This window comes from Methylophilus sp. 5 (assembly GCF_000515275.1).
Classification (GTDB): Bacteria; Pseudomonadota; Gammaproteobacteria; order Burkholderiales; family Methylophilaceae; genus Methylophilus.
This window is the reverse complement of the sequence record NZ_KI911560.1, coordinates 56,867-114,537: the sequence shown is the minus strand read 5'-3', so window position 1 is coordinate 114,537 and position 57,671 is coordinate 56,867. Positions and strand designations below refer to the sequence as shown.

Genomic DNA, 57,671 nt, shown 5'->3' with positions numbered 1-57,671 from the left:
TACCGGCATGGGGCACAGCTCTGGCAAGGTGGCAGACAATATTGCGCAAATGACCACAGATGCGTATGCGTTTATTGCTGCCTTGGGTTATCGCCAGGTCGATTTGTTAGGATTTTCTATGGGTGGATTTATTGCGCAAGAGTTGGCCGCCGCGCATCCAGATAATATCCGCAAAGTGGTCCTGGTGGGTACATCTAACAAGGGCGGTGGTGAGCATTTGATGAAGGTGCTGGGCGAAGCGTTCTCGCAGAACCTGCCGGACCCAAGGTTATATTTATTCTTCACGCAAACGGCCTATAGCCAGCAAGCGGGTAAAGCATTTCTTGCACGATCCAGTGTGCGCAAAGACCGTGATCCTGAAATCTCGAAAGACGATATGAATTCACATGCCAAGGCGTTGATTACCTGGGCGAATACCCCTGATGTCGAATTCAGTTTGCTTAAGGCAATTAAGCAGCCAGTGCTCATTGTGCAAGGTTCTCAAGATGAGATGTTGATCACGGATAACTCGATTACTTTGTACAAGCATCTGCCAAATGCACAATTGGTGCTATACCCAGATTCTGCACATGGTTCTTTGTTTCAATATCCGGCAGACTTTGTCGCTAAGGTATATCAGTTTCTGAATTAAAGTGTCATCACGTGGCCAGGGGAGGGTATCCCCTGGCTCGGCTGGTTACTTACCCAAAGCGTTTCAACACAATGCTGGCATTGACGCCGCCAAATCCAAAGCCGTTGCTAATGGCGTATTGAATCGCCAAAGGCTGCGATTTGAACTGCACAAAGTTAAGGCCAACTGCTTGCGTATCTGGATTAGCCAGATTCAAATTGTAAGGCGCTATCTGATCCCTGACTGACAGCGCGGTGAAAATTGCTTCAATCCCGCCAGCGGCACCTAACAAATGTCCGGTAGATGACTTGGTTGAGGTAATCGCAACAGGGCTTTGCTCGCCAAATACGGCTTTAATCGCCCGCAGTTCGCCAGCATCGCCAACCGGCGTAGAGGTGGCATGTGCATTGAGGTGCTGAATATCGTCTGGTTCGATATTAGCCATGGCAATGGCTGCTTGCATGGCGCGTTTTGCACCATCGCCATCTTCAGGCCCAGCCGTAATATGGTAGGCGTCTGAAGAGGTGCCATAGCCTACGAGCTCGGCGATGGGTGTGGCCCCTCGTGCCATGGCGTGGCTGAGCTTTTCTATCACTAACATGCCCGCACCTTCTCCCATGACAAAGCCATCCCGTTGGCTATCAAAAGGGCGTGATGCTTGTGCTGGCGTCTCATTAAAGGCCGATGACAATGCTTTTGCTGCGGCAAAGCCACCCAGGCTGACTAAGTCAATACACGCTTCTGCACCACCACAGAGAGCAATATCGGCTTCACCTGAGCGGATAAGCCTCGCTGCATCGCCAATGGCCTGAACGCCTGCAGCACACGCGGTCACAGGCGCACCTATCGGCCCTTTAAAACCATGACGAATCGAGACGTGGCCTGCGGCCAGATTGACCAGAAACGATGGCACGGTAAAAGGCGATAACCTGGCAACGCCTTTGTTGTCAGTGGTGCGCACCGCTTGCGCAATGGCAGGAAAGCCGCCGATCCCGGAGGCAATAACGGTGGCCGTTCTTGCTTGCTCTTTATCTGTCTGCGGCGTCCATCTGGCTTGCTTGATTGCCTCTTCGGCCGCAACGATGGCAAATTGGATAAAGCGATCCATTTTCTTAAGTTCTTTAAACGCAATCACCTCTTCAGGGGCAAAGCCGCCATTAGCATCCTCTGCTTTGGTTGGCACCAGGCCTGCAATTTTAGTGCTCAGGCTGTCAGCGATGTCGGCCGATAGCTTTTTGATTCCCGATTGGCCGTTCAACAAACGCTGCCAGACCAGCTCAACGCCACAGCCTAAAGGGGAAACGATCCCCATGCCCGTAATCACAATTCTTTCCATAAGTTCTCTACACTGATAACCATTTATAATGGTTACTTTCAATATCGAAGTAACTATCTTACAGTAACTTTCATAATAAAAGTTAATTGGTGATCAAATGAAAAATAAAAGTCTTTTGGATATGCCTTGCCCGATTGCCAAAAGTTTGGAGCATGTGGGGGAGTGGTGGAATATTTTAATTTTGCGAGAGGCTTTGCTGGGTGTTTGCCGGTTTGATGATTTTCAGAGTCACCTAGGAATTGCTACCAGCACACTGGCTAAACGTTTAAATGCAATGGTTGAGTCTGGTTTGCTGGAAAGGCGGCAGTATTGCGAAAAGCCGCCAAGAGATGAATATGTGATCACACAACAAGGGCTGGACTTTAGGCCGGTGTTACTGACGATCATGCAATGGGGCAACAAGTATTACGCCGACGGTGAACCCACGATTCAATTAGTCGACACTCACACCAATCAAGCCGTGGATTTAATGTTGGTGGATAGAAATACAAACATGGAAATCGACCCACAGCGGCACAGGTCTCAAGCAGGGCCTGCGGCTGACGAATTGATTAAAGCCCGTTTTAAGCGATAACTTGGGATTGCCTCTATATGGCGTTTAGGCGTCAACAAGTACCAATTGACCAACACTTAAAAACATAATCGCTGTTTTTACTGGCAGGTCATCTTGCTTGAATAATTGCGCATAGTGGGTGAGTTGCATCTTAAAACTCGCCGCCAATAAGTGCAGGTCGTCGCTCTTTGTGACGGGTGCAGATTTATAGTCAATAATCCAACGCACGCCCTCTGCAACAAAGGTACGGTCTATGACCTTTTTACCTTCGCTGAGTTGCTCAATCGCCAGTTCTGAGGCGGCTTGCGCATGTGGCTGTAACACCCAGCGGCCATCCTCGGATTGCAAGGTGGTGGTTAATAATTGAGCGACATGGCTGGCGCCCTGGCTCGCTTCGCTGTCACTATAGCCTTGCTGTTTAAACCAGCGTTGCATGGGCTGTTGCAGCGACAAAAATGCATGTTGTTCATGCGTCTGCCAGGTAGCCAAGCCTTGTTCGGCGATGAGTTGCAAATAAAGGTGGGCGAGGGTGCCGATGTCGGCTTCCAGCCGGGCGACGCTATTGTCTTCTGCTATGGCTTGATAACCCGTGTGCGTGTCGAGTTGTGTGGCCTGCAATAGCGCTGGTGTGCTGGCGACGGTTAAGCGAATCAGCTGGGGCACAAACTGGCGGATATCGGCTTCTTGTTGCGCGCTGGGGTAACGGCTGACAATATCATGCTCGCTAGTAAACCACTGCTGCACGGCAGGCCATAACAAATGCAGAAAACTGTTTTTACGCGCTTGTGGTTCGCCGCTTTTGTCAGGTTTGGCGGCGCCCAGTAAGTGTAGTTGTCGTTCGGCGCGCGTGGCGGCGACATACAGCACGCGGGCGTCTTCATAGGCGGCACGGGTTTTGTCGAGGTCGTTTAAGTAGTCATAAGTGGTGACGCTGGTTTGCTGGCGTTTGAGCGCCGTAGGCACAAACGGCGCGGCCACCAGTTCAGTGTGGCCATCCTCCATGGGGACTTCTTCCCAGATCACCAGCTTGGCGTCATCGGGCGGATTGCTGCCATCTAGGCCAGGCAAAATCACGGTGTCAAACTCCAGCCCTTTGGATTTATGAATCGTCATGAATTGCAAGCTGGCATCGGCTTTGGCATCAGGCGCGGCATACAGTTTTTGCACATCGTCTGCCAATGCTTGCGGGTTAAACTGGCCGTGTTGCTCCAGTGCGGCAATGCGGGCAAAAAAGGCCTGCACGTCCTGCACGTCGCTTTCGTTCCACAGGCAATTGGCACCGCCCAACCGCAGCCAGGTGTTGTGCACCCAGCGGCTAACCGTGCTACGGCCACGCCACTGCAATGCAGTTTGCATGACTTCGCGCACATGGCGGGCGCGGGTTTGGCCATCAGCACTTAAGCGGGCAAAAATAGCCTCGTCTGCCAGTAGGCTTAACACGCTGCGCTGGCCATCCTGGCCGATGAGGGCATGCATATCGGCCAGTGTCAGGCCGCACCAGGGCGCACGCAGCAGCGCCAGCCAGTGCACGCGATCGGCGCGTTGATGCAGCGCATGCGTGAGCGTGAGCAAGTCTTGCACAATCTGCCGATTCGCCAACTCTTCAATCTCAACGGCCTGAAAACTCAGCTCAGCATGGTTACGGCGCATTTCTGTCACCAAGGCATGCAAGTGTTTGCGCGCCCGCACCAGCACGGCGATGGTGGCGTCAGGTTTGTCGGCACGTGTTTGCTGGATGATGCGGATGATCTGCTCGGCCTCGAGGTGGCGGATATCGGCGGGTTCTTCGTCTTCGCTACTCACGGGGATGATGAGCGGATGCACAAACACGCCTGCACCCGTGGCCTCGGCCCGGGTGGCGACAAATGGCCGGTAAGCAATCGCGCCTTGCTGTGGCGCATCGCTTGCAGGCAGCATGCCTTGAAAGGTCTGGTTGATCCACGCAACCACCGGCGGGCAAGAGCGGTTGTTGCGCCATAGTTTGAGCGGTGTCAGTGCAATATCGGCAATGCCATGCAACGCGGCATTGAGGAACAGGCCGACATTGGCTTTACGGAAACGATAAATCGACTGCATGGGGTCGCCCACGGCAAATAGTGTGCGGCCATCGCCCGGTTGCCAGCCGCGTGTCAGCGCCTTGAGCAGGTCGATCTGCATCGGGCTGGTATCCTGAAACTCGTCGACCAGTAAATGCTGGATACGATAATCCAATCGCATGGCCAACTCGGTGGCTTCATCGCCTTCTTGCAGTGCCTGGAACGCACGTTGGGATATTTCGACAAAATCGACTTCATTTTTCGCCTGGAAGCACAGCCATAATTGCGCGGCGGCAATGTTCAGCAACTGGCTCAGTGCCTGAATCATGGCATCGTTTGCGCCATCGACATCCGGTAACAGGCGAATGCGCGCCAGGGTGAGCTCGCTGTCACTGTGTTGCGCCAGTCCGCTCAATATATCGTTGAGCGCTTCTTTGTAGGGCTTGGCCTCGTCGGTCGCTGCTAAGCCCATGTTCTTATCCAGCCGCTTGCGCAAGCCACCGCTACTGGTGAGTAGCAGCTCAGTCAGCGCCCGCCAGTCCGGTAAATCTTCTATGTTGGCAGTCAATGGCGTTTGCCAGTCCAGCAGGGCGCTTAAAGTATGTTCGGGCGGCAACTGGCTGGCGGCGTAGCGTGCAATCGGCATCAGTGATTGTTGCAGGCGGGCAGGGAGTGCTGTTAGTGCTGCTTGTAACTCACTTTCTATCAGGTATACCAGTGCAACCTGTGCTTGCGCATGGTGCGCACTGTCATGGTTTGGGAGTTGACTTAAATGCAGCCATTGCTCGCGCTTGGCCAGCATCGACATCAGCAGGGTTTCCAGCCTGGCCTGGTCGTTATCCATATAGCGCAGCACGCGGCGCACCGGTTCCCCGAGGCTGTCTTCATCCATGGTTTGCAGCGCCAGCCCAGCCGCTTCACGGTAATAGGCCCAGGCATCTTCAGTCACCGCCGGTTGGGTGCCAAAGCGGCTCAATAAAGGCATTTGTCGCGCCAGGTTGGCACACAGCGAATCAATGGTGTAAATACGCAGGCGTGCCGGGCTTTCCAGCAAATGCCATTGCAACTCAGCTGAGCGGCGTAAAGCTTGCTGGCCTAGCGCATAAGTGATTTGCTTGTGCGGTGCTTGCGGCGGCACGCCAGAGGCTGCCAGCAACAGGCTATCGAGGATACGCGCCCGCATTTCCGACGCGGCCTTGTTGGTAAAGGTGATGGCGATAATTTCTTCTGGCGCCTGTACGGTTTGCATCAGCTTGAGAAATCGCTGCGTTAATAACTCGGTTTTACCCGCGCCCGCCGGGGCCTCGACAATAAAGGATGCCACGTCCAACGCCCGTTCACGGTTGGCAGCATCCAGCACCAAAGCTTGCTGAAAGTCAGCCTCAGTCATTTTCATGCGGCACCTCCAGCCTGAAGGTGCTCAAACTGTAACTGACGCTCGGGCAGGCGCAACAAGGGCAACACATCACAATAGCCCAGGTCTTGCTCTGACTCAAACACCACGGCGGCTTCACCGGCCTTGAGCGCTTGTGCCGTACGGGTGATTTGGTTGTGCCAATGTGTGAGTACAGATGGCCAGTCAGGGAACTGCACAGGGTCAAACAATTTATTTTTTTCGTGGTTAAAGGCTTTGATGCCAGGCACGATGTCATCTTCGGCAGCAACGCCCGCAAAACCGCCATCCGTCAGTCTTAGCTTGCCAAAACAGACGGCGGCAATGTCGGCATCTTGTAATAAGAAGGCGGCGTAAATCGGCAATTGTGGTTCGCTGATTTTGTCCGACGCCCAGTTTTTAAAGTCAGGCATGCTGCCGGTTTTGTAATCCACCACCACCAGCCGACCATCGTTCAGGGTGTCGACGCGGTCAATCACCAGTTTAACCTGTATGCCCTCAATCAGCGGTTTATAGACTTGTTCGACTGAAGTCACGGTAAACGCTTGCGGACGCTCGCGTTCGACTTCCCATAACCAGGTCAGCGCCAGTTTACTCAGGCGTTCGGCTTCCAGTTGGCAAAACACGGCCGAAAACGGTTGGGCGAATTCGGTATTAAAGGCGGCGATGACGTCATTAGCTATCTGGTCGAGTTGGTTTTTTAATGCGTCTATGTTGACAACTTGCCAGTCCAGCGTCGCTTGCTGTGACCAGAAGGCCGCCAGCACGCGGTGTATGAGGTCGCCACGCTGCATGGCATCCAGGCCATTGTGCGGCGTTTCCAGTTTGCGTGCCTTGAGGCGGTATTGGTAAAACGCCCAGGCTGGGCACAGTGCTTGTGCACGCAGCAAGCCGGTGCCGCCACTGATATGCTCGCCTTCCTGAACGGGCGGTGCCTGGTGGTCATCCAGCCATTGCCAGTCTTGTGTACTATGGCGCGCCAGGGTTTCGGCCAGGGTGGCCGCACCTGCTGTGGCGCTTGCTTCCGGAATGGCCAGAATCAGCGGACTCATGCGCAGCAAACGGTCGCCATCCTGGCGTGCGAATGAAAAAATGACTTCTTTGGCCGACCGTAGCAGGCGTCGGTGAATCTGACTGGCAAACGCGATTTGTACTTCGCTGCTGGCATTGGGAGTGCCTGCCTGCCGCTGCAACTCGGCCGGAATCAGCGCATTGGTGCGTGACAGTGGCGGCCATACATGGTCGTTCATGCCCATCACCCAGATGCCGTCTAGCGGTTGCGCGCTGGCTTCCAGCATCCCCATGACCGTGATATTGGGTAGTCGCACGGTTTGCGGCTGGAAGATTTGCGCCTGGCACAGTTGCGACAGCCTGTGCAGGGCACTCATGGCGTCGATAGTGCCTAACCAGCCGTCTAGCGTCGCCAGTTGCGTCAACACCGCTTTAAACTTGGTCTGGCATTGATGCTCATGGCTGGATAAGCCACGTTCACCAGGCCAATGGGTGGTGACAAGTAACTCGGTAAAGCTGTTCGCCCAGGCAGACGGTAATTGTTTACGGGGTGTTTGTTTGGCCTGCGTCAACAAGGCGCTTAAATCGGCATGTAGCGCTGGGCTGGTAATCGGATATTCGTCTTGCTGTTTGCGCGCCACAAAGCGGGCAAAGGTATGCGCGCTGACTTGCAGCGGTAACTGGCGGCGCATCTCGGCATCAAGCGCTGCGCGAGCATCTGCCTCATAGAGCGCTTGCGACCAGTAAATGTCGGCCAGCCAGGCAGACAACTCAGCCTGTGGCAACGGGCTGGCCTGAAAGGCTAGCCGCAGCATATTGAGTGCGCACTGTACCAGCGGCCAGCGGCTCAACGGCAGCCCTAATGAAAACTCGTAGCAACGCGGCGTTTCGGCCTGTGCCGGATGCAGCGCCTCTGGGTGAAAAGTGTCATCTAGCAGGTTGGCCAGTGTTTCGCGCTGGGTATTGAGGTCGGGCACCACAATCGCCAGTGTGGCTTGCGGGTTAGTGCTTAATTGTTGCTGCGCCCAGTGCACGGCGGCGCGCATTTCGTCCATTGCCTCAGCAAAGGCCATGCGCTGCGTGTGTTGTACAGGCACGCTATTGTCAAAGGTGGTGATCTCTACATGGCTTGTTTGCAGGGTGTTTATCAAGGTCTGTACATGCGGGTTGATGCGATCAAATCCGGCCAGTTGTATGCTTGCAGGCAAAGGCAGTGCATGTTCACGTAATTGCTCCAATTGCCAGGTTTGATAACGTACGCCTTCCAGGTAGCCGCTTTGTTTGCATAAGGCTTGGAAATGTTGCCGCCACTGCAAAAATTGGCGTGTTTCTTCACTGGCTGTCGCCATGTCCAAGCTGATGTTCCACTCGATCAGATAACGGTTGGCCTCCATCGCGGCACTGGCCAGGCCGTTGGTATTAAATAAATCCAGCGCCTGGTGCTGGCGCAAGCTATGCTGAATCGCCTGCTCCCATAGCAAGGCCTCTTGTGTGGGTGACAGCATGCCTAGCGGCGCCTGAGCGACATCAATCTGCCCGCACAACATGGCATGTTCTATGCGCTGGTTGAGCCAGTCTTGCAATGGAAACACTTGTGGCGCCTGCCATTGTGACAGGCCTTGTTGCTGATAAGCTTGTTGCAACCATTGCCGGATGCCTTGCGCCAGGCGTGCTGACGCACACAAAATCACAGTGCCTGAATCAGAAAGGTCATGGGTGGAGGTCATGGTTTAAAGCAAGCAGGAATTATTATCGTCAGCGCAACATTTTATAAGATAATGCGATAAATAAACGATAAAAAACTTGTGGAGTAGTGACATGTCGGCCTTTGCCAAATTTTTAAAATGGTTTTTCTTAATCATTCTACTGCCGGTGGTGTTGCTGGGTCTCTATACCTGGGGCAGCCTGAGCTGGGTATATTCTGATGGCGAACGCATAGGGTATGTACAGAAACTGGCCCACAAAGGCTGGGTGTGCAAAACCTGGGAGGGCGAGCTGGTGCTGGTCACCGTGCCTGGCACTCAAGCCGAAAAGTTTTACTTTACGGTACGTGATCCGGCGGTGATTACCAAGGTCAACCAACTGTCTGGCGAGCGTGTGCGCTTGCTCTACAAAGAGCACAAAGGCGTGCCATCGAGTTGTTTTGGTGAGACTAGCCACTACGTGTATGACATAGATGAAGTAAAAGAAGACTGACTGCAGGCGTTGTTGCGGTGTCATTATTTGTCGTTGCCAGTTTTATTCAGGCGTGTTGCTGGCGGGTAGAGCGCTTGCCACTGCCTGGTGAGTCAGTGGCTTCGACGGCTATTTGTAGTGAGCCAGGTGGCAAGGGCTTTAATGTGGCCATCGCTGCCAGCCGGTTGGGCGCACCAGTGTCACTGCTGGTTGGCCTGGGTGAGGATGCCGCAGCGGATGCTGCATTAGATGTGCTGCAACAGCATGCGATTGCGCCCATTTATGCTTATCGGCTAGCTGCGCAGTCAGGCCATGGTGCTGGGTTTGTCGCTGCTGATGGGGCCAATATGATCAGCGTCTATCTGGGCCCGAATCAATTGTTAAATGCGACACATGTCGCTGATGCCCAACCAGCTATACAGTCAGCAACCTTGGTGTATGCACAGTTTGAAACGTCATTGCCGGCGATTCAAAGTAGCTTTGACCTCGCCAGGCAAGCCGGGCGGCAGACGGTGCTCAATCCTTCTCCCTGGCAGCCGATTCCGCAGGCACTGCTGTTACAAACGACGATCCTGATACTGAATCAACACGAAGCCGCGCACTTGCTGGCATGGTCTGCCGAGCAACTGCCAACTGCGCCTGATATTGCCTTGCCTGCTTTAAAACAAGCCATGCGCCAGTTTTACCAAGCGTGGCCAGGCGCCTTACTGGTGGTGACATTGGGGGCGTTGGGCAGCGTTGCCATGACGCACACGGGGGCGTGGATTGTGTCGCCCGTCTTCGCTGTGAATGCAATAGATACACTGGGTGCCGGGGATGCTTTTTCTGCGGGCTTGTGCGTGGCGTTACTGCGGGGCGAAGCGTTACAACCAGCGCTTGCGTTTGCGAATGCTTGTGGGGCATGCGTGGTGCAAAAACCAGGCGTGCTGGCTGCCTTACCAGATGCGCTTGCTGTCGCTGCATTACACACTAAATGCAGCGCTACACCTCTAGTTTGATGCGATAGGTATAGGCGTCACCGCGAAAAGTCCCTTCAACGTATTCCACCAGCTGTTGCTGTTGCGAATACGATTTACGCTTGAGTAGCAAACAAGGGCTGCTTTGCTTAAAGTCAAACACGCGCGACTCTTCATCGTTACTCATGACTGCCTCAATTGACTGTTCTGCCCAACTTAGCTTGATCGCACAATGCTGCTCAAGGTAGTGGTAAACCGATCCTGAGAGGTCCCAATCGGCCAAGGCCGGCGCCAGTGTCAGGTCATACCAGGCCACTTCACGCGTCATCGGCACGTCATTGCCGAGCCGAATTCTCACCAGGCGTAAAAAGGTCGAGGTCGATGGCCGCTGAAAAATAGAGGCAATGGTGCGGTCGCACATCACGGCATGGGAGACGATATTGGCTGAGGCGGTGATGCCAACTTCGCGCATTTCTTCAGTAAAGCCTTTTAATTTGCCAAGTGCAGGGCAAATCTTTGGTGCCGCTTTGACCAAGGTGCCCGCGCGGCCATCGCTATCAATCTGCCCACTGGCACGTAAATCTTCATAGCAGCGGCGCACCGTTGTCCGGCTCAGGTTCAACGCCTCGGCCAACATGCGTTCTGAAGGCAGGCCGCTGCCATTTTCAATGGCACCACTTTCAATCAGGGTCAGGATATTGCGTTTGAGTTGCTGGTAATAAGGCTCAGACGTTTTTTCACTGACTTTAAGCCGCGCAATCAATTCATCGTAATCGTGCATCATGCTTGCATTATAAAACGACAAACCAATTGATGCGAATGTATGGAAGGTGCGTTCACCTGCTGGCGTTCATATCCAGCGCACGCTTTTATTGTTAATTTAATTTATCTTTGATTAATTATTTTATTGCGTTTTAATCGCCTTTATGAAACCATAATAATGCCAAAAAAATACCATAAAGGGAGAAGTGTCATGACTGAAATTGAACAAAAGTATCAAGCGCTGGGCGGTGAGCAGGGCCTGTTGGGCCGTGCGGTGAGTAGTGAGCAAGCCACGCCTAGCGGCTTGGGTAGTTTTCAGGACTTTGAACACGGCATGATTTTTTATCATCCAGATTTCGGCGCGCATGTCCTGTCTGCACAGGTAGAGACCAAGTGGAAATCAGCCATGTTGGCCAACGATATCGTGACAGGGACGCAGCAGGCGATTCGCGATTACATCGGCTTTCCCATCTCGGATACAACGCGTACAGGTGAGCAAGGGGAGCTATGTTATTTTGAGCGCGGTATGATTGTCGTGCGCCCTGGCGGCCAGGCCTGGGTGATTTATGGCGAGATTTATCTGGCCTACCGCATGCAGGCGGATGTTCAGGGTTTTGTTGGCTTTCCGCGCAGTGATGTTCAGCCCAGCGATGCCGGTGGTCTCCGCGCCAGCTTTGACGGCGCAGATCTCTTTTGGCACCCGTCAACGGGGGCCTTTGAAGTGCATGGAGATATTTTGCAGAAATATCGGGCGCTGGGTGCGACCCAATCCTTGCTAGGGTATCCGATCAGCGATGAAACCAGTTTATTCAAAGGCACGCAGCAGATTGGGCGCGCCAGCCAGTTTCAGTTTGGCACCATCTACTGGAGTGCGGAGACGGGTGCGTTTGAAATGCATGGCGATTTGTTAAAAGCCTATCAAGCGCAGCATCAGGGGCCTGCCGGGCCGTTGGGGTTCCCTATTTCGGATGAAACACGCTCACCAAATGATGTGTGCCGGTTTCACAATTTTCAGCATGGCATTTTGGTCTGGCAGGCGGCTAATCGGCAAGTCAGTTTAGTCACACATTTGAAGCTGGTGGTGACACGACTGGAAACCGATGAAGATAATGATGATTTGATGGTCCGGACGCAGGTGGTAATGGATCATTTGCATGGTCAGCAAAAAGTATTTGAAAAGCAGTTTGGCGAGTATTCCAATCAGGGAACGAAAACCTTTGCCAATCCAGAGCAGGGCTTTGTCTGCGATTGCCCGGTCAATGACGGCAACGTGATCGTGACTGTCAATATGCAGGCCTATGATATAGACGGTGGGTTTAACGGAGCTGATGACCTGATTGCACAGTTCAACAAGTCGTTTGGCATAGAAACTTTGTGGGATAGTTCTTTTAGCGACTTGCAAGGCAACAATTTAAGCACTTTTTATAATGGCCCGGATGGCAAGTTCCGCGCTAGTTTTACGATTTTTACCGATCATGTGCTGGTCGATCCGACCAATAGCGACCACTTTAGGCAAAACCTGTTCTGGAGCTTTAAAAACCCTAAAATTGCCAAGCTGAGTTTTGAAACCTGTGCCGCTACTTTTAGCGATCTGGAGGCAGACGATAGCTGGATTTTTCATCCGTTTAACCGGGCTTTTTATGAAACCGTGTATAAAGGCGCCGCCAAAACCGGCACTTGTTTTGGCATGTGCCTAGAGGCCATATATGCCTTGAAAGGGGTCTCTAGCTCGCGGCCGTTTATCTCGCAATATGCCTTCGATGCACAACGTACCCAGGATATCTCGGTCAAGTTTGGCTATCAGTTAGGCGGCAGCCAGGTCAGCTACATGATAGAGCATATTAAAAACGGCCGGATGTGGAACCCGGTGCAGAATTTTGAATTTTCCAAGCAGCGATTTGATCAACAGGATTATTGCCTGTTGTGTTTGTCAGAAGGCGTGTCGCCCGAGGGCGGGCATGCGGTATTGCCTTATCGGTGGGAGAAAGTCAGCGATACCGAATGGCGTATTTATGTGGCCAACCCCAACTCACCGGCGCCTAAAACGACCAGCAATGAAGGCGGCGACCGGGTGATTATTATCAACCCGACTAACAACACCTTTAGCTATGCGCACAGTAGCAAAAAAACCTGGCAGGGCGGGCAAGGCATCTTCAATGGCGGGCGTATGTTTGCCATGCCTTACAGCGCGTTATCCAGCCCGCCCAGAACGCCGTTTTGGGAGGCATTTTTAACCTTTATCACCGGTGGCCTGTATTTGATTTTTGCTGGCGAAGCCGCGACAGTCGAGCAAATTTCTAATGAGCAAGGCCACACCTTAATAGACGAGCAAGGCAAATTGAATACCGAGCCGTTGACGCGTATCAAAAACCTGTTTCCGATTGTGCGTAGTGCCCAACGGCGTTTTTCAGACGTGCAAAAAATAAAAAATGTCGCAAACCGGCCACCACTGGGCACCGTGCTGTTAAAAGAGCTGGCGCAAGTAGATATGTATTATGTCAGCCTGGGTGCGCATGGTGGCAAAATGTACCCGGACCATGTACTACGCGACTTTAGCGACCGTGCTGTTTTAAACCGTGCGCAGCCAGAGTCATTGACCATCAAGTCTAGATTAGGCAAGGCAGGTGCGGCGACGCTGAAAACAGATACGTTACAACGTCAGCTGCCGACACCAGTGACCAACAGCCGCGTGTCTGATTTACTTGAGCAGGCGCATAGTGCCAGTGTGTTGAGTGAGGTGTTGCGTCAGCGCAAAGCCTTGAATATCAAGGTGCATAATCGCGCGCAAGGTGAGTATGAGGTCGGGTTTGTATCAGGCCGGGCCAGTATCATGCTGAAAGCCAATACCACTGTTGGCACCAGTGATGTCATTTCACTGGCATCACTCGCTACAGCAGAGCAGGCATTGACCTTTCAGGCAGCTGAGCTGGCGCATGACAAGCAATTGCAAGTGACACTCACCAGTTATGATCGCAAGCGCACTTACGAGTTAAGCAACCTCAAGCTGGGCGCTAATCAGGCGTTTACCTTGCAGCATGATAATGCCTGCCGTAGTTTGCGGTTACAAGGCTTATCTGCAGCCATTAGTTTTGACTTGAAGCTATTTGTAGACGGGCGGGCGACCCCTGTCATGCAGAAAGCCGTGACACTAGACCCTGAGGTGAGTGTGGCGCTGGCGCCAGTTGACTGGGATCAGCTAAGTGTGGGCGCGGCAAATAATCACGATCTGCAGCTTAAGGTATTTAACCCGGCAGATGGTGTGTTGCTACGTACGCAGTTGCTTTAGATCACAAACCAGCCGTAAAAAAATGCTCCCATGTGGGAGCATTTTTCATGGGTGAACCCCGTTAAGCAATCAAGCGCAAGCGATCATGTTGGTTGGTGTCATGCGCGTCGATTTTAAATTGATTCACCGATTCGACCAGCGTGTGCACTTGTTCCAGCATGCTTTCTGCCGCGGCAGCGGCTTCTTCAACCAGGGCGGCATTTTGTTGCGTGGTTTCGTCTATCGAGGTCATGGATTCGTAGATTTGCTCCAGGCCGCTGCTTTGCTGGCCAGAGGCTTCAGAAATCGCCTGTATGCTGCGTGATACCTGCTGCACGGCACTAACGATCTCATGCATGGTATGGCCGGCCTGGCTCACTTGTTTGGCGCTGGCGTTGGTTTGCGTCACCGATGCTGCAATCAGCTCTTTGATTTCTTTGGCTGAAGCTGCCGAACGCTTGGCCAGGTTACGCACCTCACCTGCAACCACCGCAAAACCGCGGCCTTCTTCGCCTGCGCGTGCGGCTTCTACCGCTGCGTTTAGCGCCAAAATATTGGTTTGAAAGGCAATACTGTCGATCACGCCGGTAATTTGCGCGATTTGTGCCGAGGTTTCATTAATGCCTTGCATGGTAGAGGTTAAGGCATTAAAGGCTTCGCCACCTTGGCGCGCCATCTGGTTGGCCTGGCTGGCTTGCAGGCTGGCCTGCTGCGCATGTTCGGCAGTTTGCCTGATGTTGCTGGTGAGTGTTTCCAGATTGGCCGAGGTTTCTTGCAGCGCATTGGCTTGTGTTTCGGTGCGGCGCGACAAGTCATTATTGCCTTTTTCAATTTCTGCCGCCGCGACAAGGATGGTTTCTGCCGCTTGCTTGACGGTTTGTATCGGCGTCACCATGCGTTGCAGGATCTGTTGCGAGCCTTGCAGGGCAAGCCTGAAGTCGCCTGCATGCGCTGTCACATCCACCAGGCTGTACAGTTGCCCTTGTTGCGCTTCGTCTGCAATCTGGCGCGTATCTTCTACTAGGCGGTTGACCGCCAAAATGCAGGTGTTCAGGTTGTTAATCAGCACCTTAAAGTCGCCGTGGTATTGGTTATGTAGTGGCGCAGGAATATCACCAGCAGCAATGCGTTTGACGCAATCTGCGGCCACATGCAGCGGCGATACAACCGCATCTAGCGTCTGGTTGATGCCCTGGATAATTTTGCGGAAATCGCCAGCATGTGATGCGATGTCGACACGGGTATTGAGTTTGCCCTGTTGCGCATCTGACGCCAGGTGATGTACGTCGGCAATCAGTTGATGAATTGCGCCCGTGCAGTCTTTAAGGCTGGTTTGCATCAGGTTAAAGTCGCCAACAAAGTGTTCTTCGATATGCGTAGGGATATGACCGGCGGCCATTTCATCCAGATAGCGCGCGGTGGTTTTGAGCGGGTCGACCACTGCGTCCAGCGTTTGGTTAAACCCCGCGACAATCTGCTTAAAGTCGCCATGATGGCGCGAAACGTCAACGCGGATACTGAGTTGGCCCTGCTCGGCGGCTTGTGACAAGGTATGCACATCCTCCATGAGCAATTTAAAGTTTTGGCGCACCTGCTCTATGCTTTGGTTGATAAAGTGACGCTGGCCAGCAAACGTTTCCAGCGGTTGATTAAAGTCGCCCTGACCAAAGGCCGTCACCACTTGCAGCGACTTGCTTTGCGCCAGAATATGCTCTTCTACCATCTGGTTGATGCCGGTGGTGAGTTGCTGATAAGCGCCATTAAACGGCTGGCTGTCGATGCGGTAATCAATCATGCCGTCACGGTGCTGGCTCGACATCTCATTGAGTGACTGCACAATGCGTTGGATGGTCGATTGCATCCGCTGCATTTCACGCAGCAGCTTGCCGGTTTCGTCGTTGCCGGTGGGCGCGTCTTGCCTGATGAACTCGCCATTGGCAATCTGCTGTGACAAACTCAGTGCTTGCTTGAGTGGCGTGGTAATTGAACGCGTCATTTTCCAGGCGATCGCCATCGCCATTACCACCGCAATCAACAAGGCAATTTCAATTTGTTTGTTGGCTCTGGCAATGGTAAAGGCAAACTGGCTGGAGGCATCGGCCACGCCAGCAATATTCATATCCATTAATAAACGCAGTGAGTGGCTTAAAGGCTTGTCTGCGCCTTTTACTGTGGCGTCAATCTCAGTCACGCTCATGCCGTCATTTTTAAGTGCTTCACAACGCTTGATGGCATCGCGGTAAGTGGTCACGGCGAGAGTGATATTGCCTAAAATCTCCTGCTCCTGCGGGTTGAGTTCGCCAGTCGCGGCATAAGCTTTCATCGCTTGTTCAATATCGTCCATGCTGTGTTGAAACTTGCTGGCTTCACGGCCACCACGCAGCACGTAGTTTTTAAAGTGATGCACCGCATCGCCCAGGCCTTTGCTGGCGTTTTCAATCTGGGTTCTTTTCACCAGCTGTATGTTTTCAAAATGTTGCCAGGTGTGATGAATGTGGTTGAAGCCGCGCCAGGCAATCACAAAAATAAAGGTGGTAAACAAGATCAGTAGCGCGTAGCCCAAAAACAGCCGGGTGCCTACATTCAAACGAGCGATGGGGTTTTTCATGCAATTCCTCAAAACAATCCTTAAATAATCAGCAACATTGCGTTGCCTTGCGCGTCACAGTTGGCGACGCACAATTCATTTACGTAAAATAAATTGGCAAATGAAGCCCTTAAAAAAAGCTTCACAAAAGATTCATCAAGTGCGCAAAAGCGGCTATTGAACGCTAAGGGATGGCTAGGGCAGCAATACGCTGTATGATGCGGTTGATGAGCGCGTACACAATGGATTTGGGTTTACATGGCTGAGCAAAAAAATTACATTACGCCGGAAGGCTATGCCGCGTTGGAAAAAGAGTTTCAATACTTGATTAAGGTTGATCGGCCCGAAGTGGTGCGTGTGGTGAGTTGGGCTGCCGGCAATGGTGATCGCAGCGAAAACGGTGATTATATTTATGGTAAAAAGCGTTTGCGCCAGATTGATGGGCGCATTCGTTTTTTGACTAAGCGCATGGATGCGGCGGAGATCGTCTACAGCAAAACGCAGACCAATACTGAAAAAGTGTATTTTGGGGCCTGGGTGACGCTGTTTAACCTCAGTGATGACAGTGAAATGACGCTGCGTATTGTTGGCCAGGACGAACTGGACCCGACACAAGGCTATATTTCATGGGTGTCACCGATGGCCAAAGCACTGTTGGCTAAAAACCTGGGCGATACCATACGGGTGGTCACCCCGGCGGCAGAAACCGAGTATGAAATTATTGATATTCGCTATGAATAAAACACGCACATTAAATAGACACCGGGGCTTGAACTAATCACGTTCTGGCCTTATCTTAGCCACATATGCGAAAACGCCTTTGCCTATTTTTGATTTGCTGGTTGCCATGCTTTGTCATGGCGGCCAATGTCATGTCGTTGCAAATGGTGCTGGCAGAGCAGGCGCTGGCCATCACCGCCCAGGCGCAACAGAGCGAGATGCCGTGCCATCACATGGCAGATGATCAAGGCATGCATCACTCAGCTGACGATGATGCGACAAGTCAGCATCACTGCACAGTATGTGGTTTTTGCATGGTGACGACCGGCGTCGCTCATTTAGACGCGTTTCCAAGTGTTTCCCTTATTGCACAGTCTAGCGCTGCCCCGTTGTTTGCGGCAGACCCTGTGCACTCTCAAACCTACCCACCAGCCATCAAGCCACCCATATTCAGCTAACGCACAGGACAACTCCGTCCACACGTTTTTGTTAGATTGACTATGGAGGCTTTATGTTTAAGCAACACACCGTTGCACCTTTAACACTTGGCGCCCTTGTTTTAAGCCAGATTGCCTTGCCAGCCCATGCGGCGGCACTGATGGGCTTTGAAGATAGCGCCATGCTGATGACCGAAATCGGTCGCTACAACCAGGAATGGATGTTGAACTACTCGCCCGCGCTCGGGCATGCCATCGGCGTTGAGCAGATGCGCATGTCTGGCAAAGGCGAGCAGGCAACGACTATTTCCGGCATCAATTACACCGGTCTCATCAAGCGCTGGAATCTGCCATCGGCGCAGGCCAATGTTTGGTTTAACGGCAGCGTGGGCGAAGCCCGTGGCCAGTACGATGGCTTTGCCTACACGCCCAGCTTGCAGTTTGATGCCGAATCGACCCGGCTGTATTTTCTGGCCAAGGCACGCATGATCCGTGCGCCCAATATGAACTACGACACTGCTGCGGTGCAGGCCGGATTTTCGTTTTATGAAACCGGCTTTAACCAGACACAGCCGTGGTTTGTGATTGAAGCCAAAACCATGCGTAACAACGATCCCGGCCTGCAAATCACCCCGGCGTTGCGCTTGATCAACAAACATTATTTTCTTGAATTTGGTGTTACCAACCCGTGGCAGGGCGAGGGCTTTGCGCCGCGCCTGAATGCCATGTTTGTGTTTTAACCAATTAAATGATTAAAGGATTTTGAAATGAAAAAATTATTAGTGACTTTGATGTTGTCTGCCATGACGCCAGCAGCATTTGCCGTGACCACGATTAAAGTTGAAGTGAACGGCATGGTGTGTGCATTTTGTGCCAAAGGCATAGAGAAAAAACTCAATGCCTTGCCGCAAAAACAGGCGACTTTTGTTGATCTCAAGAGCCGCGTGGTGGCCTTGCAGTTAAAAGACGGCCAGGATGTTTCAAATGAGGCATTTAGCAAGGTGATTGAGGATGCGGGTTACTCGGTGGGCAAGCTGGAGCGCGTGAACCAGACCGTGGAGGCGATTCAGGCAGAAGTAGCCAAGGCCGAGAAAGCAGGCAGCAAGTGATGGCGGCAGAAATCAATCATTTGCAAGCCAGCCGACGGCTCAACCTGTTATCGCTGTTCACCAGTGGCTCTACACTGATTTGCTGTGCGCTGCCAGCCACGCTGGTGGCCATCGGCTCAGTGGCAACCTTGACCAGCCTGATTAGTCATTTTCCGCAGCTGATCTGGATCAGTGAGCACAAACCACTAGTATTTGGCGTAGCCGGGGCTATGCTGTTGCTGGCAGGCATCATGCAATGGCGGGCGCGGCTGTTGCCGTGCCCAACCGACCCGCAATTGGCGGCGTTATGCACTAAAACACGTCGCCAAAGTGTGTGGATTTACTGGTTTTCGGTGATTGTTTTTCTGGTAGGTGCTTTTTTTGCATTTGTGGCACCGTTGTTCATTTAGGATTGCGTCATGTATTGCAAAGTCGGCATCCTCTTTTTATTGAGGATGCCGATTGCGCATAGAAAAAGCCGACTGAATAGTCGGCTTTTTCTATGATTGCTTAACGCTTATTTAGGCGCTGCCTGCGGTTCTGGCTCGGCGACGAAAATCTCCACGCGGCGATTTTTGGCACGGTTAGCTTCGGTGTCATTGGCGGTTAACGGTTCATGTGAGCCGCGGCCATCAATGGTGATGCGGTTAAATGCAATGCCGCGCTCAGCCAGGTAACTGCGGGCGCTGGCAGCACGATTTACAGATAATGGGTCATTAATGGCATCTGAGCCGCTGCTGTCAGTATGGCCGACGATATTCACGCGTGCGGCTGAATTGCTTTGTAAACCGGTCGCAAACTTATCCAGAATCGGGCGAAAATTCGGTTTGATATTGGATTTGCCTTTATCAAACGAAATATCACTCGGAATCTCTAATTTGAGTTGGTTATTTTCGGTCTTGGTCACGGCAACGCCTGTGCCTGCTGTCGCCTGTTCCATTTCCTGTTTCTGTGCTTCCATCTTTTTAGACCAGATATTACCGGCAATCGCACCGGCACCAGCGCCTACGGCCGCCCCGATGGCAGCCCCTTTGCCACCACCGGCCACTGCGCCAATGACACCGCCTGCAGCAGCGCCTATGCCCGCGCCTTTAGCGGTTCCTTTTTGGGTTTCGCTCATATTTGCGCAACCGGATAAGCCAATTGCTGCTGTTAACACTGAGACTGTGATTATTTTATGCATTGTTTTCTCCCTGATAAATGATGTGTGGCTTTAGTTTGTCCATCCAGGTCAGGGGAAGTTCAGTCCTCAGCGTGAGCGAATTGCGTATAATCTGATTGCAGATTAAAGCAAGCCGTTTTTGTGCCGTTGAATAGTCAGATAAACGTCAGTCATATTTAGTCGCAGATAAATTGATCAAGAGAGACATACAGGTTAGTGTTGATGGTGCCACCAGTCATATTAGATATTGAGGCTTCAGGTTTCGGCGCGGGCAGTTACCCGGTCGAGATTGGCTACGTCGATACCAGCGGCGAGGTGTGGAGTGCGCAAGTGCAGCCGCACGCCGATTGGCTGCATTGGGATAAAGAGGCTGAAAAACTGCATCAGCAGTCGCGCCAGTCGTTAGAGGCGCATGGTCAAACGGCGCAAGAAATTGCGGCGCACCTTAATCGCGTCTTTGCTGGTCAAACGGTTTATAGCGATGGCTGGTATCAAGACTTTGTCTGGCTGCATAGCTTGTATGAAGCCGCTGGGTTGAGCCCGCGTTTTAAGCTGGAAGATTTAAGCGTTACTTTAACGCCTGAGCAGCAGGCGGTGTGGCACGAGACCAAGCAAATTGTGCGTGAAACCCTTGCATTGCAGCAGCATCGAGCCTCTACCGATGCCAAGGTGCTGCAACTGACCTGGTTAAAAACGGCTGAGATGGCCGCGTTGGCCGAGTAACCCTGTCAGTAGCGTGGCAGTAATGCTTTTGCTGCTTTAAAAGCAAACAGCCCCGGTTCGGGGCTTTGTTATTTTTAGTGCTTATTTACAGCTCTTTTTGGCATCGACTTCAAACTCAATATCCACATCGGTCCATGTTTTGCCCTGATGAAATGCCTGGGTACAAATACGGCCGAACTTCTCAAAAGCACTGCCGCCATTAAAGTCTTTAATAATATCCAGCGTGCCTTTGGCTTGTAAATGACCATTCTTCTCGGTGATCTTCATCGGGATGACCTTGGTCACGTCGTTCATGGTCACGGCCAACTGTAAGTCATTACCCTGAATTTTTTCAATTTTGGCAGAAATCTTGCCCGGATTCAGAAAGTTTTTAAACAGGCCAGTGGTGACGTTCATGTTACGAATGGTGGCCAGGGCTGGGTCCCAGGTGCCGCCTTTACCATTGTTCAAATCATTTGAGGTGTCCAGCGACATGCTGTCTATTTCAATGGTTGCCCCTTCGAGCTTGCCGGTGGGGGAGGCCAACTGATATTTCTTAAAGGTGTTTTTTGTGACGATATAAGATTTATCGGGAGCACCGAATGCAGTGAATGAAAACTTAAAAGATTTTTCATCTGGAGTATAGGTGCAGCTGTTTGCCCACACTGCGGTGCTTAACAAACTGCCAATAATGGCGACTAATGAGCGCGCATGCCACTTGTTCATATCAATTTCCTGCCTTGTTTTTTTATCTGGTTAAAAAGAATTTAATCATTGCGATAATTCGCCACTTAATAGTAATGAGAATAATTATCAATTGCAATATAGTCATTCAAATTAAACCAAATATTCATCGCACCGACGGCATCGGCAAGGGCAAATACACACATTGGCAGTCAGGCTTGTTTATGAATATAGCCATGGCTCAGCACTGTTTTGGCTGTAGTGATTTAAGTTACAATCGACCACTTCTTTCGTCGCGCCACCACGTCGTCACATGACTTTAAAAACACAAGCCTCCCAGACATGGGATCTATTTTGCAAGGTGGTCGATAACTTTGGCGATATTGGGGTGTGCTGGCGCTTGGCGCATCAATTGGCCGATGAATATGGCATTCATGTCCGCTTATGGGTAGATGATCTGGCGCTGGCGCAAACGTTTGCCGGGGCAGGGCATGCGCATATCCAGTTACAGCATTGGACAAATGACGCTGATTTTTCACGAGTGGCAAATGTGGTGATTGAAACCTTTGGTTGTGGTTTGCCTGAGGCCTATCAGCAACAAATGCTCAGTCAGCACTCAATCTGGGTCAATATTGATTATTTGTCGGCAGAACCCTGGGTGGAAGGCTTTCACGCCCAGCACTCACCACAAACTAATGGTCTGGTGCGTCATTTCTTTTACCCCGGGTTTACAGCGCGCACTGGCGGCTTGCTGCGAGAGGCCGGCTTGGCCACGTTGCAAGCCCAAGCCAGCTGGCCAGATATAGGCTTGCTGCCCGCACCAGACAAGCTCACGGTGTCTTTATTCTGCTATGCGCACGCGCCGTTGGCGGCGTTGGTGGATAGCCTGCAAACCTCCAGTGTGCCCGTGCGCGTATTGGTGCCGCAGACAGTTGCGCCCTTATTGGCCAAGGTGCTCAAGCTCACCGAGTTGCACCTTGGCGCGCGTATTCAGCGCCAACAATGTGAGTTTTTAGTGATCCCGTTTTTGTCGCAAACCGATTACGACCGTTTGCTGTACTTGTGCGATTTTAATTTTGTACGTGGTGAAGATAGCTGGATACGCGCGTTGTGGGCAGGCAAGCCAATGATCTGGCTGCCTTATCAGCAAAGCGAAGACACGCATTTGCTAAAACTTAACGCGTTTATGCATCACTACCTGGCGCAGGCCGATGGCGCACTGCATATGGTGACCAGCAATGCCATGCTGGCATGGGCGCAAGGCACATGGCAGGTCGCACATTGGCAGTCTTTATTAGGCAGTTTGCCGCAGCTGACCAGCCACGCCAGTGCCTTTAAAGTGAGCCAGTCACAACAGCTTGATTTGGCGACTAACTTGGTGATTTTTATTGAGAAATATCATACACATCGGGTATAATTCCGCGCTTTCAAATCCCGCATACAAATTAAGGCTTATTTATGAAAATCGCTCAAGACCTCCGCGTTGGTAACGTAGTGATGATTGGCAACGACCCGATGGTCGTTATAAAAACCGAATACAACAAATCTGGCCGTAACTCTGCAGTGGTTAAAATGAAAATGAAAAACTTGCTGACAGAAGCGCCAAGCGAGAACGTATATGCTGCACAAGACAAGTTTGATGTAATCGTATTAGAAAAGAAAGAAGTCACTTTCTCTTATTTTGCAGACCCAACCTATGTGTTTATGGATGCTGAATACAACCAGTACGACGTGGATGCCGAGTTTATGGAAGACGCGCTGCCATACCTGGAAGATGGCATGCCCTGTGAAGTGCGTTTTTACGATGGTAAAGCCATTTCTATCGAACTGCCAACTACTGTTGTGCGTGAAATTACCTACACTGAGCCAGCAGTTAAAGGCGATACTTCCGGTAAAGTGATGAAGCCAGCCAAAATCGCTACCGGTTTTGAGATCCCGGTGCCACTGTTTGTGAGCCAGGGCGACAGGATTGAAATTGATACGCGGACTGGTGAGTACCGTAACCGTGTCATGAAATAATTGAGCGCTAATAAAAAACCCCGGACATGTCCGGGGTTTTTTATTGCCTGTTGATTGGATAGCTGGCGTTGGCCAATATGCGGCCGGAAAATGTTAGGTGATTTGTCAGGAATCATTCACTGTGTGGCGATTGTGTTTTCCTTAACAATCTGTCACAGCTTTTCATCATTCCAATTGGGGGTTGCAATGCGTTCTCAGCACAATCATCAAAAACGCACTTTTTTGACATCATTGTTGGCCTGTTATAGTTTTCTGGCCAGTATGCAGGTGACCGCAGAAGCTGATCCACGCTCACTCAAGCATCCTGTCATTGGATACTGGGAGTCTCGCGTGCCAGAAAATGGCTGCCTGGAAACCTACTGGTTTAAAGAAGATGGCTCAGCCGTGTTTACCAGTGGTGATGAGCAACTGGAGGCGCAGTATGAAGTCACGCCGCAGCCTGATGCGCATGGTTTTTTTAAACTCAATCACCGCGTCACACTGAGTAACAACGCGCCCGATTGCACCAGGCAACGCTCTGAAACCAACAGTGAGCAAACCAGTTTTTTATTGTTTAAACCAGATGGCAGCAGTTTTATTTCTTGTGACAATGATGGCCCTTCACTCGAAAACTGTTTTGGGCCGATCGAGTTAAAAAATAACGCCAGCAGAAGTGTGCGTTAACGCTGGCTGGTGTACGTATGTGGCAATTGCGGCTAAGCTTACTCAGGCGTGTATTTCCTCTGTTGGTGGTGTGCTTGGGGCTTACGCTTGGGCATTCTAGCCAGGCCATTATTCACGGCCTGACCTTTCCGGGCATGGCGATTTCTACCGTTAAATTAAGTGTTCAGCATGCACACTTTTTGCAGTCAGTTGAAAAGTGGGAGTATTACGACTCGATTTGCAGTGCTGCCATTGTCGGCCTCAAACCACTTACACTGATTACGGCGGCGCATTGCATGAAAGAGGTGCGTTTGACTGGCCCGTTAAGCTTACCCATGCTGTCTATTGCCCAGCCCGAGCTGTTGGGCATTGAGCAAGTGCAGCTCAAACAGGCTTTTTACCGGCCCTTTGCCGTGGTGGCCGAGGACTTAACGCAAGACATTGCTGTGCTGGTGTTTGATGCAAAGGTGCATAGTCTGATACAACCTTTGCGTATCCGGCTTGGCGATGATTTACCCGAGCTCATCATGATTTGTGGCTACGGGCGTGGTTATGGCGAAGCCGATACCCGCCATCCGCGTTGCGGTGAACGCAAGCCTGTGCGTGATTTATCAGACTTTTATCAGGTCTTGCCCAAAGCATACCGCGAGATGGACGAAATGTTGCATTTGCAGGCGCAAACCCAGTTTGCCTATACACAAGAGTTAGTGCATGCCGAAAAGGCGCTGTTAGCGGTCAACCGGCTTAACGAGATGGATCAATATGACCATACCATGCCCATGCCTACCGTTGGCGACTCAGGCGGCCCATGGCTGGTGCTGAATGCCTTGGGGCAATACGAGTTACTGGCGATTACCAGTCTGGTCGAGCGATTTTACAACCCAAGTGCCCATTGGCCATTTTTTCAGAAACAAGTGCCGCTGTCTGAGTATCCGTATGTGGCTTATGGCTTACGCTTGAGTCATCCTGAGGTGTTGGGTTTTTTGCAGTATGCGCAACACAGCGGCGCCGATATCCAGTTTACTTCGGCACCGCGAACGCCACATGTGAGTCAGCCTGAATAATTTTCAGGCAGTCAATTTTGCATTAATCTCTTGTTCAGCCTCTAGCCAGTAGTCCATATGCTGATGGCCAAAACCTTTTTTCTCAGCAATGTAATAGGCTGCAACTTCAATCATTTTGTAGCGTTCTTCGCTGGTGATTATGGCCGGTTTGGCCGTTTTTTTGCGCGAGGCGGCAGGTTTGGTAGCTTTTTCTGGCGCCGCAGTTTTGGGTGCTGCTTTTTTTACAGTGGTCGTTTTTTTAGCGGATGTGTCAGTGGTTTTGCTAGATGCCATACTATGTCTCCTTGATGTAGAGGTGAGTGAAAGCGTCGACTTGTGGTCGCTGTAAAGCTATATTAAGAGCGAGCCGTGTCCAGCGTCAAGCCTAAATCGGCAATCCATTTGATCTACCTTAAATCTTAAGCTGGCATTTTTGTGTTTGAGGTTGAATTGTGTGTGGCAGGCCGTATAAAAGTGGGCAATGCAGTAAAAGCAACTTCCAAAGCCGCAGCATTTATGCTTTAGTGGCTCGTTGGTTAAATTTGAAAGACCGTATGTATAAAAAAGCACTCACCTCACTGATTATCTTGTTCTTTATGATGGGCTTTATCACCTGTTTAAACGACATTTTGGTGCCGTACCTGAAAGCTGTTTTCGACTTAAGCTACAGCCAGGCTGCGCTGGTGCAGTTCTGTTTTTTTGCCGCTTATGGCCTGACGTCTATCCCGTTTAGTCGGCTGATTGAAAAGGTTGGCTACCAAACCGGCATGGTGATTGGATTTTCTCTCGCGGCACTTGGCTGCCTGCTGTTTTACCCAGCGGTGGTGTTGCATACTTATGCACTGTTTCTTGCCGCCTTATTTGTGCTTGCCTCAGGCATTGTGTTATTGCAAGTGGCGGCCAACCCTTGTGTCTCCATCATCGGTCCTCAACAAACAGCTTCTTCCCGCCTGACCATGGCGCAAGCATTTAACTCTCTAGGCACCTTTGTGGCGCCTTTGTTTGGCGCTTATTTTATCCTGTCTGCGCTGTCACATTCCAGCCATGCAGAAGGCGTTGTTTACCCTTATGTCTTCATCGCTGCTGTGCTGGTTGTCATTGCCATAGTGCTGTCGCGCATGAATCTGGCAGGCTTGGAGAGTACACAAAAAGATGAAACCAGCTGGCGCGATGTGCTCGCCGACCGTGGGCTGGTATTAGGCATGGTTGGCATTTTCTGTTATGTCGGCGCTGAAGTTGCGATTGGCAGCTTTCTGGTCAACTACATTAAAGAGCTGACCCAAATGCCAGAGGCAGAAGCCGCATCATTAATCGCGCTGTACTGGGGTGGCGCCATGCTAGGCCGCTTTATCGGTATTTTTACGCTCAAAGCCTTTGCCCCGGCCAAAGTCCTTAGTGTGCACGCCTTGCTGGCTATTGCATTGCTGCTCTACTCAATGAACGCCACTGGCATGCAGGCGGTGGTGAGTATGGTGCTGGTTGGTATGTGCAACTCGATTATGTTCCCCACCATTTTCACGCTAGGCATCAAAACCCTCAAACCCGGTCAAGAGAAGAAAGGCTCTGGTTTGCTGGCAACGGCGATTTTAGGGGGGGCTGTGGTGCCATTGTTGACTGGGCTGCTGGCTGACCGTGTCGGGCTGCATCATGCGTTTGTGTTGCCGGTGTTATGTTATGGGTATATTGCGTGGCTGGGTCTCAATCATCTGAAAGCACGTTGAGCGTAAAAAAAGCTGCCTGCAGGCAGCTTTTTTCTCATTGTGATAGGCGCTGACTTAAGCCGAGGTTCCACCCACTGTCAACCCGTCAATCTTCAGCGTCGGTTGCCCCACACCCACCGGCACGCTCTGACCTTCTTTACCGCAAGTGCCGACGCCGCTATCGAGCGCCATATCATTACCCACCATGCTCACTTTGGTCAGCACATCCGGGCCATTGCCGATGAGGGTGGCGCCTTTCACCGGGTAGGTGATTTTGCCGTCTTCAATCATGTAGGCTTCAGCGGCGCTAAAGACGAATTTACCGCTGGTAATATCTACCTGGCCACCACCAAAGTTGGCGGCATAGAGGCCTTTTTTGACCGATTTGATAATCTCTTGCGGGTCTTTGTCGCCGTTGAGCATGTAGGTGTTGGTCATGCGCGGCATGGGGATGTGCGCGTAGCTTTCGCGGCGCGCGTTGCCGGTGAGGCTCATACCCATCAGGCGGGCATTTAAAGTATCTTGTATGTAGTTGCGCAGGATGCCGTCTTCAATCAGCACGGTGTTTTGCGGAGCATTGCCTTCGTCGTCCATGGTCAGTGAGCCACGGCGGTCTTGCATGGTGCCGTCGTCGACGATGGTGATACCTCTAGCGGCGACCTGCTGGCCGATCATATTACTGAATGCGCTGCTGCCTTTGCGGTTGAAATCGCCTTCAAGGCCGTGACCAATCGCTTCGTGCAATAAAATACCAGGCCAGCCGTTGCCAAGCACGACGGTCATGCTGCCAGCTGGGGCAGGGCGCGCTTCGAGGTTAATCAATGCCTGGTGGGCGGCTTTTTGCGCATAGTCTTGTAATATTTCGTCGGTGAAATAGCTATAGTCAAAGCGACCACCGCCACCACTGGAGCCTTGTTCGCGGCGGCCATTGTGTTCGGCGATCACTTGTAACGATAATCGCACCAGTGGGCGCACGTCGCCCGCCATGATGCCATCGCTACGTGCCACTAAAACGACTTCATACTCAGCGGCAATCGAGGCCATCACTTGGGTGATGCGTGGGTCTTGCGCTTTGGCGTAACGCTCCAGTTTTTCCAGCAGTTTGACTTTGGCATCTGCACTCAGGCTGGCAATCGGGTCTTGCGGTAAATAGAGCGGGGTATGGCTGCGTGTGATAATGCTGTGCCCGGTTTTTTCCTGGCCCAGGTTGGCAATGGCACGCGTGGCTTGGGCCGCTTGTTGCAAGGCGTCTAGGTGAATGTCGTCTGAGTAGGCAAACGCCGTTTTTTCACCACTCACCGCGCGTACGCCTACGCCTTGGTCAATATTAAAGCTGCCAGACTTCACCTGGCCTTCTTCCAACCCCCACGACTCGCTGCGGCTGTATTGAAAATACAGGTCGGCGTAGTCAATGTTGTGCGTCATCATGCCAGACAGCACATTGGTTAAAGCGCTATGATCCAGCCCGGCGGGGCGGAGTAATAAGTCATTGGCAGTGGTGAGTAGCGTTTGCATAGTTAAGTCACTTGTTTAAATCTTGAGTGTTGGAGTCGATTTCAAGCAAAGAGTGCTAACGTCGCACTCAGTGTTTTCATTAAATCGCCTTAATGGTTTTGTGTTTGAGCGCTGGCAAGCTTTGGCGCAGATTTTTAATGTAGTTGCGGTTGACATTGGCAACCACGATGCCCGAGCCGCGTGGCAAGCGGTCCAGCACTACGCCCCAAGGGTCAACAATCATGCTGTTGCCATGGGTTTCGCGGCCAGATAAATGGTAGCCGCCTTGGGCCGAGGCAATGACATAACTCAGGTTTTCTACCGCGCGAGCACGTACCAGGGTTTCCCAGTGGGCTTTGCCTGTCGTCTCGGTAAAGGCTGAGGGCACGACGATAATGTCTACTTCGCCCATGGCGCGGAACAGCTCAGGGAAACGCAAGTCATAGCAAATCGAGAGGCCTATGCGGCCAAATGGCGTATCCACAGTGACAACGGTGTCGCCTGGTTCTATGGTGTTTTCTTCATGGTAATGCTCGGTGCCCATGTCCAAGCCAAACAGGTGGATTTTGTCATAGCGCGCCACTTGCTCGCCTTTGTCGTTATACACCAGGCAACTGTTGCGTACTTTGTTAGCGTAATGGCTTTCGAGCGGTACGCTACCCGCCACAATCCATATTTTAAAAGCCTTGGCCGTTTTGCTTAAAAACTGCTGAATCGGGCCGTCGTTTGGTTTTTCGCGGATGGTGACTTTGTCAAAATCCTTCAGCCCCATGATACAAAAGTATTCTGGCAGCACGACGAGTTTGGCACCTGCTTTGGCGGCCATTTCAATTAAGCGTTTGGCTTCAACCAGGTTGGCTGCCACATTGGGGCTAGAGGCCATTTGGACCGCAGCGACTTTGACGATGTCATCATTGGCGGCTGATTTCAGTTTTTTAGTTTTTTTGTCTGCCATGGCAAATTTTCCGTTGAAATAATAATGTTGGCATTAATGCAGGCCTTTCAAGGGCTGCGCAGCAGGGGCGGGTGTTTTTTTATCAACCTCTGCTTCCTGCGGATTATCCCAGGTGCCTGTAATCATATACTCACTGGCACTGATTTTGTTAAGCGGATCTTTGAGTAATTTTTGCGCCACAAATGCAGCTACGCCTATAATCGGCCCACCGGCCAGCGCCGCCAGCGAAACCGAGTCGCTAATGTGTGGCACTACTTTTACCCGCAAGCGCTGTGTTTCTGCTTTTAAATTGGTTTCACCTTTAATGCTGGCTTCGGCGGCCGGGCCGGTCATAAACAGGTCGTTACTACGCAAAATACCATCTTTAATATTGGCAGTAGAGTTGATTTTGTCAAACGCAAAGCCTTCGCTAAACAGATCGCGAAAGTCGAGAGTTAAACGACGCGGTAGGCTTTGCAAACTCAATAAGCCCAGCAAGCGACCCACGCCTGGTTGCACTTTTAAAATCTGGCCTTTTTCAAGCTGCATGGTGAAGTTGCCATCCAGTCTTTCTACCGCAAATTCATGTGGGCTACCTGGCCAGCCAAGCTGGCCGTTCATGTTACCTGTGCCGCCTTTGACCATCTCGCCACCAGGCTGAAAACGCTGCAGTGTTTTGCCTAGGTTGCTAGAGGTCAGGTTAAATTTGAGCATGGTTTGCGGGCTGCGCACCGAGTTGCGCCAGGTGCCATCCGCAGTGAGCTGGCTATCGCTGTTGCTGATGTTCATACGCTGTATTACCCAGCTTTCGCCGCTGTTATAGGCCTTTAAGTCAAGGCTGCCGAGTTGTTTGTCGCCAAACTGAAAGTCTTGCGCGGTAATGTCCAGCTCTGGGTAGGTGTTGTCTAAACGGCGCACTTCTGTTGGATTGGCGTTACTGTCGGTATCCATGCTGCGTGGAATACGTAAGTAATTCAGCTTAGCCACCAGTTTGCTGGGTTTGCCTGAAATCCAGTCGGCATCACCGGCCAGTTCCTGGCTTTGTACCGCGAGTTTGAGTCGCTCATTGTCTGGGGAAATGCTCAGCTTAATTTGATGCAGGTTACGGTCAAATACGCGCAAGGTGCCAGCAGTCAATTCAATCTGATTCAGCGCCAGTGACGACTCCGCAGCTTGATTGCCGCTACCCTGATTCAGGTAGGTCAGCCATTCATCCACATTTAGCTTTTGAAAGTCTGCCCGCAAGTTAATGCCGTCGCCGGTTGGTAAACGCGGTGGTGTATTGATGGCAATGTCACCGGCGCTCACCGTGGCTGGCGTATTCGCATTACGCAAAAAGTTGGCATGTATCCAGTCGTTGTAGTGAATGGCAATTTTGTCGGGCTGATTGTTTTCCTGACGAAAGCGGATGCTCAGGTTGGCTGGCGTTTCAACGCTTTTCTTGGCTGGTTCTGGCAAGTCAATTGCCATGCCTATCAGTTGCGAGCGGATATCCAGCCGAATATTAGGCGCTTGAATAAGTAAGTTGCTTTTCCAGTCGGTGGTGCCATGCAAGGCGCGGGTGATCGGGTTATTGTCCAGTTTTTTGAGCGCAGCATCGGTGATACGGCCACTGCCCTGAATAATGACAGACTTGTCTGGCCGTGTGCTCAGGCTGACACTGGCCGGATTATCAAACATGGATAACTGCACGCCTTGTGCCTGCAGGCCTTTTTCGGTGAACTTTAAATGGCCGTTAATATTGCTCATTTCTGGCATGGCAATTTGCGGATTGGCGGCAATGTGTCCGTTTTTAATAGTGTAGTCACCCTGAAACTGGCTGGCATCCACATCATTGAGCGGCACTTGCAAAGCGAGTTTGAGCTCGGCGTTGCCGGTTGTTTTTAAAAAGTCGGTAAAGCCCATGGTGACTTGTCGTACCGGGCTGGTGTTGACAAATTTAACGCCTTGTTCAACCGTGCCTGTTGCGGCCGCCTTAATGTTGAGCATGGGCCAGTCGGCATCCAGCCTTGGAATCTCGACTTGCGCCTGTGTGATGTGCTGGCCAACCGTGGTGCCGTTTTTAACGGCAATATCCATGCGTTTGCCTTCAAACTTGAGAAAAGCATCAATGTTTTGTACGACTGGCCAGTCAGTGCCATATTCCAGGCTGGCGCGATCCAATTGTGCGGTGACCCGGAACAAGCCCAGCGATGGGTCTGACAGGAATGCCTGATTGACGTAAGGGAAATCACTCACGCGGCCTTTGAGAATAACTTCACCATGCCTGATTTGGCCACTCAAAATAGAGCTATCCAGCCAGTGCAACGTCGATTCACCCAAGATGAGCGGATAGTAGAATGGGGCAAATTTGGCATCGCCACGCTCGATCTGGCTTTGCAGCTGTATGGTGTCGCCTCCTGCCGCGCCCAACTGATACTCCATATTGGTGCGCAAGGCCAGGTGCTGGTTGCTAAAGTGCAAGTTGCGGGTGCTGATCAAGGTTTTTTGGCCGTTATTACGCCACTCGATATCGCCTTGCAAACGGTCAATCGGCAATGGCCAGCGCAGCAGGCCAGCCAGTTCAATATTGGCTTTGCTGGTATCTAACTCAATGTTGCCCGCATTGGGGTGCAATGACAATTTTCCTGACCAGTTATCCAGCCCCGGTAAGCTAGCATAGGCCTGCGTATGCAGGCCGCTAAAATTGGCGTCTATGCTGTAGTCGCGCCATTGGTTTTGCTGATATAGCCAGCGCGCCTTGATTTGCGAGGCAAAGCCTGCCGGGGCCATGTGTTCAAGGTAATTGGCAATGGGTGAGTCGGCTGGCAGCCATTGCGCAAACAGATTGCCCTGCGTGAGGCTGAATTTTTTAATGGTCAACGTGCCTTCATGGCCTTTGCTATCCCATTGCAACTCACCATTGGTGTCTTCCAGTATCAAACCAGGCTGGACATCGGCCGAGAAATGCTTGAGGGTGACCATAAAGCGTTGCTCAACGCGTTGCCAGCGTAACTCACCAGTGACTGTTTTAGCGATAAAGGTTTGCGGCTCATTGGCAGGGGTTACCGCGACATTTTTTAACTGCACCTGTGCTGCCAGTCGCTGTAATTGCAAGGCATCAAACGCCAGCGTGGTTGTCAGGTTACCTTTGCCCGCCGTTACTTTTAGCGGCAAATCTAGCCAGGGGCTCCAGGCGGCTAAATCGGTGTCTGGTAAGCGTAGCGAGACTTCGCCGTGCCATGCTTGAGGCTTGGCCACATCGTCACCAATCACCACCGACTCGAGGGTAATACGTTGTTGTGTGCCAGTAGAAACCAGGCTGTCTATGTGTATGCTATGCCGATGCAGCAGGCGTTGCCAGACTGGCGTCAATATTTCAATGTTCAAGTCTTTAAGCAACAGTGGCGGTGCCTGACGCTGTTCGTCTAGCCAGGTAACTGTCGCGTGAGCAATTTTGATGCGCCGTTGTGCCAGCAGCCAGTTAGCAAAGGCCGGATTACCTTGCCCTGACATAGAAATGCCAGCCAAAAATAACTCACCGTTAGTGGTGCGCCTGACGACAAGGTCGGGTGAGTCTATGCTGAGGCTGATCAGTGAGGGCGAAAGCAAGACCAGACTGCTCCAAGATAAGCGGGTGGTGACCTGTGACAAGGCAAGTGCAGGCCGATGCTCGGTATCAAAGACAACGACCTTGCCTAATGTGACCTGTGGCGCCAGGCCGCGCCAGCGAATGGCAATGTGGGCAATCGTGACTTGCTGTTTGAGTGACTCGCTGAGTGCCTGCTCGATGCGGCCTCTGTAGTCATCAATGTGTGGAAAAACATAGAACTGAATCGCGCCAATAATGCCTGCCAGCATGACAAAAATGACAATCATGAATGTAGCTAGCCAGCGTTTGATTTTTTGCAGAGGCATAAGGGCGTTAAACAGGGGTTGAAGTGAATATTGCTATGACTGACTATTTTACTCGAAAACAGTTGCGCTTACCGCATGCTAAGCGTGAACTGACGGCGGAATAATTCAGCCTGAGCAGGAATGATTCGTTTAAAATGCCTCTCTTTTGCAATTTTGTTTTTAAATGAAAGTGATCGTCAGTGATTCAGTTTAAACAACTGACTTTTTCCAGGGCCGGTAAAACACTGGTTGAAGCGGCCAGTTTTCAGTTACATCCTGGGCATAGGGTTGGCCTGACTGGTGCCAATGGTGCCGGTAAATCTACTTTGTTTGCCTTGTTGCGTGGCGAGCTCACGGCAGATGTCGGCGAGTTGTTGATGCCGCCGCAGTGGGTGATTGCGCATGTGGCACAAGAAACGCCAGCACTGGCTAAGTCTGCGCTCGACTTTACGCTGGATGGCGATGAAGAGTTACGCACCTTGCAAGCGCGCCTTGCGCAAGCCGACGCCGGTGAAAGTCATGATCCTTTGCATGTGGCTGAGTGGCATCAGCGCGTGGCCGATATTGAAGGCTATAGTGCAGAAGCCAGGGCCAGCGCTTTATTGGCCGGGCTGGGGTTTTCTCAAGCACAGTTGAGTCGGCCCGTCAGTGATTTTTCTGGCGGCTGGCGCATGCGCCTCAATTTGGCACGCGCTTTGATGTGCCGCTCTGACTTGCTGCTGCTGGATGAACCGACCAACCATTTGGATATTGAGGCGGTGATCTGGCTGGAGGGTTGGTTGAGTGCTTATCGCGGCACCTTGCTGCTCATTTCACATGACAGAGAATTTCTTGATAACACCATCAACCATATTCTGCATATCGAACAGCAGCAACTCACCTTGTATCGCGGTGGCTACAGTGACTTTGAGCGCCAGCGCGCCGAAAAACTGACGCTGCAGCAGGCCAGTTATCAAAAACAACAACTGCAAATGGCGCATTTGCAGAAGTACATTGATCGTTTTCGCGCGCAGGCAACCAAGGCACGGCAGGCGCAAAGCCGTATCAAGGCGCTTGAGCGCATGGAGCGCATTAGTGCAGCGCATGTAGACTCGCCGTTTAGCTTTAGTTTTCGCGACTTGGGCTCTGCACCGGATCCGTTATTGGTCATGAATCAGGTGGCGCTGGGATATGCCGGGCAAACGCTGGTGAAACTGGCACATCTGGCGATTCGCCCTGGTGAGCGCATTGGCTTGCTGGGTAAAAACGGCGCTGGTAAATCTACCTTGATCAAAGCGCTGGCACAGTCAGAAACCCTGTTGTCCGGTGAGCGGGTAGAAGGCAAAGATTTGCGTATCGGCTATTTTGCCCAGCATCAGCTGGAGCAACTGGTTGCCAGCGATTCGCCGTTGCAGCATTTACAAAGGCTGGATGCCCAAGCCAGAGAGCAGGAGTTGCTCGATTTTTTGGGTGGGTTTGATTTTAGGGGCGAAATGGCCAAAGCCGCTTGCGGGCCATTTTCGGGCGGCGAGAAATCGCGCCTGGCATTGGCCATGCTCATTTGGCAGCGTCCTAACCTGATTTTGCTGGATGAGCCGACCAACCACCTGGATATTGAAATGCGGCATGCGTTGTCGATGGCTTTACAGGCGTATGAAGGCGGCATGGTGATGGTGTCGCATGACCGCACGTTGCTGGCCACTTGTTGCGAAAAGTTTGTGCTGGTTGCAGATGGGCAAGCGAACGTGTTTGAGGGAGACCTGGAAGATTACAAAGTGTCTTTACTCAAATCATCGCAAACCGAGGCGGCTGCCAGTCGCCCTGCAGCGGCCAAACAAAATAGCTATCATCAGCAAAAGGCCGACAGGCAAGCGCGCTTAGTCGAGCGTAGGCCTTTGGTTAAAGCATTGTCAACGTTAGAAACGCAGCTGGCAACACTGGAAAAAGAAAAGCAGAGCCTGGCAAGCCGCCTTGCTGACAGCGCAATTTACGATGTCGCACAGCGTGAATCATTGCAGGCGCTGCTAATTGCACAAGGTGAAAACCAAAAACAACTGGATTCAATCGAGAGTCAGTGGCTGGATGTGCAGGAACAGCTGGAAGCACTGCCTGAGGTTGACTAGCCACATCATATTAAAGGGATCATCATGGAAATGACTTATGAAGAACGTTTGAAGTTAATGCATCAATTGTGTCAGGCACAGAGTGCTGGTTATGCGTCTGAAGCGCAGGCCGTGGCAGCCTTTGCCAATGTCGATGTAGAGGACTCGGTACATTATCTGGCCAGTTTTTTAACGTTTAAGGCCATTCAGGCTGCCGATCGTCACCCGGCCGATGAACTGCAGAATGATTTTGATATGCTGGGCGTGTATCAATGCTTTGGCTTGATGGCCTATGCTTTTTTGTTTATGCCATTGACACAGGAGGGGCATCAGCCGGATTATGATAGGGCGCAGGTGACTATTGGCAAAACGCTGTTTGATGGGCTCGCGCCAGAAATGTTGGCTGAGATTATCGAGTCTGGTTTTCATAAATTTAAATTGATTGCCGAAGCAGACTCAGAACACTGGCAAGAATACCGTGAAAACCTGGATAAAGTGACTATCAGTTATATGATCGCGACCACCGACGATGACAGCCCGCATAGCGCGGAAGAGGTATTGCCACTGTTTGGCCAACTGTTAAGTCAGCTGTGTGAAGCCTTCACTGCTGACTAAATTTTGCATTATTAAGATTTTGTTTGTAATTTAATTTACATTAACATTTATGCTACAGTTTGAAAACTTGGGTAAAATTAACCTGTTTACGCTTGTTAATCAATTTGATTGTTCATAAGATCCTAGGGCTAAATGTACGATAGCCTTATGCTAATCTCTAAAAGGACATAAATGAGCAAGCTGCTGTTGATTGACGATGATGTTGAATTAGCCAATATGCTGAAGGAATTCCTGACGCAAGAGGGCTTTGCGGTGACGACTGCGCACGATGGATTGACTGGTGAGCAATATGTGCTGGCTGGTAAATTCGACTTGGTGATTCTTGATGTAATGATGCCAGGTCAGGACGGATTGCAGACGTTACGGAATGTCAGACAACACTCTGATATTCCTGTGCTAATGCTCACGGCTAAAGATGACAATGAAGGCCGTATTGAAGGATTGGAAGGCGGCGCGGATGATTACGTCCAAAAGCCCTGTCTGCCAAGAGAGCTTGTGGCCAGAATTCGTGCGATTTTACGCCGACATACCAGCGACACGCCTAAAGGCAACGATATTGTCGTTGGCCAATTGGTTGTTTCCAGTGAGCGTAGAAAAGTGTTCTGGATAGATAAGCCGATTGTGTTTACCAGCACCGAGTTTAGCCTGATTGAAATTCTGGCCAAACACGCCGGGACTATCGTCAGCAAAGAGGACTTGTCTATCAAAGCGTTGGGACGCCCTCTTGTGAAGTATGATCGTAGTATTGACGTGCATTTGAGCAGTATTCGTCAAAAAATATCTGAAGTGTCTGGTGGCGTAAATGTGATCCAAACCATTTACCGCGTCGGATACCAACTTGTTAGAGAGTAAGTGAAGTAATGCGAGGGTTATGGGGCGCCTGTTCTGGAAGTTATTCGTAGCATTTTTTTTGGCGCTCGTATCCACCGACATCATTGTCGGTAATATCGTTGAGTGGCAGTCTCATCAACAAGCCGCTGTGCATCAGGCAGCCTCAAAGGCTTGTAATGAGGGTGCCTGTGAGACAAAACCCAATGCGATCAACCCTCAATCTCAGCCGGCCAAGGCTAGTCTGCTGCCTGTTGAGCGACGTTTCTTCAGTTTGTCTTTATATGTTTTTATATTCAGTATTGTCTCGAGTACGATTTTTGCCGGGGTGTTAGCCTGGTCAATTTCGCATCCCATCAAGCTGTTGCTTGAGCATCTCAAAAGCGCCGCAGAAGGCGACCTGCTGGTCAGGGTGAGCCCTAAAATCACGGCGAGTCATGACGAATTTTCTGAACTGGGCCAAGCCTTTGATTTGATGGCATTACGCCTCAATAATATGATCAAAAGTCAGTCCAAGATGCTGCACCATGTGTCGCATGAGCTGCGTTCGCCACTGGCCAGGATTCAAATGTCAGTTGGGCTGGTCATGCAGAATCCCAAAAAAATGCAAAGTTCTTTACAGCGCGTGGAGCTGGAAGCGGTGCGCATGGAGAAAATGATTTCTGAGTTGCTGGAAATCTTTAGATTTGAATCTGGCATGCAAAAGCTGCAAAAAACAGAAGTTGATTTAAAAGGGCTGCTGACCGGGATTGTCGGCGATGTCTTGTTCGAGAAGCAAGATGCCAAACTTGATCTGGATATGCCGGAAGACACAGTTGTGGTTGATGGTCAGTTAGAGTTGCTGCAGCGGGCGATAGATAACGTGATACGCAATGCAGTGAAATATGGTCCGGAGCATGGCGTAGTGGCGATAGAGCTGCAACATAGTGCGCGTACCGGTGAAGTGATTTTGGAAGTGCAGGACCAGGGCCAGGGCGTAGAGCCGCAAGAGCTGGAGCAAATTTTCAGGCCGTTTGTACGTGGCCGCCGTGCGTCGCAAGTGGAAGGGCATGGTATTGGCTTGGCTATGACTAAACATATCGTGGAAGCCCATGGCGGTTTTGTAAAAGCAACCAATCTCAGCCCGCATGGTTTTATGATACGCATCCATTTACCAGCCAAGCATGAGGCGCCGGTCGATCAAGAGTCCAAAAATTGGATGTAACAATGCTAAAATAGCCGGTTTACGAATAACGCAGACGATTGCCGGATATTTTATGACAGCACAACACTCCACCCCAGACAACGCGACAGAGTCAGTCGTTGATGAGAATCACGTGATTGCGGAGCGTCGCGAAAAGTTGCGCTTATTACGCGAACAAGCCCAGGCTAGCCAAACAGCTGCTTTTCCTAACGACTTTAAGCCTGAGCACAAGGCCGCCGCCTTGCAAGAGACTTATGCGGACAGCGAAAAGGAAACACTAGACCCGCAAGAAATTGCCGTGGTGGTTGCTGGCCGTATGATGCTTAAACGCGTGATGGGTAAAGCCAGTTTTGCCACTATTCAAGACGGTACGGCACGTATTCAGTTGTACATTGCCCGTGACGAAATCGGTGAAGAACTTTACGAGCACTTTAAACACTGGGACATGGGCGATATTTTGGGCGCGCGTGGTCGTTTGTTTAAAACGCGCACTGGCGAACTTTCTGTGCATGTGACCGAACTGCGCTTACTCACGAAGTCACTGCGCCCATTGCCTGAAAAATTCCATGGTCTGCAAGACCAGGAAATCAAATACCGTCAGCGCTATGTGGATTTGATCACCTCAGAAGAAACCCGTGCGACGTTTAAATCCCGCTCAAAAGTGGTAGCGGCGATTCGTGCGTTTATGAATGACAACGAGTTTCTCGAAGTTGAAACACCCATGCTGCACCCGATTCCGGGCGGTGCTTCAGCCAAACCATTTATGACGCATCACAATGCATTAGATATGCAGATGTTTATGCGGATTGCGCCAGAGCTTTACTTGAAACGCCTGATTGTGGGTGGTTTTGAGCGTGTGTTTGAAATCAACCGTAACTTCCGTAATGAAGGCCTCAGTGTTCGTCATAACCCTGAGTTCACTATGATGGAGTTTTATGCGGCCTATACTGACTATCAGTGGTTGATGGACTTTACCGAGCAATGTATCCGTGCCGCGGCGATTGCAGCAAATGGTACGGCCGTATTGAGTTACGCGGGTAAAGAAGTTGATTTGAGCAAGCCATTTGAGCGGTTGACCATTGTGGGCGCGATTCAAAAATATGCACCGCAATATGCGCTGGAACAACTCAATGATGCAGACTTCTTGCGTAAAGAGTTATTGAAGTTTGGTGTGAAGCCGTTTGATCATGCTGGTTTGGGTGCATTACAGTTATCACTGTTTGAAGAAACGGCTGAAAGCCAACTCTGGCAGCCAACCTATATTATTGATTATCCGGTAGAAGTGTCGCCATTGGCGCGTGCTTCTGATAAACAGCCAGAAATCACTGAGCGTTTCGAGTTGTTTATTACTGGCCGTGAAATCGCAAACGGTTTTAGTGAGTTAAATGATGCTGAAGATCAGGCGGCACGTTTTCAGGCGCAAATGAAAGCCAAAGAAGCGGGTGACCAGGAAGCCATGTACTACGATGCAGATTTTATCCGCGCCTTGGAGTACGGTATGCCGCCAACAGGTGGTTGCGGGATTGGTATCGACCGCCTGGTGATGCTGATTACTGACAGCCCTAGCATTCGTGATGTGATTCTGTTCCCGCATATGCGCGCGGAAAGTTAAATCTTTTAAATTTAGCATGAAGCCACCTGGTTAAGGTGGCTTTTTTATTGCCTATAGTCTGCTTGTAAGAAATGTGTAAGGTTTGTCATCAAACTGTCATATTGAAAATTCAAAATACGTCCCGGATACACACATGTAATTTTATAACAGGGGATAATAATGAATTTGAAGTTTCGTCGTTTGTTGATGGCAACCTTGGCCGGTGGTCTGTTAACAGGTTTGACGTCTGCTGCCTATGCTGATTCAACCACTGACCTGGTACAGGCATTGATTAGTAAAGGTGTTTTGACCGAAGAAGAGGGCGCTTTGCTGATGAAGGGCCGCACTAATGAAGTCGAAGTGCAAAAAAAGAAAGAAAGCAAGAGCTGGACTAGCCGTGTGAATATACGCGGTTATGTGCAAAACCGTGTCACTGCAATGATTGGTAATGATGGTGATAATCCTGCTCATCCTGTCGATTTATGGTCTGACCGTTCCGTAGGGACAGATTCATCCATTAACCCAGACAAAAACTTTTTGATTCGCCGCGCCCGCATCATTATTTTTGGTGACTTCGGTGATCATTTAAGCTACTACATTCAGCCTGACTTTGCATCGTCTGCCAGCGGTACTAACAACATTGCACAGCTTCGTGACGCTTACGGTGATATCAACATTGATAAAGCCAAAGTGCACCGCGTGCGTGTGGGTCAATCTAAAGTGCCTTATGGTTTTGAAAACCTGCAGTCCTCTTCAAACCGTCTGGCGATGGACCGTGTAGATGCGATGAACAGTGCGGTGCGTGACGAGCGTGATACCGGTGCTTTCTACTACTACACGCCAGAAAATGTGCAGGCGTTGTTTAAAGAAATCAACGACAAAGGCCTGAAGCATTCTGGTAACTACGGTATGTTGGGTGCGGGCTTGTATAACGGTCAAGGCGCAAACCGCAGTGATGTGAACGATAACTACCATGTGGTCGCGCGTGCTACTTATCCTTGGAAAACTGAATCCGGCCAGATCTATGAGGCTAGTATTCAAGGCTACCATGGTGATTATGCACCAACAACGGGTCGTTATAATTTTAACGGAAATGCTAACGTGAGTTCATCTGCGAATACTGGTGCAACACGTACGCCTACCATTGCAACCGATGATGCTAAAGGCTTTAAAGATCAGCGTGTTGGTGTCAGTTTTGTGATGTATCCACAACCATTTGGTTTGCAAGCTGAGTGGAACTGGGGTACCACACCAGGTATGGATATTGCTCAAAACAGAATTGAAGAGAAAAGTCTGCAGGGGGGTTATGTGCAGGCAATGTACAAGATCGACAATTTCCAATTCCTCGAGACCAATGGTACGTTGATTCCATTTATCAAATGGCAATACTTCGATGGTTACAACAAAGCAGAAACCAATGCGCCTGAAAACCATGTGAATGACTGGGAGTTGGGTGTAGAGTGGCAACTTGCACCTGAGGTTGAGATTATGGCTGAGTACCACCATATGAAACGTAATAACCTGGTGACTGGTAACCGTGCTGGTACTCTGGATTATCAAAGCTTTACAGCAGATGCTTTGCGTGTACAAGTACAGTACAACTTCTAATTACATCTGATTTACCGCTTAAATTAAAAATCCCGCAACCTTGCGGGATTTTTTTACCCCTTATATAGTTAAAAGTAATATAAAAATAACGAATAATTATTTTTTAAAATATACATAGTCTGAAATAATGCCGTTCATTCAATGCAGTGAGGGGCATCATGTCTACAGTCTTAAATAAGCCGGATACACAAGCTGACGAAGCGGTGCTGGCTATTGTGGCGGCCGCTATTTCGGCCGTACAGCAGGATACCGGTTACGGGTCTATTGAAATTACAGTACATGATGGACGAGTGACACAAATTGAGCGGCGCGAGAAAGTCCGCTTTGATCACCAGATAAAACCTAAAAAGTAGTTGATATGATTTTACTGAACACTGACCAGGCTGCTGGAAGTCATTAATTTACGGGAGATAATACATGCAGTTAAAGAAAATAAGTCTTGCACTGGCAACCGCAGGTGTGTGGTGGCTGGGTAATGGCGTGGCCTCAGCAGAAGAGGTGCAGCTGGCAGAGACACAAGTAGAGGATACTGAGCAACAGAAAAAAGTAAAAGCACGTTTGGCTGAAATCAAAGCCGAAGAAAAAGCTGCTGCCAAAGCGGCGAATGGTTATTACCTTGAGCGTCGCAGTTATGGCACGCAAAAAGAAACCGAGCCACCTCGCTATGTTAAACAGTTAAACAAAACGTGGTTAAAAGACTACGACAGCTTTGCTGATGTTGACTGGCTGGATATTGGTTTTGAATATCGCGCGCGTTATGAAAGTCGTCAAAACGATTTTCGCCGTGCACAAGAAAACATTGATGATCCGCTCTTGTTGCGTTCACGTGCTTATGTGGGGTTGAAAAATATTTTAGACCCGTTCCGTTTCGCGGTTGAAGTACAAGACTCTCGCCGTAATCACAGTGACTACAACGATAGTACGGATCGCCGTTTATCAAATGACCCCAAAGATATCGACCATGCTGACTTTTTGCAGGCTTATTTGGAGTTGTATTTCAAAGAAAGTATTTTTGGCAAGGATGACCTAGGCAACAATCGCCCATTCTGGGTCCGTGGTGGCCGCCTGGCTTGGGAAGACCTGGATCGTCGCTTAATTGCCCGTAACGAATGGCGTAACACGACCAACACTTTCCAGGGGATTCGCGCCAATATTGGTGAAAAGAAAAACGACTGGCAGTTGGAAGCCTTTGCGGTACAACCTGTTCAACGCTTTGCAAACCAGTTGGATCAAGTGGACCATGCCCAGAAGTTTTACGGCCTGGTGGGTGACTGGCGTGGTTGGTCTGAATACGTGACCATTCAGCCATACTATTTTTACCTGAAGCAGAATGGTAACAGGGTTGAATATGACGGTAACGGTACCGCTTATAGTGACCGCAGTGTTTACACTGCCATACAACAGACAAGAGCAAGCATTGACCGTGAAATTAATACCGGCGGTGTGCGTGTTTATGGTGTGATTCCTGGTACGCAATGGGACTACGACGCGAGCTATAGCAAGCAGTGGGGCGAGGTTCAGCGATATATCGGTAGTCTGGCGACAGGTCGTTATATCAACGTTGACCATGATGCATATGCCTACACCGCAGAAGTTGGCTACACCTTTAACAAGCTTTCATGGAAACCTCGTTTCAGCGGTTCTTATGGCGTAGCCAGCGGTGACAAAGTGTCTGGCACGACAGCGACAGATACTTCTGACAACCAGGGTTTTGACCGTTTGTTTGGTTTTGCCCGTCCTTGGTCTAACAACGACTATATTCAAATGAACAATATTCGTGCAGCGAAAGTGCGTGCTGAATTTGACCCTAAGGTGCCGTTTTTGGAAAACGTGAAAGTTGACACTGGGTTTAGCTGGTATCGCCTCGATAGCGCAACGGATCGTTGGGCAGCAGGTAACAACTTGCAGGATGTCACAGGTAATGCAGGCCGTGATTTAGGCAAAGAGTTTGATTTACGCGTGCGTTTCCCATTGAGTCAGTATACATCTCTGAACTTAGGCTACGCGCATTTTTGGGCAGGTGATTTTGTGAAGGAGACTTCACGTAAGGTCGCTGGTCAAGCTGATCGTTCCGACAGCTCCAATTTCTTCTACACCGAACTCACTTTGTTGGGTTTTTAATCGGGGAACAGCATGAAATTTAATACTACCTTACTCAAGGTGATTGCAGCGGTTGCCTTTGCATTGCCAGTGGCTGCATCGGCGGCTGATGTGAACTTGCTTAATGTGTCTTACGACCCAACACGTGAGTTGTATCAAGACTACAACGATGCGTTTGCCAAATACTGGAAAGCCAAAACAGGTGACAATGTGATTATCAAACAATCACACGGTGGTTCCGGTAAGCAGGCACGTTCAGTGATTGACGGTTTGCAAGCTGACGTAGTGACTTTGGCTTTGTCTTACGACATTGACGAAGTCGGCAGTAAAGGCCGCTTGTTCGGGCCCGACTGGCAAAAGCGTTTACCGCATAACAGCTCTCCTTACACGTCGACCATTGTGTTTTTGGTGCGTAAGGGCAATCCAAAAAGCATCAAGGACTGGAATGACTTGGTCAAACCGGGCACTTCAGTGATTACGCCTAACCCGAAAACCTCGGGCGGTGCACGCTGGAACTACCTGGCGGCCTATGCCTATGCGTTAAAGCAGAACAATAACGATGATGCCAAAGCCAAGGACTTCTTGAAAAAGCTGTTTAAAAACGTACCGGTGCTGGATAGCGGTGCGCGTGGCTCAACCACCACGTTTGTCGAGCGTGGTATTGGTGATGTGTTGCTGGCTTGGGAAAACGAAGCCTTCCTGGCGCAGAAAGAACTAGGCCCGGACAAGTTTGATATCGTGGTGCCTTCTTTGTCGATTTTGGCTGAACCGCCAGTGACGGTGGTTGATAAAAATGCCAAGCGACATGGCACTGAAGCGGTTGCAAAAGCTTACCTGGAATATTTGTACAGCGAAGAAGGCCAGGAAATTGCGGCGAAAAACTATTACCGTCCAACCCTGGACTCTGTGGCTAAAAAGTACGAAAAACAGTTTCCAAAGGTCAATTTGATCAAAATTGACGAAACGTTTGGTGGCTGGCAAAAAGCACAAAAAACACATTTTGCCGATGGCGGTGTGTTTGACGAGATTTACCAGAAATAAGATTTGATCAACAGAAAAAGGCATTTACCCAATGCCTTTTTCTTTCTCTACAAAAGGAGAGTGTTTCATGTCAAAAGCATTAGTGATTGGTGGTGACCGCATTGAAGGCATCAAACAGGTGCTGCACGCGCAGGGGATCGATAAAATTGATCACTGGACGGGCAGAAAGCCCGGCGATGTCAAGCGCGAGCTACCGGCAAACGTCAATGTGATTGTGTTAGTGACTGGCTGGCTCAATCATTCCATGATGTATCGTATCAAGCATGTGGCGCACAAACGTGGCCTCAAGGTGGTGTATACCCGCAATAGTGCCGATGGCATGCAGCGTGTGCTGGAAGCCGCCTGATGAAATGTAGTGCTGCGTTCACGAAAGTTTAAGTTTTTTTAAATTAGGTCTAAATTTATCCATTTGTTTGGCCGATAACACCATAGAGATGTCAGGTTTAATGACCTGACTCAAGAATCTTTTTGTGCCCATGCGCAAAATGACGTGGTGATAGTGGTTAAAGGGTAAATGATGAGTCAAACCGGGATTGGCGACCAAACAGCGCCACTCAGCGAAAATGCAACGCAGCGGCAATTTATGCGGCATCGTCTTGTGCGTAAAGTACAAGACAATACCCATTTTTTGGCCATGGCCAGCATGGTCTGCGGTTTGCTGGGCTTTCCGCATTATTTGCTCGATGTCGCCAATAATGTCTGGCTGGCGCAATTACTCACGTATCTCACCTTTATTCTGGTCAGTTATAACCTATTGCTGGAAAACGGCCGTAACAATCTGGCCATGCTCACCATGTCACTGGTGACTGTCAGCCTGTTTGTGGTACAGCTGACGCCTTATGCAGCAGACTTTAACGATACCGCGCAGTTATTGCGCATGTCGAATGATATTCAGATACACCAACTCTCCCCGATTATCGAGAACGCCGCAGGCGCCTTGCTGGCTTGTCTAATTGCGACCTCTTATCTATTTCAACGTTCGGGCTGGCTGGCCACGAGCCAGGCAATTTTATATGTTGCAGTCATGATTCCGCTAATCCCGCTGCTGGGTTTTTTGTGTGGCATTGCACAGCCTTATGGTCTGATGTCACCTTTGACGACCTTAAGCGGTTTGCTGTGTGCATTCGGCTTACTGGCCAAGCATGCTTCGCATCCACCCATGAGCTATTTGCTGTTGATGGATGACAACGGCAAGCAAATTCGATTCAGCATTGTGTTCTTGAGTTTTTTTGCCATTATGCTGGCCAGGGCAGGGGTGGAGTTTGGTGACAATATGCGTGCGCTACCGGTTGTGGTGGTGGTTTCTATTTTGGCGATTATCTACACGATGACTGTCACCTATTACCGCAGAGGCCAAACCAGTGAGCAAATGTTGCCTGCGACGGATATGGACTTTGCTAGCCAGGTAGAGTCTGCGCTGGATAACCATCAGTTTTTTATGGTGTATCAACCCCAAATTGATTTTAGTACCGGCAAGTTAAAAGGCGTAGAGGCTTTAGTGCGCTGGCAGCATCCCGACAAAGGCGTGATTTCGCCTGAAAAATTTATTCGTGTCGCCGAACTCACCGGGCTGATTGTGCCTTTGGGTAAATGGGTCATGCGCACCGCCTGTACACAGGCTGCACAGTGGAACCATCACCCGGTGCTGGGCAAGATTGAGGTGGCGGTGAATGTCTCGGCGCTGCAATTAAAGTCAGGCACGCTGGTTGAGGATATTTTGCAAATTCTGGCTGAAACCGGCTTACCACCGCAACGGCTTGTGGTCGAGCTGACTGAAAGCGCTTTTGTGCAAGATGATGGCGAAAATTCACGCATTATGCATCGTTTAAAGCAGGCAGGCATCAAACTGGCGATTGATGATTTTGGCACTGGTTATTCTTGTTTGTCTTATCTGCGGGATATTCCTGGCGACTATTTGAAAGTTGACCGCTCATTTGTGATGGAACTACCAGGCCATAACAAGGCAGAAGCCGTGATTCAGGCCATTGTGAGCCTGGGTAAAAGCCTGGACTACCGCATTATTGCCGAAGGCATTGAAACAGAAGCCCAGGCCGCTTTTTTGAAAGGTATCGGTTGCGACATCGCGCAAGGCTTTTTGTTTGCCAGACCACTGGATGCGCAAGCGCTGCAACAATGGGTGGCAAACGAATTGACCGTTGATGCCTGATTGATTTTTATACCGGCATGCTGCTTGTGTCGTGCTCTGTTACAAGAGAATACGTTTTAATAGCAAATCATCCATGAGTATCAATTTAATTTGATTTAAAGGATGATAAAACCCTGTTTGCTTTTATGTTGGCTTCAATGTAATTGCGCCTATAGTAAGACAAAACACCCTGCGATAAGCGGGGGATAATAATAGATCTAGACAGGGGGCAACATGTCAGTATCCAGCATTGACTGGTCAGCTGTCACTGTTCAGGAATGCGCGACGCAACGTTTGTATATGCGGCATCGTTTTCTTAGAACCGTGCAGAGGTACTCTCCTTGGCTCGCGCTCGCCAGTATTGTCAGCGTGATGCTAGGTTTTTCGTTCATCGACTTGCACCACACCTTTGAACTCAGTGTGCTGCAGAGTCTGAGCTACCTTATTTTTATTGTAGTCAGTTTGCGTGTGATATACGACACCAGGCGTGATCAGGCTTTCGTTGGATGGCTGATTGGCGGTGTATTGCTGGCCTATTGTCTGCAAGCTTACTGGCTATTAAGTAGCCACGCGTCTTTTAGTCATATCGCGTCTATCCGTAATTTTTCACAAGTCGTCAGCCAGGGCCAGATCGCCACCGATTTCGGCATGTCGTTGCTGGTGATCGCAGGTCTTTTACTCTGCCACTTCCAATGTAACAGGGCCAGCCAGGCAGTATTGAGTGTCGCCTTGCTGATGCCGGTGACTGGTCTATTGGCGCGTGCCTACGGCATTCCTGATGCCTATGGGCAACTTTCTACGTTGTCTTGCCTGGGCGGCTTGTTGTGTGCTTCTGCCTTGCTTGCCAAGCAGGTGTCGCAAACTTCTATGAGTTATTTGTTATTGCTCGATGATACCGGCAAGCATTTGCGCTGGATTATCAGTCTGCTGTTTTTGTGTGCGATTGTGCTGGGTGGTGTAGGCGTTTATTTTAAACACGATTATCGTTTGACGCCGTTGATTATTACGCTGGCACTGATTTGCGTGGTCAGTATCATGACCTTTACTTATTACCGCAAAGGGGTGATGCATGAGCAAGTGTTACCGCCTGAAGACCTGGCATTTGCCAGCGAGCTGGAGGCGGCAATTGCACATCAAGAGTTTTATCTGGTTTATCAGCCGCAATTAAATTTCATCACTGGCGAACTGGTCGGTGTTGAAGCATTAATTCGCTGGCAACATCCGCAACAAGGGGTGGTGCCGCCAGCCAAGTTTATTGGCGTAGCCGAACTGACCGGCCTGATTGTGCCCATGGGTGCCTGGGTATTAAAAGCGGCTTGCCAGCAGGTGGCTGCCTGGCAAGAGGGCGCATTGAGCCAGGTGAAGGTGTCGGTTAACGTCTCGCCCATGCAATTGCGGTCGCCCGGCTTTACCGATTATGTGTTGCAAGTGTTGCGTGAAACCGGCTTGTCCGCTGACCGCCTGGTGATAGAGCTCACTGAAAGTGCGCTGATTCACTCTGACAGTAAAGGCACTGATAGTTTGCAGGCGCTCAAGCAACTGGGGGTTAAGCTGGCGATTGATGATTTTGGCACCGGCTATTCTTGCCTGGCGTATTTACGCGATATTCCTGGAGACTATTTAAAAGTTGACCGTTCTTTTGTCAATGATGTGCCTGGCAAAGAGCGCTCAGAGGCGGTGACCAGTGCCATTGTGGTGCTGGGCAAAAATCTGCATTACCAGATCGTCGCCGAAGGTGTGGAGACTGAGGCGCAAGCTGAATACCTGAAAAGCCTGGGCTGTGATTTGGTACAAGGCTATTTATACGCCAAGCCGATGGAAGAGCAAGCCTTGCAAGCGTGGGTGAGCGCAAGGCTTGCGTGAGTATTTGATTGGCACAGACGTATTAGTTGGCCGTTGCTGATTGAAACTTGTGATGGTTGAGTTTTGACCTGACCAGCTCGATATGTGCGCGCAGTTCGTAGGCATATTGTGAAAATGGCACCGGTAACTTCACATTGACCACTTTGGCCTCAATATCATTGAGTTTTTGCAGGCATTCTTGCAGGTCTTCAGCGCTTTTAATTTCCTGTAGCTGGGTATCCAAAAAGCGCAACTCACCGTAATAACGAAACAGTTTTCGTTTCACCAGCCAGACATACACCATCGGAATGATTTTGGTCAGCGGGATAAGCAATGCCAGTAATGGCAAAATAACGATCAAGGTTCGGTTTACAAATGTCGCCGCCCAAAACGGCAGATATTTATCAATAATCGGCAAGCCGGACTTATAAAAATTAAGTGCCTGCGCGCTGAGCGGAAAGTCGGTATCTTTAGCAGATGGAAACTCGCCTTTGCTATTAAACATACTTGGGCCGCCGTGTACTTCGGCAATCACTTTCATCATCAGATAGGCCAGTGCCGGATGCATACTTTCTTTGACGACCAGCGTTGCCGTGGGCGCCACCAGGTGTACATCATGGCTGGGCGTATTCTTAGCCAGGTCCATAGCACCTTCTGGTAGCACCAGGTGATGCATAAATGGAAATTTACGAGAGAACGCTTCGGCGGTGTCCAGGCTTAGCAAATGCAAGCGTTTATTTGTCACCATTTCATGCACCATGCCCGAATTGGCCACATCCACAAATAGAGCTGCATCCAGTGTGCCTTGTTGCAAGGCCATGGCGGCTTCTTCACCGCCAATCGCCAGCAGTTTGGTGTTGCTGCTATTAATCCCGCTTTCAGTCAGTAGGGTGCTGACCAGGGTATGCGTGCCATTACCCGCGTAGCCGATGGCGATACGTTTACCTTTGAGCGTAGATAAATGTGTAATACCTGCTTTGCAGCGGCAAAATATCCACACCGGCTGGTAATACAGGCTACCTAAAGAGAGTAGTGAGCCTGCGCCTTCACTGTGGGCGACGCCATCTTGAATAAAGGCAATATCGACGCCTGATTCCGGGTCTTTCAGTAAACGCAGGTTTTCAGTGTCACCAGACGTTTTGCGGATTTCTAGTGTAATGCCTTCTTTTTGCAGATAAACACCGTAAATGGCGGCAAAAGCGTTGTAGTTTAAATCTGCTTCGCCAGTGGCGATCACAATCTTGCGTGGCGGTGCCGGGTCTATGAATTTATAGGCAAAAAACAGCGCCAGACAGATCAGAAGCACTGAAGGCAGCGTGGCCTCCAGCAGCTCTCTGGTAAAAATAGAAGTAAATTTGTTATTGCGCGGATCAAATTTCATCGGTCAATATTCTGTGTGTAGAGGGCAGCACCGGCTCGGTTGCTATAGCGATTTTACAGAGGGTTGGGCAGAATGTCACAACACATGGTGATTTGCGCGCACAGGCAAAAAAACAGCCATTCACCGGCTGGTGAATGGCTGCAAGGATAAAACCGTGTTAAGCGTGGTAAGACGCCAGTCGCTGTAATACTGCAATCATGCGGTCAATTTCTTCATAGGTGTTATAAAACGCCAATGAAGGACGCACGGTGGTTTCTACCCCAAAACGGCGCAAAATGGGTTGCGCACAATGGTGACCAGAGCGCACGGCAATGCCTTCTTCATTAAGTGCAGCGCCGACTTCTTCACTCTGATAGCCTTTGAGTGCAAAAGACAGTACGCTGGCCTTATGCTTGGCTGTGCCTATTAAGCGCAGATTAGGAATCTGGCTCATGGCTGCGGTGGCATACTCAAGCAAGGCGTGCTCATAGGCGGCGATATTCTCGATACCTAAGCGCTCTACATACTTGAGTGCAGCACCCAAACCGACAGCATCGGCAATATTGCCGGTGCCTGCCTCAAACTTGGCCGGGGCTGCGTGGTAGACCGTTTTTTCAAACGTGACGTCCTGAATCATATTGCCGCCGCCTTGCCAGGCGGGCATGTCCTGCAATACGTCCGCTTTGCCATAGAGCGCGCCGATGCCGGTTGGGCCAAAAATCTTGTGCCCTGAGAACACAAAAAAATCTGCATCCAGCGTTTGTACATCGGTACGCAGGTGCGAGACCGATTGCGCGCCATCCAGCAACACCTTGGCGCCAACACGGTGTGCCATGGCAATCATTTCCTGCGCTGGCGTGACCGTGCCCAAAGCATTTGAGACTTGTGTGAAAGAGACCAGCTTGGTTTTGGCCGTGAGCAGTTTCTGGTATTCCTCCAGCAAAATCTGGCCGCTGTCATCCACCGGAATCACTTTGATGACCGCGCCTGTTTCCTGGCACAGTTGCTGCCAGGGCACGATGTTAGCGTGATGCTCCAGGTTGGAAACCACAATCTCGTCACCCGCCGCCAGATGCTTTTTGCCCCAGGTTTTAGCGACCAGGTTAATCGCTTCTGTCGTGCCGCGCACAAAAATCACATTATTCACTGACGGTGCATTAATAAAGCGGCGCACGGTTTCGCGCGCATCTTCATAAGCATCCGTCGCCCGCGCCGCCAGTTCATGCGCAGCCCGGTGAATATTGGAGTTTTCGTGCTGGTAGAAATAGCTGATGCGATCAATCACCACCTGCGGTTTGTGCGTGGTGGCCGCGTTATCAAACCAGACCAGCTGACGCCCATTCACACGTTCGTTGAGAATAGGAAAGTCACGGCGCACGGCATGCACGTCAAACGCAGGGTGGGCAGAGGCGGGCAGGCTACTGAGGGCGGCTGGCTCTGCTTGCAAAAAATAAAACGATTGCGCGCTGCCTGCAGACGAGTTGTTGGCCGGTTGCGTCGATGCTGCAGATGACGGCGTCTGGCTTGTTCCGGTGCCCAACCAGCGATCCAGCTCTTGCTGATAGGGAATTTCTATGCCCAGGCCAGCAAAGGCCGCAGGCGCCAGGTAAGCGGCGTCTGGCTGCAACACGTTCAGGTGTGCCGGATGGTTATGCAACGGGTCACTGGCCAGCGTTTCTACGCCTGGCGCATAAGTCAGTTGCTGCGCTTGTGTTTCCAGCGTGACAGGTTGCACTTGTGATTGCGCATAGCTTGGTGACGCAGTACCGCCAACGCCACCCACATTGCCCAGTTTTGTGGTCAATGAGTCTGTGGCGGGCACCGACGGTTGCGGTGTGTGCGAGCTTGCCAATGATTGCGCAAAGTCTGCTGCCGCAAACGGTGCGGTGGCCGGAAAGCCCTCGGCATAAAGGTCATTCACCAGTTGGGTCAGGGTAGCCGTATCCAGCACGCCTGTGTTTTCCAGCTCGCGACCGACACCCAGCGCCGCGGTCATCTTGGGATGCTCGCCCGGCAACGAAGCCAGAATAGCCTCAGGTTCAAATGCCGCTAAATTGATAGGGTTACTTGTAGTCATAGTAATGGTCAACTCCGACATCTTCCAGTACGGCAATCGCATCTTCGGTCAGCACTGCCAGTGAGCAATACAGTGAAACCAGGTAAGACGCAATCGCTTTATGGTTGATGCCCATAAAACGTACCGATAAGCCCATGGTTTGTTGGCCAGGCAGATTCGGTTGATACAAGCCAATCACGCCTTGCTTGCTCTCGCCTACGCGCAGCAACAGGATTTTGGATTTGCCATTAACGATAGGCAATTTGTCACTAGGAATCAGCGGTACACCGCGCCAGGTGAGGAACTGTGAGCCAAACAATGACACGGTTGGCGGTGGCACGCCACGGCGTGTGCACTCACGGCCAAAAGCAGCAATCGCTTTAGGGTGGGCCAGAAAAAACGCTGGTTCTTTCCATACTTTGGTCAGCAGTTCATCCAGATCATCCGGCGTTGGGAAGCCGTTACGGGTTTTCACCGTTTGTGACTTGGCCACATTATTCAGCAAGCCGTATTCTTTGTTGTTGATCAGTTCACTTTCCTGACGCTCTTTGACCACTTCAATGGTCAGGCGCAGTTGCTCTTTGATCTGGTTGTGCGGGCTGCTGTAAAGGTCAGACACACGGGTATGTACATCTACCACGGTGTTGACGGCATTTAATACATATTCACGGCCCCATTCTTCGTAGTCAACAAAAGTCGCTGGCAGTTCTTTTTCATCTTTATTTGAGCAATCTACGGTAATGGCGTTAGGATCTTTGGCCTTGTTAACACGGTAAATACCCGCTTCTACCGGCACCCAATTGAGCAAATGCACCAGCCAGCGTGGGCTGATGGTGCTGAGCATGGGTACCGATTTGGTGGCATTGGCAAGCGTTCGTGCGGCGACGTCGCCCAAGGCGCTCTGGGTTGGTTGTTCGGACATACTATTATTCTCCTTATTAAACTAACGAATCGGTGAGTGACTGAAAGTTGCGTGGTTAAAAATCAAGCAGCGACCGGAATCGGTTTAGCATCCGAGTGCGCTTGTGTGACATGACTATTGGCAGGCACGCTACGTGTGACCCAGACATTGCCGCCAATAATGGAATGTTTGCCGATGGTGATACGGCCCAGAATGGTGGCCCCGGCGTAAACCACCACGTAATCTTCTAAAATCGGGTGACGTTCAAACTTTTTCACCAGGTGACCATTGGCGTCTTTTGGAAAGTTTTTGGCCCCCAGTGTCACCGCCTGGTAAAGGCGGACATGGGTGCCAATAATCGCGGTTTCACCAATCACCACCCCGGTGCCATGGTCGATAAAAAAGTAATCGCCAATGTTGGCGCCCGGGTGAATGTCGATGCCAGTTTGCGAGTGGGCAATTTCGGTCATTAAACGCGCGATGATGGTCAGGCCTAATCCATGCAACACATGTGCAATGCGGTAGTGGATCAGTGCCAGTATGCCAGGGTAGCTGACCAGAATTTCATCGACGCTGTCTGCGGCTGGGTCACCCTGGTAGGCGGCCTCTAAATCGGTATCCAGTTGCAGGCGGATATGTGGCAATTGCTCTGAAAACTGGGCGGTGAAATGGTGCGCTTGCGTGCGAAACTGGTTGATCGGTTCACTGGGTGATTTAAATGCTAACTCCAGGCGAATCTGGTGTTGTAACTCTCGCAGCGCTTTATCTAGTGTGGTCCCGACGTAGAAGTTAATCGCATTCGCTTGAATGTCTGGGTCCCCAAGCCTGTTGGGAAATAGGGCGGCGGCGAGCCACTCTACGCATTGCCCCAATGCCTTACGAGAAGGGAGTTTTGGTGGTTGTGATAATCGCTGCCGTTGTTGTAACGCGCTTTCTCGTATGTTGGCCAGTTCTTGCACGATGTGCTCAATCGCGATTTCTTGCATCGTCAATGTGTCCTGTCAGTATCCGTTGAGCTGTTAAAAACAAAAAAGCCAGCTGCACGAATAGTGCAAACTGGCTTCTAGTGGTCTAGTCAGCTGTAATATTCGCCCACTATAAAATAAACGGCTTTAATTGAATAGGGTTAAAGTCAAATAATTATTGATTATTTGCTTATTCCATTTAGTTATTTAGTGGGCGATCCAGCAAAAGGCAACATGATTTGAGTCTCCCTTTTGACATTAAGAAATTACTCTACTGCATCATCGTTTGCAATGCAGTAGAGCGCATTTATGTGGTTTTTTATATATTTTAAAATTATAAACATATTATATTTTATTCTTTTTAAAAATATTGGATTGTCGTTATAGTGCACACCAGTTTCATAATAATAAGGGAGTTGTGTATGCCGTTTGTTTTGCCTAATGTCTTGCCCAATGTTTTACGTGGTGCCTTACTGGCCATGTTGTTGAGCAGTGTGTCACTGCAAGCTGCAGAGTTGTTGAATGCTTCTTATGATGTGACTCGCGAGTTTTATAAGGATTTTAACCCGGCGTTTATCCAGTACTGGAAAGAGAAAACCGGCGAAACGGTGACGATTAATCAGTCGCATGGCGGCTCAACCAAGCAGGCGCGCTCTGTGGTCGATGGTTTGCCGGCAGATGTGATTACCATGAACCGCAGTGCAGACATTGATATCCTGGCACAAAAAGGCAAACTGATACCAGCCAATTGGCAAACGCGTTTGCCAAATAACAGTGTGCCTAGCGCCTCACCAACCGTATTTTTGGTGCGCAAAGGCAACCCCAAGCAAGTCAAAGACTGGGACGATCTGGTACGCCCAGGGGTCACGTCGGTGATTCCTAACCCTAAAACCTCTGGTAACGGTAAATACAGCTACCTGGCGGCGTGGGGCTATGTGATACAAAAAGGTGGCGATGCTGCCAAAGCGCGCCAGTTTGTGACGGAGCTGTTTAAACATGTACCGGTGCTGGATACCGGCGGCCGTGGCGCAACCACAACGTTTGCCCAGCGCGAGATCGGCGATGTGTTGGTGACGTTTGAAAATGAGGTTTACCTGCTACAAAAAGAGCTGGGCGAAGACAAATACGAGGTGATTTACCCGTCAGTGACCGTGCTGGCCGAAAACCCGGTGTCGCTGGTGGATAAAGTCGTGGATAGAAAAGGCACGCGCAAAGTGGCACAGGCTTATCTCGAGTTTCATTTTTCAGCGCAAGGGCAAGCGTTGGCGGCCAAGCATTATTTACGTCCGCAAGTGAGTGAAGTGGCGCAACCTGCTTTCAAAAAGTTGCATACATTCACCGTCAAACAGGTATTTGGTAGTTGGAACGAAGCCGACAATACGCACTTTAGTGATGGCGGTATTTTCGACCAGATTTATCAGAAGTAGCATGTCCAAAAATAGCATGTCAAGAAGTCGCATGCCAGTACGCAAAAAGGAGTCACGATGACGCAACGTCAATCAAATCAGGAGCCAGAACACATCGTCCAGTTACGTGCCGAGTTAAAGCATGCACTGTCACTGGATCTGGAAGAGTTAGGGCTGTTAGAAGCCAGTTCGGGTGAGTATGAGAGTACCTTTATCGGGGTGCATCTTAAAACCGCTTTTCAGCCAATTTATGATGCTAAACAAGGCGATATCTATGGCTACGAAGCCCTGATCCGTCCGTCATTGTTTGGCACACTGGGCAGCACGCCCGAGTTCGCATTCACCTATGCCGAGCAATCTGGCAAGCTGGTGCAGTTTGACCGTGTGTGCCGCTCGCAGCACGTGTTAAATTACCGTGCCATTCATCAGGAAAACGGTTTGCTGTTTTTAAACGTGCATCCCAAGTTATTGCTCGAGGTGAGCGCACACGGTAAGGTATTTGAACAGATTTTGCATAAATACTCGGTGCCTACGCACCGTGTGGTGCTGGAGATCAACGAGTCGCTGATTGAGCAAGATAAGCACCTGATTGCTGCGATTGAAAACTACCGTGCGCTTGGTTACCAGATTGCGTTTGACCATGTTGGTGGCCATCAGAGCAAGTTGTACCGGCTGTGGAGCACGCACCATGACTACATCAAGTTTGATGTGTCGGTGATCCAGCAGGCAGCGCAGCAACCTTCACTGGCTAAGGCACTAAAGGGCTTGGTGGCAACCGTGCAGGACCTAGGCAGTGCGCCGGTGATTTTGGGCATAGAAACACAGCAACAGCTGGATATTGCGATTGCGTCAGGTGCGACCATTTTGCAGGGCAACTTGCTGGCAGCGCCGGTGGTGGCCAAGGTCATTAATGACCAATATCAGCACCGCTCACCTAAGGTTGCATGATTGGGTTGCGTAATTAAGCTGACGTCATTGGCTGGTATCTGCAGCTTTTCTTAATATAACAGGCGCTTATAAATTAATGATTATTTATTCTTTTGAGATTTAAAAGAATCCAGCTACATTAGCGCCTGTTTACACTTGTCACCACATAATATGGCATCACAAAAAAAGAAACATTTATTGCCCGGCTTTGGGCTGTCATTAGGGGTCACACTGGTTTATTTAAGCCTGATTGTGTTGATTCCGTTATCTGCCGTTTTTTTACGCACGACCGAACTGAGCCTGCATGAATTTTGGGCAGTGGTGACCACCCCCCGCGTGGTTGCCACATACAAACTCACGTTTGGCGCCTCACTACTTGCTGCCGTGATTAATCTGGTGTTTGGTTTGCTCACCGCCTGGGTGCTGGTGCGCTACCAGTTTTTTGGTAAAAAAGTCCTCGATGCCTTGGTTGATTTGCCGTTTGCTTTGCCCACTGCGGTAGCAGGTATTGCACTCACCGCGATTTATGCGCCCAATGGCTGGTTAGGGCAATGGCTGGAACCACACGGCATTAAAGTCGCATTTACGCCATTGGGTGTGGTGGTCGCACTCACGTTTATTGGCTTGCCATTTGTGGTGCGCACAGTGCAGCCGGTGCTGGAAGACTTTAGCGCAGAAGCCGAAGAGGCCGCCGCCAGCCTGGGGGCTAACCGTTGGCAAACTTTTTACAAGATTATTCTGCCAGCCATTTGGCCTGCATTACTCACCGGATTTTCTCTGGCCTTTGCCCGTGCGGTGGGTGAGTATGGTTCGGTTATTTTTATTGCGGGCAATATGCCGATGATTTCCGAGATCACACCGCTGATGATTATTACCAAGCTGGAGCAATACGACTATGCAGGTGCAACGGCCATTGCGGTGGTGATGCTGGTGATTTCTTTCGTCTTGTTGTTGCTGATTAACCTGTTGCAGTGGTGGAGCAATCACCGCCATGGCAATAAATAATTGGCTACGCGGGCAAATCACGGCGTTGCGCGGTACTCAAAATCCTCATGTACTGTAAGTACATGCCGGTTTTTGCGTTCCATGCGCCTGGTGCTTTATCCCGCTCGCTCACAATATTCATTAAATAATAGAAAATTTATGCATACCACACAATTTCAACAATACCAGGGCAAGGTGGCTTTCAAACGCGCCACTTCTGAACCTGCTTGGGTGCGTTGGGGCCTGATCGGCTTGGCCCTCGCTTTTTTAGGGCTGTTTTTGCTGATTCCGCTGGCAGCGGTATTTTCTGAGGCCTTGCGTAAAGGTTGGGGCGTCTACCTGGCGGCGATTACTGAAGCAGATGCGTTATCGGCCATGCAGCTGACATTGATTGCGTCGTTGATTTCGGTGCCATTAAATCTGGTGTTTGGCGTCGCTGCAGCCTGGGCTATTACCAAGTTCGACTTCAAAGGCAAAAGTTTTCTCATCACGCTGATTGATTTGCCGTTTGCGGTATCGCCGGTGATTGCCGGTTTGATTTTTGTGCTGATTTTTGGCCTGCAAGGCTGGTTTGGTGAATGGTTGATTGATCATGATTTTAAAGTCGTGTTTGCGGTGCCTGGTATTGTACTGGCGACTATTTTTGTGACCTTTCCGTTTGTCGCACGTGAGTTGATTCCCCTCATGCAGGCGCAAGGCAAAGAAGAGGAAGAGGCCGCATTGGTATTAGGCGCTTCGGGCTGGAAAATGCTTTGGCACGTGACCTTGCCCAATGTGAAATGGGGCCTGATTTATGGCGTGATTTTGACCAATGCACGCGCCATGGGCGAGTTTGGCGCGGTGTCTGTGGTG

The 57,671-nt window shown here is 50.5% G+C and carries 47 protein-coding genes (2 of these 47 running past the window's edge); 32 read left to right on the top strand and 15 right to left on the bottom strand.

Features of this window, described 5'->3' with window-relative positions; genetic code table 11:
• Positions 1 to 631, top strand: partial view of an alpha/beta fold hydrolase gene (locus METH5_RS0100505; RefSeq protein WP_029146647.1) — the 3' portion only. It extends 281 nt beyond the left edge of the window; 631 of the gene's 912 nt are visible here — the last part of the coding sequence; the start codon falls outside the window, past its left edge; its stop codon occupies positions 629 to 631.
• Between the two features lie 49 nt (positions 632 to 680).
• Here the strand turns inward: METH5_RS0100505 and fabF are convergent, their stop codons facing one another.
• Positions 681 to 1,946, bottom strand: a complete 1,266-nt coding sequence (gene fabF, locus METH5_RS0100500) for a beta-ketoacyl-ACP synthase II (protein ID WP_029146646.1) — start codon at positions 1,944 to 1,946, stop codon at positions 681 to 683.
• Positions 1,947 to 2,043: 97 nt separating this feature from the next.
• On the opposite strand from fabF, the gene METH5_RS14645 reads away from it, so the two are divergent.
• The gene (locus METH5_RS14645; RefSeq protein ID WP_051412791.1) at positions 2,044 to 2,520 is read left to right on the top strand and encodes a helix-turn-helix domain-containing protein; all 477 of its coding nucleotides are present in this window, start codon (positions 2,044 to 2,046) and stop codon (positions 2,518 to 2,520) included.
• Between the two features lie 24 nt (positions 2,521 to 2,544).
• On the opposite strand, the gene METH5_RS0100490 is transcribed toward METH5_RS14645, so the two are convergent.
• Complete coding sequence (locus METH5_RS0100490) at positions 2,545 to 5,931, bottom strand: exodeoxyribonuclease V subunit beta (protein WP_029146645.1); 3,387 nt, start codon at positions 5,929 to 5,931, stop codon at positions 2,545 to 2,547.
• Positions 5,928 to 8,666, bottom strand: a complete 2,739-nt coding sequence (locus tag METH5_RS0100485; protein WP_029146644.1) for a PD-(D/E)XK nuclease family protein — start codon at positions 8,664 to 8,666, stop codon at positions 5,928 to 5,930. Before METH5_RS0100485 ends, METH5_RS0100490 begins: the two co-directional genes overlap by 4 nt.
• Before the next feature lie 91 nt (positions 8,667 to 8,757).
• Between METH5_RS0100485 and METH5_RS0100480 the strand changes: the two genes are divergently transcribed.
• Both METH5_RS0100480 and METH5_RS0100475 read left to right on the top strand, forming a co-directional pair.
• On the top strand, positions 8,758 to 9,135 hold the full coding sequence (locus METH5_RS0100480; protein ID WP_029146643.1) for a hypothetical protein: 378 nt from the start codon (positions 8,758 to 8,760) through the stop codon (positions 9,133 to 9,135).
• Between the two features lie 17 nt (positions 9,136 to 9,152).
• Positions 9,153 to 10,112 (top strand): PfkB family carbohydrate kinase, encoded by a 960-nt coding sequence (locus METH5_RS0100475; protein ID WP_029146642.1) that lies wholly within the window; start codon positions 9,153 to 9,155, stop codon positions 10,110 to 10,112.
• On the opposite strand, the gene METH5_RS0100470 is transcribed toward METH5_RS0100475, so the two are convergent.
• Entirely contained in the window at positions 10,096 to 10,854 is a 759-nt protein-coding gene (locus METH5_RS0100470) for a GntR family transcriptional regulator (protein WP_232410882.1), read from the bottom strand. The genes METH5_RS0100475 and METH5_RS0100470 overlap by 17 nt on opposite strands.
• Before the next feature lie 189 nt (positions 10,855 to 11,043).
• Here METH5_RS0100470 and METH5_RS0100465 point away from each other — a divergent pair, with 189 nt between their 5' ends.
• Positions 11,044 to 14,118 carry a hypothetical protein gene (locus METH5_RS0100465; RefSeq protein WP_029146640.1) on the top strand — a complete coding sequence of 1,025 codons (3,075 nt, stop codon included), beginning with the start codon at positions 11,044 to 11,046 and terminating at the stop codon, positions 14,116 to 14,118.
• 61 nt (positions 14,119 to 14,179) lie between these two features.
• Here METH5_RS0100465 and METH5_RS0100460 read toward each other — a convergent pair whose 3' ends face one another.
• Positions 14,180 to 16,705 (bottom strand): methyl-accepting chemotaxis protein, encoded by a 2,526-nt coding sequence (locus METH5_RS0100460; RefSeq protein WP_029146639.1) that lies wholly within the window; start codon positions 16,703 to 16,705, stop codon positions 14,180 to 14,182.
• 237 nt (positions 16,706 to 16,942) lie between these two features.
• On the opposite strand from METH5_RS0100460, the gene greB reads away from it, so the two are divergent.
• The 5 genes from greB (at position 16,943) to METH5_RS0100435 (ending at position 19,339) form a co-directional block, all read left to right on the top strand.
• Positions 16,943 to 17,425: a transcription elongation factor GreB gene (greB, locus tag METH5_RS0100455; protein WP_029146638.1), complete on the top strand. Its 483-nt coding sequence runs from the start codon at positions 16,943 to 16,945 to the stop codon at positions 17,423 to 17,425.
• A gap of 65 nt (positions 17,426 to 17,490) precedes the next feature.
• Positions 17,491 to 17,862, top strand: a complete 372-nt coding sequence (locus tag METH5_RS0100450) for a DUF2946 family protein (RefSeq protein ID WP_255337136.1) — start codon at positions 17,491 to 17,493, stop codon at positions 17,860 to 17,862.
• Positions 17,863 to 17,915: 53 nt separating this feature from the next.
• Positions 17,916 to 18,581, top strand: coding sequence for a hypothetical protein (locus tag METH5_RS0100445; protein WP_029146636.1), 666 nt, complete (start codon positions 17,916 to 17,918; stop codon positions 18,579 to 18,581).
• A gap of 27 nt (positions 18,582 to 18,608) precedes the next feature.
• On the top strand, positions 18,609 to 18,950 hold the full coding sequence (locus METH5_RS0100440) for a heavy-metal-associated domain-containing protein (RefSeq protein WP_029146635.1): 342 nt from the start codon (positions 18,609 to 18,611) through the stop codon (positions 18,948 to 18,950).
• Complete coding sequence (locus tag METH5_RS0100435; RefSeq protein WP_029146634.1) at positions 18,950 to 19,339, top strand: hypothetical protein; 390 nt, start codon at positions 18,950 to 18,952, stop codon at positions 19,337 to 19,339. Before METH5_RS0100440 ends, METH5_RS0100435 begins: the two co-directional genes overlap by 1 nt.
• Before the next feature lie 107 nt (positions 19,340 to 19,446).
• Here the strand turns inward: METH5_RS0100435 and METH5_RS0100430 are convergent, their stop codons facing one another.
• Positions 19,447 to 20,112 (bottom strand): OmpA family protein, encoded by a 666-nt coding sequence (locus METH5_RS0100430; protein ID WP_029146633.1) that lies wholly within the window; start codon positions 20,110 to 20,112, stop codon positions 19,447 to 19,449.
• Positions 20,113 to 20,313: 201 nt separating this feature from the next.
• On the opposite strand from METH5_RS0100430, the gene METH5_RS0100425 reads away from it, so the two are divergent.
• On the top strand, positions 20,314 to 20,814 hold the full coding sequence (locus tag METH5_RS0100425; protein WP_029146632.1) for a hypothetical protein: 501 nt from the start codon (positions 20,314 to 20,316) through the stop codon (positions 20,812 to 20,814).
• A gap of 81 nt (positions 20,815 to 20,895) precedes the next feature.
• On the opposite strand, the gene METH5_RS0100420 is transcribed toward METH5_RS0100425, so the two are convergent.
• A complete protein-coding gene (locus METH5_RS0100420) occupies positions 20,896 to 21,519 on the bottom strand; it encodes a hypothetical protein (RefSeq protein ID WP_029146631.1) in 624 nt (207 codons plus the stop codon).
• Positions 21,520 to 21,790: 271 nt separating this feature from the next.
• On the opposite strand from METH5_RS0100420, the gene earP reads away from it, so the two are divergent.
• The 4 genes from earP to METH5_RS0100400 all read left to right on the top strand — a co-directional run bounded on the left by earP (position 21,791) and on the right by METH5_RS0100400 (position 25,202).
• Positions 21,791 to 22,894 (top strand): elongation factor P maturation arginine rhamnosyltransferase EarP, encoded by a 1,104-nt coding sequence (earP, locus tag METH5_RS0100415; RefSeq protein WP_029146630.1) that lies wholly within the window; start codon positions 21,791 to 21,793, stop codon positions 22,892 to 22,894.
• Between the two features lie 41 nt (positions 22,895 to 22,935).
• Positions 22,936 to 23,496, top strand: a complete 561-nt coding sequence (efp, locus tag METH5_RS0100410; RefSeq protein ID WP_029146629.1) for an elongation factor P — start codon at positions 22,936 to 22,938, stop codon at positions 23,494 to 23,496.
• 186 nt (positions 23,497 to 23,682) lie between these two features.
• Complete coding sequence (locus tag METH5_RS0100405; protein ID WP_029146628.1) at positions 23,683 to 24,159, top strand: hypothetical protein; 477 nt, start codon at positions 23,683 to 23,685, stop codon at positions 24,157 to 24,159.
• 68 nt (positions 24,160 to 24,227) lie between these two features.
• On the top strand, positions 24,228 to 25,202 hold the full coding sequence (locus tag METH5_RS0100400) for a hypothetical protein (protein ID WP_232411074.1): 975 nt from the start codon (positions 24,228 to 24,230) through the stop codon (positions 25,200 to 25,202).
• Positions 25,203 to 25,205: 3 nt separating this feature from the next.
• Here the strand turns inward: METH5_RS0100400 and METH5_RS0100395 are convergent, their stop codons facing one another.
• Positions 25,206 to 25,475, bottom strand: a complete 270-nt coding sequence (locus tag METH5_RS0100395; protein ID WP_029146626.1) for a DUF2934 domain-containing protein — start codon at positions 25,473 to 25,475, stop codon at positions 25,206 to 25,208.
• 260 nt (positions 25,476 to 25,735) lie between these two features.
• On the opposite strand from METH5_RS0100395, the gene METH5_RS0100390 reads away from it, so the two are divergent.
• Positions 25,736 to 26,902, top strand: coding sequence for a sugar MFS transporter (locus METH5_RS0100390; protein WP_051412790.1), 1,167 nt, complete (start codon positions 25,736 to 25,738; stop codon positions 26,900 to 26,902).
• A gap of 54 nt (positions 26,903 to 26,956) precedes the next feature.
• Here METH5_RS0100390 and tldD read toward each other — a convergent pair whose 3' ends face one another.
• The 3 genes from tldD to METH5_RS0100375 all read right to left on the bottom strand — a co-directional run bounded on the left by tldD (position 26,957) and on the right by METH5_RS0100375 (position 33,206).
• A complete protein-coding gene (gene tldD, locus METH5_RS0100385; protein WP_029146624.1) occupies positions 26,957 to 28,396 on the bottom strand; it encodes a metalloprotease TldD in 1,440 nt (479 codons plus the stop codon).
• Between the two features lie 79 nt (positions 28,397 to 28,475).
• On the bottom strand, positions 28,476 to 29,330 hold the full coding sequence (locus tag METH5_RS0100380; protein ID WP_029146623.1) for a carbon-nitrogen hydrolase family protein: 855 nt from the start codon (positions 29,328 to 29,330) through the stop codon (positions 28,476 to 28,478).
• A gap of 33 nt (positions 29,331 to 29,363) precedes the next feature.
• Positions 29,364 to 33,206: a YhdP family protein gene (locus tag METH5_RS0100375; protein WP_029146622.1), complete on the bottom strand. Its 3,843-nt coding sequence runs from the start codon at positions 33,204 to 33,206 to the stop codon at positions 29,364 to 29,366.
• A gap of 179 nt (positions 33,207 to 33,385) precedes the next feature.
• Here METH5_RS0100375 and METH5_RS0100370 point away from each other — a divergent pair, with 179 nt between their 5' ends.
• The 12 genes from METH5_RS0100370 to METH5_RS0100315 all read left to right on the top strand — a co-directional run bounded on the left by METH5_RS0100370 (position 33,386) and on the right by METH5_RS0100315 (position 48,241).
• A complete protein-coding gene (locus METH5_RS0100370) occupies positions 33,386 to 35,287 on the top strand; it encodes an ATP-binding cassette domain-containing protein (protein WP_029146621.1) in 1,902 nt (633 codons plus the stop codon).
• Between the two features lie 24 nt (positions 35,288 to 35,311).
• Positions 35,312 to 35,881 (top strand): hypothetical protein, encoded by a 570-nt coding sequence (locus METH5_RS0100365; protein WP_029146620.1) that lies wholly within the window; start codon positions 35,312 to 35,314, stop codon positions 35,879 to 35,881.
• A gap of 171 nt (positions 35,882 to 36,052) precedes the next feature.
• Positions 36,053 to 36,733 carry a response regulator transcription factor gene (locus METH5_RS0100360; RefSeq protein ID WP_029146619.1) on the top strand — a complete coding sequence of 227 codons (681 nt, stop codon included), beginning with the start codon at positions 36,053 to 36,055 and terminating at the stop codon, positions 36,731 to 36,733.
• Positions 36,734 to 36,791: 58 nt separating this feature from the next.
• Entirely contained in the window at positions 36,792 to 37,913 is a 1,122-nt protein-coding gene (locus tag METH5_RS0100355) for a sensor histidine kinase KdpD (RefSeq protein WP_232410880.1), read from the top strand.
• 52 nt (positions 37,914 to 37,965) lie between these two features.
• Positions 37,966 to 39,504, top strand: coding sequence for a lysine--tRNA ligase (gene lysS, locus METH5_RS0100350; RefSeq protein WP_029146617.1), 1,539 nt, complete (start codon positions 37,966 to 37,968; stop codon positions 39,502 to 39,504).
• Positions 39,505 to 39,663: 159 nt separating this feature from the next.
• Positions 39,664 to 41,091: a porin gene (locus METH5_RS0100345; RefSeq protein WP_029146616.1), complete on the top strand. Its 1,428-nt coding sequence runs from the start codon at positions 39,664 to 39,666 to the stop codon at positions 41,089 to 41,091.
• 158 nt (positions 41,092 to 41,249) lie between these two features.
• Complete coding sequence (locus METH5_RS0100340) at positions 41,250 to 41,444, top strand: YezD family protein (protein WP_029146615.1); 195 nt, start codon at positions 41,250 to 41,252, stop codon at positions 41,442 to 41,444.
• A gap of 64 nt (positions 41,445 to 41,508) precedes the next feature.
• The gene (locus tag METH5_RS0100335) at positions 41,509 to 43,212 is read left to right on the top strand and encodes an alginate export family protein (protein ID WP_029146614.1); all 1,704 of its coding nucleotides are present in this window, start codon (positions 41,509 to 41,511) and stop codon (positions 43,210 to 43,212) included.
• A gap of 12 nt (positions 43,213 to 43,224) precedes the next feature.
• Complete coding sequence (locus METH5_RS0100330) at positions 43,225 to 44,232, top strand: sulfate ABC transporter substrate-binding protein (RefSeq protein WP_029146613.1); 1,008 nt, start codon at positions 43,225 to 43,227, stop codon at positions 44,230 to 44,232.
• Positions 44,233 to 44,299: 67 nt separating this feature from the next.
• The gene (locus METH5_RS0100325) at positions 44,300 to 44,578 is read left to right on the top strand and encodes a DUF2325 domain-containing protein (protein WP_029146612.1); all 279 of its coding nucleotides are present in this window, start codon (positions 44,300 to 44,302) and stop codon (positions 44,576 to 44,578) included.
• 168 nt (positions 44,579 to 44,746) lie between these two features.
• The gene (locus METH5_RS0100320) at positions 44,747 to 46,399 is read left to right on the top strand and encodes a bifunctional diguanylate cyclase/phosphodiesterase (protein ID WP_232410879.1); all 1,653 of its coding nucleotides are present in this window, start codon (positions 44,747 to 44,749) and stop codon (positions 46,397 to 46,399) included.
• 213 nt (positions 46,400 to 46,612) lie between these two features.
• Positions 46,613 to 48,241: an EAL domain-containing protein gene (locus METH5_RS0100315; RefSeq protein ID WP_036307436.1), complete on the top strand. Its 1,629-nt coding sequence runs from the start codon at positions 46,613 to 46,615 to the stop codon at positions 48,239 to 48,241.
• Positions 48,242 to 48,263: 22 nt separating this feature from the next.
• On the opposite strand, the gene METH5_RS0100310 is transcribed toward METH5_RS0100315, so the two are convergent.
• The 4 genes from METH5_RS0100310 to epsC form a co-directional block, all read right to left on the bottom strand.
• Positions 48,264 to 49,601, bottom strand: a complete 1,338-nt coding sequence (locus METH5_RS0100310) for a TAXI family TRAP transporter solute-binding subunit (RefSeq protein ID WP_029146609.1) — start codon at positions 49,599 to 49,601, stop codon at positions 48,264 to 48,266.
• A gap of 157 nt (positions 49,602 to 49,758) precedes the next feature.
• Positions 49,759 to 51,657 (bottom strand): family 2A encapsulin nanocompartment cargo protein cysteine desulfurase, encoded by a 1,899-nt coding sequence (locus METH5_RS0100305; protein ID WP_029146608.1) that lies wholly within the window; start codon positions 51,655 to 51,657, stop codon positions 49,759 to 49,761.
• Complete coding sequence (locus METH5_RS0100300) at positions 51,644 to 52,558, bottom strand: family 2A encapsulin nanocompartment shell protein (protein WP_019882668.1); 915 nt, start codon at positions 52,556 to 52,558, stop codon at positions 51,644 to 51,646. The genes METH5_RS0100305 and METH5_RS0100300 overlap by 14 nt, the downstream gene beginning before the upstream one ends.
• 62 nt (positions 52,559 to 52,620) lie before the next feature.
• Positions 52,621 to 53,523 (bottom strand): serine O-acetyltransferase EpsC, encoded by a 903-nt coding sequence (gene epsC / locus METH5_RS0100295; RefSeq protein WP_029146607.1) that lies wholly within the window; start codon positions 53,521 to 53,523, stop codon positions 52,621 to 52,623.
• A 458-nt stretch (positions 53,524 to 53,981) separates the two neighbouring features.
• On the opposite strand from epsC, the gene METH5_RS0100290 reads away from it, so the two are divergent.
• From METH5_RS0100290 to cysW, 4 genes are all read left to right on the top strand, one after another.
• On the top strand, positions 53,982 to 54,929 hold the full coding sequence (locus METH5_RS0100290) for a sulfate ABC transporter substrate-binding protein (RefSeq protein ID WP_198290704.1): 948 nt from the start codon (positions 53,982 to 53,984) through the stop codon (positions 54,927 to 54,929).
• A gap of 57 nt (positions 54,930 to 54,986) precedes the next feature.
• Positions 54,987 to 55,856: an EAL domain-containing protein gene (locus METH5_RS0100285; RefSeq protein WP_029146605.1), complete on the top strand. Its 870-nt coding sequence runs from the start codon at positions 54,987 to 54,989 to the stop codon at positions 55,854 to 55,856.
• Between the two features lie 150 nt (positions 55,857 to 56,006).
• Positions 56,007 to 56,840: a sulfate ABC transporter permease subunit CysT gene (gene cysT / locus METH5_RS0100280; RefSeq protein WP_029146604.1), complete on the top strand. Its 834-nt coding sequence runs from the start codon at positions 56,007 to 56,009 to the stop codon at positions 56,838 to 56,840.
• Between the two features lie 138 nt (positions 56,841 to 56,978).
• Positions 56,979 to 57,671: the 5' portion of a sulfate ABC transporter permease subunit CysW gene (gene cysW / locus METH5_RS0100275; protein ID WP_029146603.1), read on the top strand. It continues 198 nt past the right edge of the window; the window shows 693 of its 891 coding nt (coding positions 1-693); the start codon lies at positions 56,979 to 56,981; its stop codon lies beyond the right edge, outside the window.

Coding starts and splice junctions, on each gene's coding strand:
- METH5_RS0100425 (WP_029146632.1), top strand. CDS start 20,314: ATGGTGCCACCAGTCATATTAGATATTGAGGCTTCAGGTTTCGGCGCG.
- epsC (WP_029146607.1), bottom strand. CDS start 53,523: ATGCAAGAAATCGCGATTGAGCACATCGTGCAAGAACTGGCCAACATA.
- greB (WP_029146638.1), top strand. CDS start 16,943: ATGGCTGAGCAAAAAAATTACATTACGCCGGAAGGCTATGCCGCGTTG.
- METH5_RS0100320 (WP_232410879.1), top strand. CDS start 44,747: ATGATGAGTCAAACCGGGATTGGCGACCAAACAGCGCCACTCAGCGAA.
- METH5_RS0100470 (WP_232410882.1), bottom strand. CDS start 10,854: ATGATGCACGATTACGATGAATTGATTGCGCGGCTTAAAGTCAGTGAA.
- METH5_RS0100345 (WP_029146616.1), top strand. CDS start 39,664: ATGAATTTGAAGTTTCGTCGTTTGTTGATGGCAACCTTGGCCGGTGGT.
- METH5_RS0100490 (WP_029146645.1), bottom strand. CDS start 5,931: ATGAAAATGACTGAGGCTGACTTTCAGCAAGCTTTGGTGCTGGATGCT.
- METH5_RS0100445 (WP_029146636.1), top strand. CDS start 17,916: ATGTTTAAGCAACACACCGTTGCACCTTTAACACTTGGCGCCCTTGTT.
- METH5_RS0100440 (WP_029146635.1), top strand. CDS start 18,609: ATGAAAAAATTATTAGTGACTTTGATGTTGTCTGCCATGACGCCAGCA.
- METH5_RS0100390 (WP_051412790.1), top strand. CDS start 25,736: ATGTATAAAAAAGCACTCACCTCACTGATTATCTTGTTCTTTATGATG.
- METH5_RS0100485 (WP_029146644.1), bottom strand. CDS start 8,666: ATGACCTCCACCCATGACCTTTCTGATTCAGGCACTGTGATTTTGTGT.
- METH5_RS0100395 (WP_029146626.1), bottom strand. CDS start 25,475: ATGGCATCTAGCAAAACCACTGACACATCCGCTAAAAAAACGACCACT.
- efp (WP_029146629.1), top strand. CDS start 22,936: ATGAAAATCGCTCAAGACCTCCGCGTTGGTAACGTAGTGATGATTGGC.
- METH5_RS0100480 (WP_029146643.1), top strand. CDS start 8,758: ATGTCGGCCTTTGCCAAATTTTTAAAATGGTTTTTCTTAATCATTCTA.
- METH5_RS0100340 (WP_029146615.1), top strand. CDS start 41,250: ATGTCTACAGTCTTAAATAAGCCGGATACACAAGCTGACGAAGCGGTG.
- METH5_RS0100315 (WP_036307436.1), top strand. CDS start 46,613: ATGTCAGTATCCAGCATTGACTGGTCAGCTGTCACTGTTCAGGAATGC.
- METH5_RS0100360 (WP_029146619.1), top strand. CDS start 36,053: ATGAGCAAGCTGCTGTTGATTGACGATGATGTTGAATTAGCCAATATG.
- METH5_RS0100285 (WP_029146605.1), top strand. CDS start 54,987: ATGACGCAACGTCAATCAAATCAGGAGCCAGAACACATCGTCCAGTTA.
- METH5_RS0100300 (WP_019882668.1), bottom strand. CDS start 52,558: ATGTCCGAACAACCAACCCAGAGCGCCTTGGGCGACGTCGCCGCACGA.
- METH5_RS0100290 (WP_198290704.1), top strand. CDS start 53,982: ATGTTGTTGAGCAGTGTGTCACTGCAAGCTGCAGAGTTGTTGAATGCT.
- METH5_RS0100460 (WP_029146639.1), bottom strand. CDS start 16,705: ATGAAAAACCCCATCGCTCGTTTGAATGTAGGCACCCGGCTGTTTTTG.
- METH5_RS0100375 (WP_029146622.1), bottom strand. CDS start 33,206: ATGCCTCTGCAAAAAATCAAACGCTGGCTAGCTACATTCATGATTGTC.
- METH5_RS14645 (WP_051412791.1), top strand. CDS start 2,044: ATGAAAAATAAAAGTCTTTTGGATATGCCTTGCCCGATTGCCAAAAGT.
- cysT (WP_029146604.1), top strand. CDS start 56,007: ATGGCATCACAAAAAAAGAAACATTTATTGCCCGGCTTTGGGCTGTCA.
- METH5_RS0100380 (WP_029146623.1), bottom strand. CDS start 29,330: ATGGCAGACAAAAAAACTAAAAAACTGAAATCAGCCGCCAATGATGAC.
- lysS (WP_029146617.1), top strand. CDS start 37,966: ATGACAGCACAACACTCCACCCCAGACAACGCGACAGAGTCAGTCGTT.
- fabF (WP_029146646.1), bottom strand. CDS start 1,946: ATGGAAAGAATTGTGATTACGGGCATGGGGATCGTTTCCCCTTTAGGC.
- METH5_RS0100465 (WP_029146640.1), top strand. CDS start 11,044: ATGACTGAAATTGAACAAAAGTATCAAGCGCTGGGCGGTGAGCAGGGC.
- METH5_RS0100450 (WP_255337136.1), top strand. CDS start 17,491: ATGCGAAAACGCCTTTGCCTATTTTTGATTTGCTGGTTGCCATGCTTT.
- METH5_RS0100405 (WP_029146628.1), top strand. CDS start 23,683: ATGCGTTCTCAGCACAATCATCAAAAACGCACTTTTTTGACATCATTG.
- METH5_RS0100305 (WP_029146608.1), bottom strand. CDS start 51,657: ATGACTACAAGTAACCCTATCAATTTAGCGGCATTTGAACCTGAGGCT.
- METH5_RS0100435 (WP_029146634.1), top strand. CDS start 18,950: ATGGCGGCAGAAATCAATCATTTGCAAGCCAGCCGACGGCTCAACCTG.
- METH5_RS0100430 (WP_029146633.1), bottom strand. CDS start 20,112: ATGCATAAAATAATCACAGTCTCAGTGTTAACAGCAGCAATTGGCTTA.
- METH5_RS0100365 (WP_029146620.1), top strand. CDS start 35,312: ATGGAAATGACTTATGAAGAACGTTTGAAGTTAATGCATCAATTGTGT.
- tldD (WP_029146624.1), bottom strand. CDS start 28,396: ATGCAAACGCTACTCACCACTGCCAATGACTTATTACTCCGCCCCGCC.
- METH5_RS0100420 (WP_029146631.1), bottom strand. CDS start 21,519: ATGAACAAGTGGCATGCGCGCTCATTAGTCGCCATTATTGGCAGTTTG.
- METH5_RS0100325 (WP_029146612.1), top strand. CDS start 44,300: ATGTCAAAAGCATTAGTGATTGGTGGTGACCGCATTGAAGGCATCAAA.
- METH5_RS0100335 (WP_029146614.1), top strand. CDS start 41,509: ATGCAGTTAAAGAAAATAAGTCTTGCACTGGCAACCGCAGGTGTGTGG.
- METH5_RS0100310 (WP_029146609.1), bottom strand. CDS start 49,601: ATGAAATTTGATCCGCGCAATAACAAATTTACTTCTATTTTTACCAGA.
- earP (WP_029146630.1), top strand. CDS start 21,791: ATGACTTTAAAAACACAAGCCTCCCAGACATGGGATCTATTTTGCAAG.
- METH5_RS0100330 (WP_029146613.1), top strand. CDS start 43,225: ATGAAATTTAATACTACCTTACTCAAGGTGATTGCAGCGGTTGCCTTT.